The sequence below is a fragment of the Pseudomonas massiliensis genome, from assembly GCF_000826105.1.
Classification (GTDB): domain Bacteria; phylum Pseudomonadota; class Gammaproteobacteria; order Pseudomonadales; family Pseudomonadaceae; genus Aquipseudomonas; species Aquipseudomonas massiliensis.
In genome coordinates this window covers 965,997-1,023,667 of sequence record NZ_CCYK01000007.1, presented here as the reverse complement: position 1 = coordinate 1,023,667, position 57,671 = coordinate 965,997, and the positions used below count along the sequence as shown (strand labels likewise).

Sequence of the window (57,671 nt, the reverse complement as noted above, 5' to 3'; positions counted from 1 at the left end):
ACCGGGCACCAATTCTTCGGCCAGTTTCGGTGACCCCTTGGCCAGCACCTGAAGCAACTGCTGTACTTCCTCATGTCCGATCAACTCGTGGGCGTGCTTTTGCAGGATCTGGTTCAGGTGAGTGGCAACCACCGTACTGGCATCCACCACGGTGTAGCCCAGGGATTGAGCCTGACTGCGAGCACTGACTTCGATCCATACCGCTTCCAGGCCAAAGGCCGGGTCGCGCGCCTGAATACCGTTGAGCGAGCCGAAGACCTGGCCGGGGTTGATGGCCAGCTCACGGTCGGGGTAGATCTCGGCTTCCGCCAGGATGACCCCCATGAGCGTCAATCGGTAGGCACTGGGCGCCAGGTCGAGGTTATCGCGGATATGCACCGTTGGCATAAGGAACCCCAGGTCCTGGGAAAGCTTCTTGCGCACGCCCTTGATCCGTGCCAGCAATTGCCCACCCTGGTTGCGGTCCACCAGCGGAATCAGGCGATAGCCCACTTCCAGGCCGATCATGTCGATGGGGGTGACATCATCCCAGCCCAGTTCCTTGGTTTCCTGGGACCGTTGTGGCGAAGGCAGCAGTTCCTGCTGGCGCTGGATTTCGGCGGCCGCTTCGAGCTTGACCTGGTTCTTTTTCTTCCAGAGCAGATAGGCGCCGCCACCCGCAACGGCGGCCAGGGACAGGAATGCCAGGTGAGGCATGCCCGGCACCAGCCCCATGACGGCCATCAGGCCGGCCGACACGGCCAGGGCCTTGGGCGAGTCGAACATTTGACGGCTGATCTGCTTGCCCATTTCTTCCGACCCCGAGGCGCGGGTCACCATGATGGCTGCGGCACAGGACAGCAGCAGCGAAGGCAACTGCGCCACCAGGCCGTCACCGATGGTCAACAGAGCATAGGTGGTACCGGCGTCGGCGAAGGTGAGGCCATGCTGGAGAATACCGATGGCCATGCCACCGATCAGGTTGATGAAAAGAATGAGCAGGCCTGCGATAGCGTCGCCGCGGACGAACTTGCTGGCACCATCCATGGAGCCATAGAACTCGGCCTCTTGGGCGACCTCGGCGCGACGTGCCTTGGCCGCGGCCTGATCGATCAGCCCCGCATTGAGGTCGGCGTCAATGGCCATCTGCTTACCCGGCATGGCATCGAGAGTGAAACGCGCGCTCACTTCCGAAATCCGTCCCGCGCCCTTGGTCACTACCACGAAGTTGATGATCATGAGGATGGCGAACACCACGCCGCCGACCACGTAGTTACCGCCGATCACGACCTCGCCAAACGCCTGGATCACCTTCCCCGCCGCCTCATGTCCTTCATGGCCATGGAGCATCACCACCCGCGTGGAGGCCACGTTCAGGGCCAGACGCAACAGCGTGGCCACCAGCAAAATCGTGGGAAATACCGCGAAGTCCAATGGACGCATGGCATAGACGCACACCAACAACACCACGATGGACAAGGCGATGTTGAACGTGAAGAACACGTCCAGCAAGAACGGAGGTATCGGCAATGTCATCATTGCCAACAGGATCAGCAGCAACAAGGGAACCCCAAGATTGCCCTGGCTCAGGCTCCGCGCGCTGCTCAGTAATTGTGTGCGATCAACCGCCATCTCTTGTTCCCCACAAACTTTTGACGCCTATGCGTTCTGACGGGGGGTAGTGCAAGAAGCTCTCCAGTTTTGGCACTTGCTGCCGAGGAGCGTTCAATGCTGGGGATGACGGTTCGTCGGTGACCTTGAAATATGCGCGGCCGGCAGGGGCTGCCGACTGCTGATGTCGGACACGACTGACCACCGAAATGTCCAAAAAATGGGGTTCGGTTCACCCGGTGGGAGTCAGCGCAGCTGACGAATTGGCTCGGTCACAAAGCCCTTTCGCTAGCTGGCGCTAGCTCCTACCGTGATTGCCTCGCTGTTCAATGAATAGGGTTCGGTTCACCCGGTGGGGGTCAGCAGCTGACGAATTGGGCTCGGTCACAAAGCCCTTTCGCTAGCCGGCGCTAGCTCCCACCGTGATTGCCTCGCTGTTCAATGAATAGGGTTCGGTTCAGGAACAGGTCCTAGCCGGCGCTTCCTGGCGAGGGCTTGGGCGCTTCGCCGCGTTCGTCGCGCTGGAGGTCCGCCGGAATCGGCATATCCTTGGGTGGCTCGGGGCGGCGGCCGGTGCCGGGGCGGTATTGGCGGATCTGGTACACATACGCCAGCACCTGGGCCACCGCCAGGTAAAGCCCGGCGGGAATCTGCTGGTCTAGTTCCGTGGAGTAATAGATCGAGCGAGCCAGGGCCGGCGATTCGAGGACCTGCACCTCGTGGGCCACGCCTATCTCACGGATCTTCAGCGCGACCATGTCCACCCCCTTGGCCAGCAGCATGGGCGCCCCGCCACTGTCGGCGTCGTACTTGAGCGCGACCGCGAAATGCGTGGGGTTGGTAATGATCACGTCAGCTCGGGGAATATTGGCCATCATCCGCCGCTGGGACATTTCACGCTGCATCTGGCGAATGCGGCCCTTCACTTCAGGCCGCCCTTCGGCGTCCTTGTGCTCGTCCTTGACCTCCTGCTTGGTCATCTTCAGCTTTTCCTTGCCCTGGTACAGTTGCAAGGGAACGTCGATAGCGGCAATGATCAACAGGCCAAGGGCCATGTACAGCGAGCTCCAGCCCACTACGTGGATGGCATGGGCCATGGCCTGCTCCAGGGGCTCATGGGCCAGCGCCAACAATTCAGGCTGGTCGCGCTTGAGCACCCATACGGCCACCGCCATGGTCACGCCGAACTTGCCCAAGGCTTTGAGCAGCTCGGTGACCGCGTGCTTGGAAAACATGCGCTTGAGCCCGCTGGCCGGGTTCATCCGGCTGAACTTGGGCGCCAGTGACCCCGCGGCGAACAGCCAGCCGCCCAGGCAGATCGGGCCGATGATCGCCGCCAGCAGCAAAACGATCAGAATCGGCTGCGTACCAGCCAAAGCCATGCGACCCGAGTTGAACAGGAAGAAGGCCATCTGGTTGGTGTCCATCAATACGTCACGGCGCAGGCTGAAGTTGTACTTCATGATGCCCATCAAGGTCTCGGCCAAGGCGCTACCGAAGGCTAACAGCGCGCACACGCCCGCCAGCATGACCACGAAGGTATTGAGCTCCTTGGAGCGGGTTATCTCACCCTTCTCCCGAGAGTCTTTCTTGCGTTTCTCCGTGGGGTCTTCTGTTTTGTCCGCGCCGCTTTCGCTCTCGGCCATGGCCTCACCTCGCTTGGGTCAGTTCACGCAGCCAGCACAAGGCCTCGGTTGCCAAGGGCTGATACTGACTGAGAATGTCGGCCATGTTGATCCACAGGATCACCATGCCCAGCACCAGTGTCATGGGCATGCCCACCGAGAAGATATTGAGCTGGGGCGCGGCCCGGGTCATTACGCCCAGGGCGATGTTCACCACCAGCAGCGCGGTGATCGCGGGCAGCACCAGCAGGATCGAAGCTCCCAGCACCCAGCCAATGCGGGTAACCAGGTCCCAGTACTGCGCGGTGAACAGAGCATTGCCCACCGGCAACGTACGGAAACTGTCGGTGAGCACCTCGAATACCACCAAGTGCCCATTCATGCTCAAGAACAGCAGAGTCACCAGCATGTTGAAGAACTGGCTCACCACGGCCACGTTTACCCCGTTGGCCGGGTCGATCATCGAGGCGAACGCCATGCCCATCTGGATAGCGACGATCTGGCCCGCGATGACGAAAGCCTGGAACAACAGATGAATCGACAGGCCCATGAGCGCGCCCACGATGATCTGCTCCGCCACCAGCAGCAGGCCGCTGAGGTCCAGGGCCTGGACCTGTGGCATGGGCGGCAGGCCGGGAACGATCACCAGGGTAATGGCCACGGCCAGATATAGCCGGATCCGCGTCGACACCATGTTGCCGCCAAACAACGGCATGGTCATCAGCAAGCCGGCAACCCGAAACAGCGGCAGAATGAAGCTTGCCACCCAAGTGCCGATCTGAACGTCAGTCAGTTGCAGCATGGTCAGCCGATCAAGCCCGGAATGCTGTTGTACAGGCCGGTCATGTACTCCATGAACTCTCGCACAATCCATGGCCCAAGCACGATCAGCGTTATCAGCATCACCACCATACGGGGAAGGAAGCTCAGGGTCTGTTCGTTGATCTGGGTCGCCGCCTGGAACATGGCTACCACCAGGCCCACCAGCAACCCAGGCAGCACCAGGATGGCGACCATCAGCGTGGTAAGCCAGAGCGCCTCACGAAATATATCTGTCGCGACTTCAGGGGTCATGGCTGCCTCCTGGGATCAAACACCGCCGAAACTGCCGGCCAGGGTACCGATGATCAACGCCCAGCCGTCCACCAGCACGAACAGCATGATCTTGAAGGGCAGGGAAATGATCAGCGGTGAAAGCATCATCATCCCCATGGCCATCAGCACACTGGCCACCACCAGGTCGATGATCAGGAACGGGATGAAGATCATGAAGCCAATCTGGAAAGCCGTCTTGAGTTCCGAAGTGACGAAGGCCGGTACCAGAATGCTGAGCGGTGCCTGGTCGGGACTGGCGATGTCCGTCCGACGCGACAGGCGCATGAACAGATCCAGGTCACTCTGGCGGGTTTGCGCCAGCATGAAGTCCTTGACCGGCACCTCGGCCCGGGCCAAGGCATCCTGAGCACTCATGCGTTCAGCCAGGTAGGGTTGCAAGGCGTCGTTGTTCACCCGGTCGAACACGGGCGCCATGATGAACATGGTCAGGAACAGCGCCATGCCCGTCAGCAACTGGTTGGACGGCGTCTGCTGCAGGCCCAGCGCCTGGCGCAGGATGGAAAACACGATGATGATCCGGGTGAAGCTGGTCATCAGCATGACGAACGCCGGGATGAAGCTCAGCGCGGTCATGATCGCCAGGATCTGCAGGCTTACCGAGTATTCCTGCTGCCCGTTGGCTCCGGTGGTCATGGTGATCGCCGGTAAGGACAGCGGATCGGCGGCCAGCACGGAGGGCGCGATCAGCGCCCCGCAAAGGGGAATCAGCCAGCGCAAGGTGCGCATCACTTCCTATCCTTATGATCCTTGCCAAGCAGTTCCATGAGCCGCTGGGCGAATTCTGGCGCCACGGGTTCACCGGGCGTGGTTGTTTCAACAGGGTGCTGCAGCACGTGCAAGGGGGTGATGCGGCCTGGCGAAAGGCCCAGCAGGATCTGCTCCCGGCCCACCTGGACCAGCACCAGCCGGTCCCGCGGGCCGAGGGAGCGTGCGCCCAGCAGTTCGATCACCTGCCCGCCACGAGGGCTGACCTGCTGCATCCGCCGCAATAGCCAGGCCAGGCCCAGGATGACCGCGACCACGGCCAGCAGCCCCAGGGCCGTCTGCCCCAACTGTGCTGCCATGCCACTGCCCAGTCCCGTTGCCGGGGCGGTCGCGCCTGCCACGGTGGCGGGCGCGGATTCGGCTGCGGCCAGGCCCAGCGAGACGGTGCTCAGGACGCCTGCCAACAGAGCCCTCATCAACGCAGCTTCTTGATGCGTTCGGCCGGGCTGATCACATCGGTCAGGCGGATGCCGAACTTCTCGTTGACCACGACCACCTCGCCATGGGCGACCAGCGTACCGTTGACCAGAACGTCCAGCGGCTCGCCCGCCAGCCGGTCCAGCTCGATTACCGAGCCCTGGTTCAACTGCAGCAGGTTGCGAATGTTGATTTCGGTACTGCCCACTTCCATGGAGATGGTCACCGGAATGTCCAGAATCACATCCAGGTTGGGACCTTCCATGCCATGGATATCGGAAGGCTTGGGGGAAGAGCCGAACTCTTCCATGGGCAGGCGGGTGCCGGCCGGCCGCGCCGCGGCATCGGCCTGCAGCAGGGCGTCGATATCGTTCTGGCCTGCCTCGCCGGACTCGCTCAAGGCTGCGGCCCACTCATCGGCCAGTGCCTGATCGTCGGCGGAGGTGTCTTTATCGTCAGCCATCGTTATCCCTCAATGTGCATGAATGTCGACGCGCCGACTCAACGGCGCTCGATAGGTGTAGTGATCTGCAGCGCCAGGTTGCCCTTGTGCGAGCCCAGCCGCGCCCGGAACGAAGGTACGCCATTGGCGCGCATGACCAGTTCCTCAGGCAGTTCCACCGGGATCACGTCGCCGGGCTGCATGTGCAGGATGTCCCTGAGCTTAAGTTGTCGGCGGGCCACGGTGGCGCTCAACGGCACCGACACATCCAGCACGTCTTCGCGCAGAGCCTTTATCCAGCGCTCATCCTGGTCGTCCAGGTCGGACTGGAACCCGGCATCGAGCATTTCGCGGATAGGCTCGACCATGGAGTACGGCATCGCCACATGCAGGTCGCCACCGCCTCCGTCCATCTCCACATGGAAGGTCGACACCACAACCGCCTCGCTGGGGCCGACGATGTTGGCCATGGCGGGATTCACTTCGGAGTTGATGAATTCGAAATTCACTTCCAGCACCGCTTGCCAGGCTTCCTTCAGGTCAATGAAGGCCTGGTCCAGCACCATGCGCACCACACGCAGCTCGGTTGGCGTGAATTCACGCCCCTCGATCTTGGCATGACGCCCGTCGCCTCCGAAGAAATTGTCCACCAGCTTGAACACCAGCCGGGCGTCCAGAATGAACAGGGCCGTGCCGCGCAGCGGCTTGACCTTTACCAGGTTCAGGCTGGTCGGTACGTAAAGCGAATGGATGTATTCGCCGAACTTCATCACCTGTACGCCACCGACCGCCACGTCCGCGGAACGCCGGAGCAGGTTGAACATGCTTACCCGGGTGTAGCGCGCGAAACGCTCGTTGATCATTTCCAGGGTCGGCATGCGTCCGCGAACGATGCGGTCCTGGCTGGTCAGGTCATAGGTTTTGACGCTGCCCGGCTCGACCGGAGATTCGGTCTGTACCAGGCCATCGTCTACGCCGTGCAGCAGCGCGTCGATCTCGTCCTGTGATAACAGATCCTGCATGGCCATAGGTCTTCCTATTGCAATACGAAATTGGTGAACAACACTTGGTCCACGCCCAGCTTGCCAACCTCTTTCTGCGCCACGTCCTGAACGCTGGCGGTCACCTTCTGCCGCAACATCTCGATGCCCACCGGGCTGGCCAGGGTGGAGAAGTCCTGACCTGACAGGAGCATGACCAGATTGTTACGAATCACCGGCAGATGAACTTTAAGCGCGTCAAGCGCTGCCTGGTCGTGGGTCATCAGGGTCATGCTCACTTGCAGGTAACGTTGCTTGCCATTCTGCGTCAGGTTCACCACAAAGGCCGGGTCCAGGGCCATGTAGATCGCCGGAGCCTTTACAGGCGCCGCGGCGGCGTCAGGCGCTTTCTCTTCCTTTTGTTGGGACTTGTTCATGAAGTACCAGGTTCCGCCTACGGACGCGCCGACCGCAAGTAACAACCCAATGACGATGATCAGGATGAACTTGAGCTTGCCTTTTTTCTGAGGAGCGGCGCCTGCGTCTTCTTCTTTCTTAGCCATGCCAATAATCCGTCGCGATAAGGGGTACTCGAACACTTGCAGGCAAGCCAGCAAGTGTTATGCCAGATCTTCCTGCACGGGCTGGCGCTGCGTTATGCACCACCGGACCGATCCGGCGCCGCGGCAGGCTCCGCCTTTTCGACGAGGATGCGGTGATGGTACAGGATGCGCGCACTCATCAATGGGCCCAGTTACTGGATGTGAGCCAGCGCTGGTTCGACGACTACCCAGATCTGACCAGAGCGGCTAGGAACGAAGGCCGGTACTTGCTGGATCTGTTTGGCTTATCTGAGCTAGACCCGGACGAAATTCACTGGCATCGCTTCACCGAGGCAGTGTCCACCCCCAGGGCCTACAGCGGCTGGGCACATGAGGGTCCGCCTGCGCAAAGCTGCAGCTTTACCGAGCTGATCATCCAGCGCTTTCCAGCGGCTGATCAGGACAGCCTTGACGTGCTCGATCAATTGAGCGGTTTTTATACCGTCGCGCAATCGCCCCGGTTCGATGAACACTGCGAAGTCAGGCTGCTTCCCAGTCAACTGAGCGCCGTATTCTGGAAGCGCGACTTCGCTACTCGATACCGCACCCGCCTGGCAGATTTCTGGCGCGTACGTACGGATGACTACATCACGCTGAATCGAGCCATGGCCCTGGCGCGTCTTGGTCATGCCCGCGCGCAAGGCGAACTCGATGCCAATGGCCTGCGGCAACTGCGCGGCGCACTGGCGCCAGGAACAGGCCAGGTGTTCGGCCCCACTACCCTGGCCCGCCGCCAAATGCCTGACGACGGGCTGCGGATTTCGATGCTTGCCATCGACAAGGCCGTGAGCCGGAATGTGCTCTGTATCGAGACACCTTCCGCCGGACTATTCCTGTACAACCTCAGCCACTCCCCAGTGGTACGGCACTTTACGAGCCATGCCGCGCTACACCTCTGGCTCATGGAGCAGGGGCGCCGCGGCAGCGCCATGATGAAAGCGGAGCAATACTTCAATTTCGATGATGGTCCCATGACCAGCGCACTTGCCCGCCTTGCTCAAGGTCAGCTAGGCCCGGCATCGGTTTCCGGTGTGCCCCTGCCCCCCGGGCTTGACCCCTTCGAGTGGCTGGCCGAACGCGCCCACGCCGAAATGCAGCGCAACGCCGACCATGCCTTGACCAGTGACAGCCGATTGCGCAAGGCGCAGGCCGTTGCCTTTCTTTCCACACTGTCGAGGCTGACCGCCGATTTTGCTCCCATCGGCTGGCCCATGGCGCTGGCCAGCGTCGCCGCCGCCATGACCGGCATGGGCCTGTACATCGATCAGGCAGTAGAGGCACGCTCCAGCTCAGAACGCAACCAGGCCATCCTGGGGGCCGTGGGCCAAGGGTTGCTGGCGCTGTTCACCCTGCCCTTCCTGGCCACGGCTGAACCGGCAGACTGGCCGTGGGAAACCGATGAAGACGCGTCACCTCCACCTACGCCGGCGCTTCCTCGATCACCCGTTTCCAGAGAGCCGCTGAATGCTCGCGGCATGATCGAGAGCACCGACCTGGACATGCTTTTCGCCGTTCAAGAGGCTGGCCGAGCGCAACCGGTCACGACCTTTCTGGAAAACGGGTTGCCTCCGACTGGAGAGTTCGCTCGATTGCCCCCCATGCTTGACGGGGCGGCCTTGCGAACCTTCGGTAGCGCCGAAGGTGCCCTGGCATTCGCCAAGGCCAACTTCGATGGCCCCTTTCATCTATTTCGCATTCAAGCCCGGGGGCTACGGGTGGCCTCGCTACGCCTGAACCTGCGTTTGAATCGAGCCAATACCCTGGCTCATCTGGGCCAGCGGGATAGAGCCTTGACCCCGGCGGAGCTGGAAGGCCTGGCAGACGGCGCCTGGCTGGAGAACGAATGCCACCTGGCCCACACACAAATGAGCCCGGCTCGGCTGCGGCTGCTCTCTCCCTTAGAGCCCAGGCCCTGGCACCTGCCCAGCGCTCGGGTACTGCGAGGCGTGCGACGCCAGCCGCTGAGCAGCGTGCTCGCACCGAGCTACCTGATCGAAGTCGAAGACAGTCTACGGCTCGTACGTTTCGATCCCTTCAGCGAAAGCTGGCGAACCGTCCTCGGGTCGGCCTTTCGCTACAACGATCGCATAGGTCGGTTCGAACCCTTCGATATTGCGCGCGCGACCTCTCCCGGAACCTCCGAAATCGAGGCGGCCACGGCTGAGCTGGGCATTCCCGCGCACTATCCCTGGATCATCCCGGAAACGGCCGAGGCCGAGCGGCTCCCCATCCCAAGGGAGATCCATAGCGTCTGGCTAGGCAGGCGCATGCCGCGCCAGCTGGCCGACAACGTGCTGCGCAACGCCCGCGAGGCCGGCAAGGGCAAGCGACCCTTCACCTACCATTTATACCTGGACGTACCCGATCCGCTGGACCGAAGCCTGATGCTGGCCGATCTGGCCGAGGCGCCGGACAACCTGCGCATCCATGAGCTGCGCCAGACTCCGTTCTTCGATGATTTCAGCAATACGCCTTATCACGCTCAATTTGAGGCAGCCACACAGGCGACCGGAATCAATTACGCGAGCGCGGTCGATGTGCTGCGCTATCGCCTGCTGCAGTTCCATGGAGGGGTCTATATGGACGTGGATGACTACATCTATGGCAGCACCCTTGAAAACGAAGGCTTCAGCAGTTACGACTGGACAGTGTCGCCAGGGCGTCTGCTGCTGAACAATCTGGTCAGTGAGCCGCGGCTTGGCTTGCATTGCGGCTTCAATACCAGCAATTTCGCGACCCTGGCCGACAACCCGTTGCTGGAAAACGTATCACGGGAAAGCTACAACCGCTTTCTGTCCAACCGCGACCTGTACTATCAGCGCCCCTATGAGGGCGTTGGCGACGCCGAGAGCGTGACCACCTACGCCAGGCGGATCAGCCAGGTCACCGGCCCTGGTGTCTTCAATGACGTGTTGCTGGATAGGTTGCCGGACGTTCGCCAGTTCCGGGCCCTTTGCCGCATCGCCAACGAGCTTTATGTACCAGCAAGGGAAGCTGGCGCCTTGTATCGGGAGATACGCCGGCATACCCACCGCTATTGCCCGCTGGGGTGGAGGATCCGTATCGGTGCCACTTCCAGTTGGCTGCACACGCGTTGATACCCTTCGCTACCCGCAAGCCGCTCGCGCGGCCCGGGGGTGGGGAATCCAGCGCTCGCAGTCGACAGCGCAGCTGAGCGTCGTAGCGAGCCACGAACGTGGAGGCAAGGCCCACACGCCCGCTTCGCTGGCAACGCCCAGTGGCTCAGGCGTAGTAATCCACCAGGCTGCTACCGACCACCGACTGGGTCGCGGCGGCTTGGGCTACAGCCGAAACCTCCGCATCCTCGCCATCGCTACCCGCGATATCCCCGCTACGACCGCCGCGATGGGCTGCCTGGGCGTTAGCCTGCTGCTGTTGCTGCTGTTGGGATTGCCGCGACTGGTCGGACACGCTCACGTCCACCTGGCTCAAACCCTGCTGCGCCAGCATGTCACGCAAGCGGCCTTGCTGGCTTTCCAGGGCTTCCCTCACACCCAGGTGCGCGCTGTGAAAACTGATCTGGGTCTGCTGGTCAGCGGTAACGTCAACGCGAATGTCCAGGCGTCCCAGCTCCAGTGGGTTCAACTGGATATCCGCTGACTTCAGGTTCTGGCTCGACAGGTACATGACCCGGTTGACCAGGCCTTCGCTCCAGCCGTTCTGCTGCATGTTCAAGGGTTGTGCCAAGGGCGTGGCCGCGGCTGCGCCCTTGCTACCTACCGCCTGGCTTAGTTGGCTCAGCGAGCCGCCCAGGTCACTGACCCGGTTGCCACTTTCGCCCAGGCCGCCCTCGAGCTCGCCTATCGCCCCGATGCCGCCTTCCTCGGTGGCACCGCTAGCGCCATCGGTGAGCTTTTGCTGCTCGCCAACGAGCCCAAGGCTCTCGGCAAACGTAGACGTACTGGCCGGATCGCTCGCCGCTTGGGTTTGAGCGTCCTGGGCCTGAGCGTGAACCGAAGTCGTCCCCTGGGCCTTGGCGCTTTGCTCCAAGGCCATGCGCACCATGGGGAGGTCTGCCAGAGGATCGGCGGCCGGATCGAAATCCTCGGCGGCGTCGGTTGCCCCGGGGGTAGCCACGGCCTGTAGCTGTGCCGGATCAAGCACCCCCTGCAGCTGCTGGCCCGGGTCCAGGGGCGCGTCGGTGGAAGCAGTGGGTAGCTGGGGATCGGCCATACCCGGAGCGGCCAAGGCCGGTTCAGTCATGGTCGCGGTAGCCGCTTCATCGGCGGGATCGGCATCCTTGACGTTCGCTTCATCGTTTGCAGCGACTTCGTCAGCCGGGGCGCTGTCGTTTTCCTTATCCGTCTTGCCGACGCGATCCGTCTTATCCGTTTTATCGGTTTTATCCGTTTTATCGGCCCGACTTGCCTTGTCGGCTTTCGAAACCGGCGAAGCGTTGCCGCTGGCGGCAACCGACGGTTTATCGTCTTTAGCCTTGCCTGCCACCGCTGACTTTTTGTCGCCCTGCGTCAGATGGTCATTTGGCCGCGTGCTTGCCTTGGACAAGGCTTTCTGCGGCTGCGCCTGATGCTCCTTGGCATAGACCTCGGCAAAGCTGGAAGTCGCGTCCTTGGCGGTATCAGCGGCTTTGTTCACCGAGCTGACCGCGGTGACTTGAGTTTTGCCAGAAGCTCCGTTCAGGCTTCCAATTTGCAAGAGTGGGTTTGAAGCGACCGCCATGACAAGGACCCCGCACAGTGGGTAAATGAACTGTTGCAGGGATCAAAGCAAAAGGCGGGCCATAAATTCAGTGATACTCAAGGCTCCCGCCGCATGGCGAGGAAAGCGGCACGAACGTCGGCATAGAGCATAGCGATCTGTGTACGCAGGAGGGCGATTGTCGCGGCAGGCGCCTCCAGGGGTTGTTTCTCAAGGTCGCCACAGAGCCGCGCCAGGCTCAGCGCGCCCATGTTGCTGCTGCTGCCCTTGAAACTATGGGCTGCCTCCCGCACGACCTGAGGGTCGGTGGCGCTCATCAACTGGCCCAGGCGGTGCTCCGAATCCTTCAGGTATGTTTCCACCAACAGGGGGAAATCCTCGCCCATGAGTTCTTCCAGCTTGGCCAACACTTCTGCATCCAGCGGTGGTGTGGTCACGTCGTTCTCCTTGGCGGCGGATTATGCCTGACCCTCCCAGGTGAATTCCACGCGCGCGCTACGCCCGTCATCGGACCAATCAGCGGCCTGGCTCAAGGCCCGCACAAGCCTCATGCCCCGGCCGGAATAGCCAAGCCCTTCTCCGGCCTGCTTCAGCGTACCGGAGACATCGAAGCCGTCACCGCTGTCTTCGATGAAGATCACCAACCGACCGCCGTCTTCCCCTTGCGGCGAAACCGTGAGCTGGACCTTGACGTAGCCCTCCTGCAACTGACGCAGGCGCTCCTCGCGAAGTTGGTAATAACGGGTGAAACCCTCGGCGTCGCGCTTGAGCGAGGACTCCAGCCCCAGCACGCCATGCTCCAGAGCATTGGAATACAACTCGGTCAGCACTGTATAGAGTGCGCCGCTCTGGTCACGCAGGCCACGCACCTCCTGCAAAAGCTGGAGCAGGAACGGCAACGGGTTGTAACGCTTGAGGGTCTCGGCACGGAATTCGAACGAAACGGTCCAGTCCGTAGGGGTCGGTTGCCCACGATCCGGTGACAAGGCTGCCGGCGGCAGGCTGGCCGAATCCACCGCCGCCACCTGTACCATGCTGACGTCGTCACGGGTTTCTCCGTGGAACGCCTGCAGGGCCTGGCGAATGTCCTCGAACAGGCGGTCTCGGTCCTGATTGCTCGCCAGCACGGCCTCCAGACGCTCCACCCCAAACAGCATCTCGCGATCGTTGGTGGTTTCGATCACCCCATCGGAGAGCAGGAAGATGCGATCCCCCTGTTCAATGGGGAATGCCTGGGTCTTGGGGTCGAAGCGCTCCGGCGCAAGAATCCCCAAGGGCAGCGCCTTGGACGACAGTAACACCCGCTCGCCGTTGTTTCGCAGCAAGTAGCCGTCGGGCATGCCGCCATTCCAGACCTCAACCATGCGCCGATTGACGCTTAGACTGATCAGGGTGGCGCAGCAGAACATGTCCGGCGGGAGTATGCGCTTGAGCTTGGCGTTCATCTCCCGCAGGGTTTCGGTCAGGCCGTAGCCCTTGGCGGTCATGCCGTAGAACACGTCGGCCAAGGGCATCGCGCCTACCGCGGCCGGCAGGCCATGGCCTGTGAAGTCGCCGAGCAGCACGTGCAGGTCTCCGCCCGGGCTGGAGGCCGCCAGCAACAGATCGCCGTTGAACAGGGCATAAGGTGACTGCAGATAACGGATATTGGGCGCGCCAAGGCATCCGGAATGCGCTACCTGGTCGAACACGGCCTTGGCGACCCGTTGCTCGTTGAGCAGGTGGCCATGGTGGCGGGCCAGCTCGTCACGCTGCTTGAGCACAGTGGCCTGCAGGCGGCGCATGCGCTCCATGGCATGGATCTTCGCCGCCAGGATGATCTGGTTATAGGGCTTGGGAAGAAAATCATCGCCGCCAGCCTCGAGACAACGCACCAGCGCTTCGTCTTCCGACATCGACGTGAGGAAGATCACTGGCACCAAGGCTTCGCCGGCCAATGCCTTGATACGCCGCGCGGCCTCGAAACCGTCCATCACCGGCATCATGACATCGAGCAGGACGATCTGCGGCCGCATCTGCTCGAACACCCGTACCGCCTCGTCGCCGTTACCTGCCTGGAGCACATGGTGCCCCTGACGCCGGACGATGCTTGACAGCAGCATCCGGTCCGTCATGTTGTCGTCGGCGATCAGCACCGAGACCGAGGGGCTGTCCGGGAGCATCAGTCGACCGAGAACAGCTGGGTGAAGTTGGAAATCCCCAGGATCTTCTTCACGTCGCTCGAAGCGTTGATCAGGCGGATATCGGCCTTTTCGCCTCCGGCGTGATCCCGGAGCAGCAACAGCATGCCCAGCGCCGAACTGTCCAGGTAACTGGTGCTGCCCAGATCCACCACGACCTTGATGTCCTTGGCTGGCAGGTAGCGCTCGAACGCCTCGCGAAATTGTTGATGGCAACCGAAGTCGAACCGACCGTCGATGCGGATGACGAGCTCCCGGGTTTCCTCTGACAGCGTTGCTGTGATTACTGCCATATGGCGTTCCTTCTATAGGCGATTAACGGAAACTGGCTAGGCCGGGCCTGCGACGCCGAAGACGACGGCCAGTGCCTTGGCGAGCGCACGCCCGGCTGCTGCTCACAAATGTTCAATGCCGCGTGGCTATTAGTGCGTCAGTATGAATCAGACCGCGGCAGGCGCTGGGAAAGTTCATCCAGCAATCGTTGTTCGCGCTTGTCTTCCAGCGTGCGCGCCTCGGTCATGTAGCGCATGACCAGTTTGCGCAGCCCTTCTACCCGAGCATAGGCCTTCTGCCAAGTATCGCGGGCGTTGTTGAGGTTGTTCTGATGCCAGGCCAGGCTCTTGCGCTGTTGCCCCACCGCCGTTTCCAGCTGGCTGAGAAAGCGCTGGTAGTTCATCAGCCATTGACCCGATACACCGTGGGTGCCATTGGCGATCCACTGCTGCTGATAGTTCATCCGGAACTGCTCCAGCTCCTGCAACTTGGCTTCCGCCAGGCGCACCTGGCCCTGGAAGTGGCCCAGACGCTGGGCTGCCGTGCGTTCGGCCTTTTCCGCCATTTCCACAACCGGCGCCAAGCGCGCCGCGCGACTGGTAGCCATGATCGATCAACCCGGCGCCAGCGGACGGAAAACCGTCGCCAGGCGCTCAGAACTGGCCTGCAGGCTCTCGTTGTCGTGCAGGCCCTGGCGCAGATAGTGGACCAGCTGCGGGTGCAAGCTGATAGCCATGTCCGTTTCCCGGTCCCCGCCGGCGACGTAGGCGCCAACGCTGATCAGGTCGCGACTCTGCTGGTAGCGAGACCACAGCTGCTTGAACTGCTGGGCCTGGGAAAGGTGCTGTGGCGTGACCACCGAGGGCATCACCCGGCTGATGGACGCTTCGATGTCGATGGCCGGGTAATGTCCCTCTTCGGCCAGGCGGCGAGAGAGCACGATATGACCATCCAGTACGCCGCGGGCCGAGTCAGCGATCGGGTCCTGCTGGTCATCCCCCTCCGAGAGTACGGTGTAGAACGCAGTGATCGATCCACCCCCGGCTTCGGCATTGCCGGCGCGCTCTACCAGCTTGGGCAGCTTGGCGAAAACCGACGGCGGGTAGCCCTTGGTCGCCGGCGGCTCGCCAATGGCCAGAGCGATCTCCCGCTGAGCCTGGGCATAACGGGTAAGCGAATCCATCAGCAGAAGAACGTTCTTGCCCTTGTCACGGAAGTATTCAGCGATACGGGTGCAATACATGGCCGCGCGCAGGCGCATCAGCGGCGCATCGTCCGCCGGGGCCGCCACTACCACCGACCGCTTCAGGCCCTCGGGCCCGAGAATATGCTCGATGAATTCCTTCACTTCGCGGCCCCGTTCACCGATCAGCCCCACCACGATGATCTCCGCCTCGGTGAAGCGCGTCATCATGCCCAACAGGACGCTCTTGCCCACCCCGGTGCCTGCGAACAGGCCCAGGCGCTGACCACGGCCCACGGTCAACAACCCGTTGATGCAGCGAATCCCCACGTCCAGCGGCTGGCTGATGGGGTCACGATTCAAGGGGTTGATGGTGGGGCCGTCCAGGGGCACCCAGTCTTCAGCACGCATCCGCCCCTTGCCATCCAGCGCGCGGCCGGCCCCGTCGAGAATCCGGCCCAGCATGCTCATGCCCATGGGCAGGCGGCCGGTGTCGGCCAGAGGCACTACCCGCGCGCCAGGCGCAATACCGGCAGCGCTGCCGACAGGCATCAGAAACACCTTGCTACCGGCGAACCCCATGACTTCGGCTTCTACCTGGGAGGCATGGTAGCTATCGTCGTTGATCACCACGCAGCGGGTACCCATGGCCGCGCGCAAGCCCTCGGCTTCCAGGGTCAGCCCTACCATGCGCAACAGGCGGCCCTCCACCACCGCCTGACGTGGCAGATCCACCGCCGCGGGATAGGTGCTGAGCCGCTTGGCGAAGCTGGTACGGTCAAGTCGCATCGCTGGTCTCCAGTTCAAGGCGCAGGTCGGCTTCGGCCGGGTGCATGCCCTGCTCGTGCAACTGGTCGAACAATTGCGCCAGGGCCTGGGTGATGCGCGTCTCGACACTGGCGTCGATCCGGCTGTGTTCACTTTCCACGCGGCAACCGCCGGGCAGCAAGGCCGGATCTTCGAGGATTTTCCACTTCTCCTCGTGTCGCTCACGCAGGGCCTTGATCTGCTCGAAATCCTGGGGATGGATGAAAATCCGAATATTATTGGCCCCCATCGGCAACAGCTTGAGCGCTTCCTGGGTCACCCGTTCGATCTGGGAAGATTCGATACGCAATTCGCGCTGGATCACCTCACGGGCGATATGGCTCACCAGCTCCACCAATGAACGTTCGATCTGGGTATCCTGCTCGGCGATGGGAGCCAGCAGGTTGCCCATCAGGGTTTCCAACGTAGCCAGCCGCGCTTGCAAGGCAACCTCGGCCTCCTGCCGCACTTTAAGCTGGGCCGCATGGAAACCATCGCGCTCGCCCGTGACGAAACCTTCGTTATAGGCCTCCTGCCGAATCGCCTCCAGCTCCTCCAGGGTCAGGGGCTGCACCTCTTCAAGGGGCACCTCTTCGATTTCAGCGACCTCTTCGGGCTCCGGCTCCGGAGGGGGTGACTCGGGGTCGAAACTCGGCAGCCGCCAAACATCCACGCCCTGCAGATCCTTGGCGCGAATCAATTCGCTGACCGGTTCCTTGCTCGACTGGCTCATCAATGATTTTTCCTGGAAAACGCTTCGGCGAGCGACGCGGCATGGCTAGGCTGTGGGCGAAAGCGGCGACCTGGCATCGGGTTGCCCTGCCCCTACCCCTGCCGCCAGCGGTAGGCGGACTTGCAGGTAGCGACCCAGCACCCGACGAAGCCGTCTTGCACACAGTCTAGCGGCACGCCGCGGCGTGCATAAGATAGGACAGCTGGAACCTTAGATCATTTCCTCGCCGCCTTTGCCACCCAATACAATTTCCCCCGCCTCGGCCATTCGACGGGCAATGGTGAGGATTTCCTTCTGCGCCGTTTCCACGTCGCTGACGCGTACCGGCCCCTTGGAGTCCAGGTCGTCGCGCAGCAGCTCGGAGGCTCGCTTGGACATGTTCTTGAAGATCTTTTCCTTGATGCCATCGTCGGCACCCTTGAGGGCGACCACCAGCACTTCCGAGGACACCTCGCGCAGCAGCGCCTGGATGCCACGGTCGTCCACGTCCTTGAGGTTGTTGAACACGAACATCAGGTCTTCGATCTGGCCGGACAGCTCGGCATCGATCTCGCGGATCGAATCCATGAGCTGGCCTTCGACCGAGCTGTCGAGGAAGTTCATGATGTCGGCGGCACGCTTGATACCGCCCAGGGTAGTACGGGCCGTAGTGGAGTTGCCCGCGAACTGCTTCTCCAGAATGGTGTTGAGTTCCTTCAAGGCCGCCGGCTGCACCGTGTTCAACGAAGACACGCGCAATACGATGTCCAGGCGCGCCTTATGGTCGAAGTGGCCAAGCACTTCGCCAGCCTGGTCCGGGTCCAGGTAAGCCACCACGATGGCCTGGATCTGCGGATGCTCGTAGCGAATCACGTCGGCCACGGCCCGCGGCTCCATCCACTTGAGGCTGTCCAGGCCACTGGTGTTGCCGCCCAACAGGATGCGGTCGATCAGCCCGTTGGCCTTGTCTTCGCCCAAGGCCTGGGTCAGCATCTTGCGGATATACCCGTCCGAGCCTACGCCCAGGCTCGTCTGGTCGCCCACGCTGGCCACGAACTCGGTCATCACTTCCTCGACCTGCTCACGGTGCACGTTGCGCATCTGCGCCATCGCCACGCCGACCCGCTGGACCTCCTTCGGCCCCATGTGCCGCAGCACCTGGGCCGCGTCGGTCTCGCCCAGGGACAGCAGGAGGATCGCGGCCTTGTCGACCTTGGTAAGCTTGGGTACGGCAACTGCCTGATTGCTACTCATCTGCGTTGATCCACTCTTTCACGACCTGCGCGACACGGCCCGGGTCTTCGGCCACAAGACTCTTGATTGCATTCAACTGGGCGTCATAGCCCTCCGTGGGGCTCGGCAGCATGATGCTCTGCGGCCCGCCCAGGCTGACCCGGTCCTCGGCCAGCTCCCCATTCATCCCGGTGAAGCCCCCAGCGCCGCCGGCGATACCGCCCGCGCCAGGTACACCCTCGCCATCCACCGCCAGCTGCTTGGACTTGCCGCCGCCCGTGATGTTGTTGAGTACCGGGCGCAGCACCCCGAACACCAGGAACAGGATGAACAGCACGCCCATCGCCTGCTTGACCACGTCCCAGAACCAGGGCTGCTGATAGAAGGCCGGCTCGGCGATCACCTCGCCCTGATCCGGGCTGAACGGCGCGTTGATCACCGTCACGCTGTCTCCCCGGCTGGCATCGAAGCCCACCGCGTCCTGCACCAGGCGCTGGAAGCGCGCCAGGTCTGCGGCGCCCCATGGCGTATGGGTGATCTCGCCATTGGCCGGGTTGAGCTTGGCCTGATCGTCGACCACCACCGCAACGGAGAGCCGGGTCAGCCGACCTTGCTGTTGCCGGGTATGACTGATGGAGCGGTCCAGCTCGAAATTCTTCGTCGACTGTTGCCGTTTGTCCGCCGGGTAAGGCGCAAGCATCGGCTGCCCGGTGGCCGGATCCATGATCTGCTGGCCATTGGCGTCGAGCAAAGGCTGGCCTGGCTGGATGGCCTGGGGCGCCGCTGCGCCGCCACCGCCCCGGGTGGTCTGCGGCGCGGAGGCCGGGCCTGGTGGCTGGTTGCTGAGGGCGCCTGGCACCCCTTGCGGGCCGCTGCTGCTGGAGCGTTGCTCGCTCACCGATTGCTCGCTGCGCAATGCCGGCTGGTCCGGGTTGAACTGTTCAGACGTCGACTCCACGGCGCTGAAATCCACCATGGCCGAGACCTCGGCCTTGAAGCGCTCATTACCCAGCACTGGTTGCAGAATGCTCTGTACCCGCTGGGTAAGCATGCTTTCCATGCGTCGGGTATAGTCGAACTGCTTGCCAGCCATGCTCAGTTCGGAGTTTTCAGCCTGGTCCGACAGCAGGTTGCCTTTCTGGTCCACCACTGTGACCCCGGCGCGCTCCATTTCAGGCACGCTGGTCGCCACGAGGTTGACGATAGCCATCACCTGGCCGGGGTCCAGGGTACGGCCGCCATACATTTCAACCAGCACCGAAGCCGTCGGTTTGCGCTCATCGCGTACGAATACCGAGCTTTTCGGAATCGCCAGATGTACACGGGCGCCCTTGACCCCGTTCAGGGCCGAGATGGTCCGTGCCAGCTCCCCTTCCAGGCCACGACGGTAGCGTGTCGCCTCCATGAACTGGCTCGTGCCCAGGCCCTGGTCCTTGTCGAGAATTTCGTAGCCGACATTGCCGTCGCTTTGCACTACACCGGCAGACGCCAACTTCAGACGCGCTCGGCCGATGTCTTCCGACTTGACCAGCAGCGCGCCAGTGTTCGGTTCCACGGTATAAGGGATGTCCGACGCCGCCAGGGTATCGGTCACCTGCTTGGCGTCCATTCCCTGCAGGCTGGTCAGCAGCGGCCGGTAATCAGGCTGCTGAGACCAGAGCACCACGGCAAAGCCGATGGCCACGCTGGCGGCCAGGCCGACCAGCAAGCCCACCTGCCGCAGCACTGGCATCTTCGAAAGGTTATCGAGAAAGGCCATGCCCGGCATCGACTTGCCGCTTGCCACCGGGCTCTTCGCCGGTACGTTGTCCGTAGTTGCTTCCGCCATGACCTAACCTGCCCTCAAACCGGCATTTGCATGATGTCTTGGTAGGCCTGCACCAGCTTGTTACGAACCTGGGTCAGCGCCTGGAAAGACACGCTCGCTTTTTGTGAGGAAATCATTACATCCGTCAGATCGACGCCGCTCTTGCCGATCTCGAACGCGTTGGCCAACTGACTGGCCGCCTGCTGGGTGTCGCTGACCTTGTTCACCGCGCTGCCGAGCAAGTCGGCGAAGCTGCTGCCACCGCTGGCGCTCACAGCCGAAGCCGCGCTGGCCTTGGACGCGCCCATGGCTTCGAGCTGCATGGAACGCATGTCCATCATCAAGCGATTGAATTCAACACCTTGGGTCATGGCACTGCTCTCCTGGCCTGCAAGTTTTTTGACGGTGAAACCGTCGTCTACCTAGGGATTAGCAAGAGCAGTGCCAACGGCAACAAGGGCGATACATCAGCTGGCGAACAGGTACGTCTCGACATCCATGCCGGCGTCTCTCATTTGAGCCAGCTTATAGCGCAAGGTTCGCGGGCTGATGCCCAACCGCTCGGCGGCTTCCTTGCGCCGACCCCGCTCGGTTCGCAGGGTATCGAGGATCAACTCGAACTCACGACGGCGCAGGTCATCACCCAGGCCGCTGGGTGGACGTTCGCTGGCCGCTTCGCGGTAATTCACCGCTGGCGCGGTTCGCAGCGCAATGGCGGCATCGCCGAGACAGAAATCCTCAGGCGCAACCAGACCGTTCTGCTGCAGGATCAGCGCCCGCTGCACGGCGTTGTCCAGCTCGCGGACATTGCCCGGCCAGGGATAAGCCAGCAGCGTTGCCTGGGCGCTATCCGACAGCCGGACAGTTCCCAGACGCATCTTCGACGCATGTTGAGCGAGCAAGCGTTCGGCCAGGGGCAGGATGTCCCCCGGGCGGTCGCGCAGGGGCAACCAGGCCAGGGGGAATACTGACAAGCGATAGAACAGGTCTTCACGGAAGCGCCCCGCGGCGACTTCCTCCTGCAATTGGCGGTTGGTGGTGGCCAGGATGCGCAGATCCAGGGGGATGGGGCGACGCCCGCCTACCCGTTCCACTTCCCGTTCCTGCAGGACGCGGAGCAGCTTGGCCTGCAAGCCCAGAGGCATTTCCGAGATCTCGTCCAGCAGCAAGGTGCCGCCATTGGCCTGCTCGAACTTACCAGACTGGGCCGCCACCGCTCCGGTAAAGGCACCTTTCTCGTGGCCGAACAGGGTTGCTTCGAGCATATTATCGGGAATGGCCGCGCAGTTGATCGCTACGAAGGGTTGGTCCGCCCGCGCTGAATGCCGATGGATATAACGCGCCAACACCTCTTTACCCGTGCCGGACTCGCCGGAGATCAGCACGGTCGAGTCACTACGAGCCACCTTCGCCGCCAAGGCCAGCAGGCGCAGGCTGGCCGGCTCGCGCGCCACCGCCGGGTCGCTGTCCGCTGCCGGGAGTTGCCCCAAGGCGTGACGCTCGACCAATTGCAGCAAGGCCTTGGCCTCGAAGGGCTTGACCAGGTAATCGACCGCGCCCTCGCGCATCGCATCCACCGCCTGGCTGACACTGCCATGGGCAGTCATCAGCAAGACCGGCAACTGCGGCCAACCGGCGCGCAACTGGCGTAGCAGACCATGGCCGCCCATGCCTGGCATGTTCACATCGCTGATCACCAGACTGAATGCGCCGACGGCTACTCGCTCCAGGGCCTGCTCGGCCGAGCACACCGCCACATGATCATGACCCGCCAGCGACAAAGTATCGGCCAGGGCCTCGCGCAGGGCGCGATCATCCTCTACCAGGAGAATGCGGATGCTCATCGGACGGCCTCCTGCTCCAGCAACGGCAAGGTCAGCAGCGCACAGGTGCCACGACCCGGCCGGGACCTGAAGCGCAGCTGGCCACCGTGCGCCCGAGCGATCGCCACCGCTACCGCCACGCCCAGACCGGTTCCGTTGGATCGGGTAGTGAAGAAAGGTTCTCCAAGCCGCGCCAGGGTGGTCTCGTCGATACCCGGCCCGGCGTCGCTCACGCATAACCGCAGCTCTGTGCCCCGGCTGTACAGGTGGACCTTGAGCCTAGGCGCAGCTGTGCTGGCCTGCAGAGCGTTCTCGAGCAGATTGAGCACCGCGCCGATCAGGGTGTCCCGGTTGCAGTGCAGTGTTCCGTGGTAGACATCACACTGCCAGCGCAGCACAACCCCTTCAGTACGGGCGAGAGCTGCCTCTCGCAACGCGGAAAATAGCTCGGCGGGTGCCAGGCGATCGTTCAGGGGAAGCTCACCGCGGGCGAATACCAGCATGTCGCGCACCTGATGCTCAAGTTCGTACAAACGATCCTTGAGACGACTGGCGAAACGCTGGCGGGTCTCGGCGGGGAGTACGCCTTCCTGCAGATGGCCTGCATAAAGCATGGCCGCGGAAAGAGGCGTGCGAATCTGATGAGCCAGCGAAGCGACCATGCGGCCGAGGGCCGACAGCCGCTCGTGCCGGGCCAGTTGCTCCTGCAGGTGTCGGGTTTCCGTCAGGTCGGTAAGCAGGACCAACTGGCCGGGCTCGGTGCCGAGGGAACGGGTGGAGATGGACAAGCGACGGCCATTCTTGAGCGAAACCTCATGACCGTCATCGCGGCGGGGGGCGAAGCAGCGGCCGATCACTTCACGCCATTGCTGCCCAACCAGTGGCGGGCCGGGAAGCGCCACCCCCCCCGGGTTGGCTTCAGCCACCACCCCCCGGCCCTCCATGACGATCACACCCCCCGGCAGTACCTCCCACAAGGGTTCCGGGGGATCCTGCAGGTGTCGGGTTTCCGTCAGGTCGGTAAGCAGGACCAACTGGCCGGGCTCGGTGCCGAGGGAACGGGTGGAGATGGACAAGCGACGGCCATTCTTGAGCGAAACCTCATGACCGTCATCGCGGCGGGGGGCGAAGCAGCGGCCGATCACTTCACGCCATTGCTGCCCAACCAGTGGCGGGCCGAGAAGCGCCACCGCCGCTGGATTGGCTTCAGCCACCACTCCCTGGCCATCGATGACGATCACACCGCCAGGCAGTACCTCCAACAGGTGTTCGAGGCGATTGGCCAGACGTTCTTTCTCCGCCAACTGCCGCAGGCGTTCCTCGCTCACCTGCGCCAATTCTCCTTTTAACTCGCTGACCCGGCTTTCCAGAAGCCGATAAGACTCATTGAGCTGAGCCGATACCTGGTTGAACAAGGCAAAGGCCTGGTCCACGTCGTGGGGAGCACGGGCAGGGTAGGACTGGGAGTCGAGCAGCGGGGCGGCCTTGGACATCATCGATTCTCGTGGCTCACCGTCAGAAAACGGTCTGGATCAGCCAGAACTGCAATTGATGTGCCTGTTGCGCTGCGTTCGCGAGCTACGCCTGCGGCTCCGCCCGCTTCCTACCTTATCAGCGCAGCCTGGTATTGTAGGAAGCGGACGCCGTGTAGCGGACGCTGGGGGGTGGTCAATCGTCGACGGCTTCGTCGCCGTCGCGTCGGCTCATGCCGTATTTACGCATCTTCTCCACCAACGTGGTACGACGAATGCGCAGACGTTCGGCGGCTCGAGCAACGATGCCATTTGCGTCGTCCAGAGCTTGCTGGATCAGCCCCTGCTCGAGCCCGCCCAGGTAATCCTTGAGGTCCAGTCCCTCGGGTGGCAGCAAGGCACTGGAGCTGAAGTCCGGCGTATGGCCGTTGATGGCGACGCGCTCTTCCAGGTCGCTGCGCAGGCTGTCCACCAGTTGCTCGTCTTCGTCATCCACATAGCGGAATTTCTTCGGCAGCTCGGATACCCCGATCACCCCATAGGGATGCATGATCGCCATGCGCTCCACCAGGTTGGCCAGCTCACGCACGTTGCCTGGCCAGGCGTGCCTGCACAACGACATGATGGCCGCGGAGTTGAAACGGATGGACCCGCGCTTCTCATGCTCCATGCGCGAGATCAGCTCGTTCATGAGCAGCGGAATATCCTCCACCCGCTCGCGCAGAGGGGCCATCTCGATGGGGAAGACATTGAGGCGGTAATAAAGGTCTTCGCGGAAGCTGCCCGTCTCGATCATGCTCTCGAGGTTCTTGTGGGTGGCCGCGATGATGCGTACGTCGATGCTCTGCGTCTTGTTGCTGCCTACTCGCTCGAAGGTGCGCTCCTGCAGCACGCGCAGCAACTTGACCTGCATGGGCAGGGGCATGTCACCGATTTCGTCGAGGAACAGCGTACCGCCGTTCGCCAACTCGAAGCGGCCTGCGCGGCTGGTGATGGCACCCGTGAAGGCGCCTTTCTCGTGACCGAAGAGTTCGCTTTCCAGCAACTCGGCGGGAATGGCGCCGCAGTTGACCGGAACGAAGGGTGCGTCGCGTCGCTTGGAGTGATAGTGCAGGTTGCGCGCGACCACTTCCTTGCCCGTGCCCGACTCGCCCAGGATCAGCACGCTGGCGTCGGTATCGGCCACCTGCTGCATCATCTGGCGCACATGCTGGATGGCGCGGCTGGTGCCGACCAGGCTGCGGAACAGGTTGGGTTCGCGCTGACGGCCCCGTTCGCGGGCCTGGTCATACATTTCGCGATAGACCTGGGCCCGATGCAGCGAGTCCAGCAGCTTGCTGTAGCTGGGTGGCATCTCCAGGCTGGAAAGCACGCGCCGGCGCTGGTCCTCGGCCAGTTCCACATGGGAGCTGTCGCCCAGCAGCAGCACCGGCAGGAATTCATCCCAGGCGGCGATGGTCTTTAGCAGGGCCGGCAGGTTCGCCGGCGCGCTCAGGGTGCCGACCAGCACGCAAAGCACTTCGCGACTGGAGGGCAGGCCCTCGACCGTTCTTTCCCAGTCACCACTGCCGCATGGCAGGTTGTCTTCACCGAGGAAACTGAGGATCACCGCCATGTCGCGGCGGCGAACGCTATCGTCATCGATCAGCAGAATTTTCGTTTCACGCCACATGCAATAGCAACTTCCCTAGTCAATACCCGCTACGGCCGGATGCCCGCTACGGCGATGTGCCACCCTCATGGCTCTGAACCTTGAGACGCCGGAACCTGTTGAACAGGCACTAGTAAAGTCAAAAAAGCCGGCACAGTCAAATTTATGGCGCGTTGATGGCGCGAGTCGCGAGAGCGCCTGGCTCTCGCTTACCGGAACAGCTGGTACACCTTGCTGGCATTCTGGCCCTGGCGGACCTGCTGAAGCTCCTCGACCACCGACTGGCGCTCGCCGCGGCTGGCGTCCACCAGCTGACGATACAGGTGCAGCAGGGATTCCAGATTATGGCGGATCACCGCCGGGTCTACCGAGACGCCATCGAACAGGCCATCGAGGCAGGCGCGGATCTGCAGATCGAGCTTGCCGATCGCCGCCCAGTCTTTCACCGCCAATGCTTCGCTGAGCGCCACGCGGGTGTATTCGATACGTTCAAGGGCACTCATGGTCGAGTCCTCGCGATTAATCCTGAGCTGCATGACCGATCGCATCCCAGCCAGCCTTGACGGTGATCATCAGGCGAGCGACCTCGTCGACGATGTTCGGGTCGTTCTTGCGGTTCGCCTGGATCAGTTGCTTCATCATGTAGGCGTACAGCTGGTCGAGCCTAGCGATACCCTTCTTGTCGTCGGTCTTCTCTGGGTCCAGCCCCTCACGCAGGCCACCGATGATCTCGATAGCCTTGCCCAGCATCACGCCCTTCTCCGCCACTTGATCACGCGCCATGGCGCCTTTGGCCTGGGCCAGGCGATCCAGGCAGCCCTGCATCAGCATCTGCACCAGGCGATGAGGGCTGGCCTCGGACGCCTGGGCGTGGGAATTCACTTTCTGGTATTGGCGGAGCGCCTTCATGGGATGCATCGGAAATGGCCTCTTGGAAAAAGGACGAAATCGGCGGGACCGGAAGGTCCCCATGCTCAGTTTATCGACGTGGAACGGGCGAACTTTAACGCGACGCTGAAATGAAAAAGCCCGATGAGCCACTTGGACTCATCGGGCAAACACAGCCAGGCAGCCGCTCAATCGTCGGAGCTGTTCATGGCTTCAAGCGTGTTCAACACACTGGTGCTGGTCGCGTTGAGTTGCGCCACCAGGGTATCCATGGCCGTGTACTTGGCGGTCAGAATGGCGGTCAAGGACTCGGTGCGTCGATCCAGCGCGTCCTGCTGCTCGTCCAGGTCGCTCAGCTTGGCATTGAGCGACTTCTGGCGGGTTTCCAGTACGCCACCGGTTTGCGTGTACCCTTCGATGATGTCGTCCATCCGGGTAATGAGGCCATCTTCACCGGTGAACAGGGTGGCCACGTTGCCATACTGGGTCTTCATGGCCGTGTTCCACTTGGTGTCGTCCAGGGACAGCAGGCCGGTGGAAGAGTTGGTGCCTACCCCAAGCTGGGACAGAACGCTCAGCGAGCCGCTGGTCGTGCTGACTTCAGTCAGGGCGCCGCGAATCTGCGACACCAGCTTGCGCACCATGGCATCGCCAGTGAGCGCGCCAGCAGAGGTGGTAGCCGAATCGCTGGTACTGCTGGTGGCGCCCGTAGAGGTGACCTTGGTCTGGTTGTTGATGACCGTCATCATGGTGTTGTAGGCATCCACGAACGACTGCACCGAGGTTTTCAGCGTGTCACTGTCGGACGCTACGGTCACCGTCGAGGTACCCGTGCCCGTGAGCGTCAGGCTCAGACCGCTCACTGCCTTATCGACAGTATTGCTGCTGCTGGTCATGGACAAGCCGTCGATGGTATACGCCGCATCGACCGGCCGAGCGGTGATGTAGCCCGCGCTGGTGTTATCCCCGGTATTGAGTTGCGTCGTACCGTCGATGGTCAGTTCGGAGATCCCGCTGGTAGAGATGTCCGACCCGGCGCCCGTGGTGGTGGACGTCAATACCAGGCGAGACCCGTTCGAGTCCGTCACGATGTTGGCGCTGATACCACTGGACGATAGCGATGAGTTGATCGAGTCACGCACACTGCTCAGGGTCGCGCCGGAACCGACGGTAACCGAATAGCTTTTGTCGCCCTGGGTGATAGACAAGGTCCCGGAACTGATGGCCGTGCTCGAGCCGCTGGTGAACAGCTTGCTGGCCACTTTGGAGGCGGTAGCCAGCTGCGTGACGTTGACCGAATAGCTACCCGGGGACGCCGTATTGTCCGAGGTTGCCTTGACCACCGTCTCCAAGGACGAAGACGCCGTCAACCCCATAAAGGTGTTGGTATTGTTCAGCGCGGCCGCGGCCGTCTGGAACGCTTCCAGCGCACTCTTGAGGCTACCGATGCCCGACAGCGTGGTATTGGTGGCGGTTTCCGCCTTGGTAATCTGGGTCTGCTTGGGGCTGGTGGACGCGTTCACCAAGGCACTGACGATCGATGATGTATCGATGCCGGAGCCGATGCCGCTGACCGAGATCCCGCCGCTCGTACTGACCGATGTAGTGGATGTTGTCGAAGCCATTGATCCTCTCCTGTAGGTCAGCCGCCGAGAAACCGGCGGGCTGCCTTGTTCACCGGAACACTACAAGTTCCGTGCCCACCTCAGGCCTGCTCGTCGAACAACAGGCTGTGGGGATCTTTCAGGCGCTGCGCCATCTTCAAGGCTTCCTCGGAAGGGAGCTGCCGAATCACCTCGCCACTTTGGGTCGCGACTATCTTCACCACGACGTCACCGGTGGTTTCGTCGATGGAAAAATTAAGATTGCGCTGGTTGGCATCCACAAACGCCTGGATGTCCTCCACGGCCTTCTCAACCTGATCGCGCTCGACCTTGCCTGTGGGCGCCACGCTGTTACTGGCAGCCGACGGGTCGTTGGCCGAAGCAGGCGTCGCGGCACCGATGGCGGCGGTCGGCGTTATGGGCTTGCTGACTTCAAGCGCCTTTACTGCATTGACACTCATGTCCATAACCATTTACCTCAGGGTGAAAACAACAAAAGGGCGCGCTCGGCGCACCCTCTCGTCATTGACCATCGACCGATATTACTGAAGCAGCTTCAGAACAGCGGACGGGATCTGGTTGGCCTGGGACAGGATCGCGGTGGAAGCCTGCTGCAGGGTTTGTTGCTTGGTCAGCTCAGCGGTTTCAGCAGCGAAGTCCACATCCTGGATGGTGGAGCGAGAAGCGGTAGCGTTCTCGATGATGTTGCTGATGTTGCTGATGGTGCTTTCCAGACGGTTCTGCTTGGCACCCAGGTCGGCACGGGTGGTGTTCACAGTGTTCAGTGCAGCGTCGATGGCGCTGATGGCCGAGTCGATCGCGACGTGGGCACCGCTTGTATCAGTACCGGTGATCACGGAGCCACTCAGGCCCAGACCGGCAGCCGAAGCGTTCAAGCTGATGCCCAGGTCGATGTGCTGGTCGTCACCGGTCATGGCGCCAACCTGGAACTGCAGGCCGGAAGCGGAACCGTCGAGAAGCTTCATGCCGGTACCGAAGGTGGTCGACGTGGAGATACGGGTCAGTTCTTCACTCATCTGGCTGAATTCGGACTGCAGAGCGGTACGGTCAGCGGTGCTGTTGGAGTCGTTGCGGGACTGGACAGCCAGTTCACGCATACGCTGCAGGATGCTGGTGGTTTCTTGCAGCGCGCCTTCAGCGGTCTGGGCGATCGAGGTGGCGTCGTTGGCGTTCTTGGTGGCTACGGTCAGGCCCTTGATCTGGGTGGTCAGACGGGTAGCGATCTGCAGGCCAGCGGCGTCGTCTTTGGCGCTGTTGATCTTCAGGCCCGAGGACAGACGGGTCATCGAGGTGCTGGTGGCGGACGAAGCCTTGTTCAGGTTGTTTTGAACGGTCAGGGAAGCGATGTTGGTATTAACGGTCAACGACATGACGAAATCCTCAACGGGAATGATGTACTTTTGGCTACCGGCCCTGGCTGGCCGGAAGTGGCCTAGAGAACCTACGTACTAGTTATCGTCGTGTTGGTCGCTGTCTTGAGGGGCGATTTGCAGATTTTTTCGCACCTCTTTATTTTTCTCTTCACTTTCAACAGGTTAAGACGTTAAGCGCAACCCGGCGAAGATGAAAAACTGTGACTCTCTTGGCAATCGCCCCGACCTGTAACTTGCCATGCCGGGTGTTTCGAACTTGCCAGGAAAGGCTCGCGGCCGGGCGATGTTTCAAGCCTGCCCGGCCGTGATGAGCGTCACCAACTCGTACTGCAGGGCATCGGCTACACCTAGCCAATCCTGAAGCTGTTGACGCGAAAAAATGTCGTTGACCAGCAAACCCCAGGCTCGCTGTTCTTCTGCCCCGGCCTGGGCCAGGCGCGGCGCCAGGGTGTCGAACAGGTCTACCATTCGCAACGCCGCCTCGACATCACGGCCCAGGCGAAACAGCCCAGCGCACACCAGGCAGGCGTCGATCAACTCATCCGGTTCAGTCACGCGCAAGGTTCTCGTCGAACGAGGTGCCCGCGATCAGCGCGCCGCCCCGGCTGGTATTGAAGAAAGCGACCTCTGGATGCTGGGCGATATAGCGCTCCAGTTCGGTGAGGTAGCTGCGGAAATTGAGCTGGGTACGTACCCGACCGCCGTGGCCATCCAGCACCCAGTGACGGGCATGGGTCAACTGCGGGCCCAGATCGCCGTCCTGCCAGCCCGCGTGGGTCTTGTCATTGGGAAAGGCGAAATCCGCCCCGAACAGCGTCACCCGCGCCGCCCCCATGCGCACGGCCAGGTCGACCGCAGGGTGGATCACGCTGCCACCTCCATGCAACTGGGCCTTGGGCCAACGTCGCCGGGCCTCGGCATAGACAGGGCTGGCCGAATAGGTAGCCAGGCGACGGCCTCGCCACGGGTTCAATACGTCCGCCGCCAGCAGGGGCATGTAGACCAGTGTACTGGCGTGGGAACGTTCAGGGGGCAGGTGACGGGGCGAGATACGCTGGTCAATACTGACCACGATATCCGCCACTACCCCCCGCTCGAGCAAAGGCCGGTAGGCGGTGTCCACGCAGATCAGCAGGGGCCCTCCGGGACGTCGGGCCTGGCGCAAATGTTCGTAGTGCAGTTCCAGGCTGGGCCCCGTCGCTACTACATAGACGTCCGCGCCCTCGATGGTGCCGAACAGCTCGGCGACGTCGCCATCGCTCGACAGCAGCGGCGCGTTGTCTTGCAGCCGGGCCACCAGCTCCGGATCCTGTGCAGTGAAGGCGCGATTGTTGAACGCCAGATGGGTTTCACTTACCAGGCGGTCCCGGATCTTGGCAGCCGCGTCCTCGGCCAATACCAGCTCGGAAGGGAGTGCAAAGAAGGGCAGCTGGATTTCCCCGGCATCGCCCGCATGGGCCAGGCTTACCCGAGGATCACTGAGCCAGTCAGTGTGGTCGGTAACCTGCAGTACCAGGCCAAGCAGGGCGCCATTGAGGATATGTACCTGCAATCGCTCCAGCCGCGGCTTCGCCAGCAGCACTCGCTGCAGGTCACCCAGGCCGAAGCCGTACAAATGAACCACCGGGGCGCCTTCGGGCAAGCTGGCGGCCTGCAGTTGCGCTTCGGCGAGCCGACCATGACGGCTGGTCAGCTGAATCCCGTCGATGCTCAGGGTTTGCTCGTTCCCCTCCACCAGTTCGACCGCCAGGCCGTCCACGGACTGACCTTCGGTGCGAGCCGCCAGCTCGGGCCAGCGCTGGCGGAGCACCGCCAGGTTTTCACTCAGAGTGTCCGTCATTACCCGTTGCGCCCGCGAAACCTATTCGCGGTAAAGGATAGCCGAACCCCACGACAGACCGACACCGAAACCGCTGATGGCTACACGTTTCCAGCTGGAATCCATCAAGTGCTTCTCCAGGAGCAGAGCAATGCTCGACGATACTGTATTGCCGGTCTCGACCATGTCCTTGACGAATTTCTCGGGCTTGTCTTCCTCGAAACGGCGCGCCACGGCGTCGACGATGGCCGCGCTGCCCTGGTGGATGCAGTAGGCGTCGATATCGTCAGCGCTGAGTCCCGAGGCTTCCAGCAAGGCAGCCAGGTGCTGTGGCACCTTTAGCAAGGCAAAGTTGAAGACCTGACGGCCGTTCATATAGAACACGCCATCGTTCACCTTAAGGTGCTCGGCCCCTGCCCCGTCGGTACCGAACATGGATTTGCCCAGCTGCCAGACCGCATCCTCGCCCATCCAGGTCGCGGTGGCAGCGTCGCCGAAGAGCATGGTGGTGTTGCGATCTTCCGGGTCGACGATCTTGGAATAGGGGTCGGCGGTGACCAGCAGGCCATTCTTCAACCCGGCGGCTTCCATGAAGCCCTTGAGGGCATACAGCCCGTACACATATCCAGAGCAACCCAAGGAAATATCGAAGGCCGCCACCGTGGTGGTCAGGCCCAGCTTATGCTGCACAATGGCCGCGGTATGCGGCAGCCCTTCGGCATCACCGTTCTGGGTCACGACGATCAGAGCGTCGATGGCGTCCCTGTGCAAGGTGGGATTGTTGGCGAACAACGTATTCACGGCCTCCACGCAGAGGTCGGAGGTTTCCTGCTCCGGCGCCTTGCGTGGCAGAAACGCCGAACCAATCTTGCCCAGGATGAAGTCTTCATCCTTGCCGAATTTCGCACCTTGCGCGTAATTGTCCAGGCCGGCGGCCGGTACGTAACTCGCTATGCTTTTGATGCCAATCATTCTGGCTTCCCAAAAAGAAGAATCGCTGGAACAACGCGCCGCCACCCCGACGTAGCGCTGACGGAGACCTGAGCGGGCAAGCCGAGGGCGATGGAAGGCCGCCCGGGCGCCTAGACGTGTCAGGTTACAATATTGTGGAGATGCGCAAAATGACTGGCAGGTCACGTGACAGGCTTGTCATTTGCGTTGCGGCCGGGCTTCTCGAGCAGGTCTGTGGACCTGCGCCGCTCTGGGAGCAACGTTCACCAGCTTCGCTGGTTCCCACCCAGCCCCCGTTTGCAGCCGGGTCTCTGGGTAGGACCCAGCGCCAGCTGGGAACGGATTTCACCCGCTTCGCTGGTTGCTACCTAGCCCCGTTTGCAGCCGGGCCTCTGGGTGGGACCCAGCGCCAGCTGGGGAACGGATTTCACCCGCTTCGCTGGTTGCTACCCAGCCCCGTTTGCAGCCGGGCCTCTGGGTGGGACCTAGCGCCAGCTGGGGAACGGATTGCACCCGCTTCGCGGGTTGCTACCTAGCCGCGTTTGCAGCCGGGCCTCTGGGTGGGACCCAGCGCCAGCTGGGGAACCGGCGGGGGTCAATCCACCAAGGGCCAAGCCAGGGGCGTACCGCGCTTGATGGGTTGACGGGCCTTGCGTCCCAGGATCGCCTCCAGGTGACGTGGCGGCAGCCCGAGGCCGGGGCGGATGGCCCGCACGTTTTCACTGGAGAATACCTCGCCCGCGACCAGATCCCGGGTGACATAGAGCGAGCGGCGAAACACCATGGACTTGCGTTCGGCGACCGTTGGCCCATAGCGCACCTGCCCCAACGCTTGCCAGGCTCGCTCGGTCTCGGTGACCAGGCTGGCCAGTTCGGTCGGCTCCAGGGAAAAGCTGGCGTCCACGCCGCCTTCAGCGCGGCTCAAGGTAAAGTGCTTTTCTACCACGGTAGCCCCTAAAGCCACGGCCGCCACCGCCGCTCCCACACCCATGGTGTGGTCCGACAGCCCCACCTCACAGCCAAACAGCTCGCGCAGATGGGGAATGGTGCGCAGGTGCGTGTTCTGTGGCGTGGCGGGGTAGGTGCTGGTGCATTTGAGCAGGATCAGGTCACGACAGCCCGCTTCCCGCGCCGTGCTCACGGAAAGCTCCAGCTCGGCCAGGCTCGCCATGCCGGTGGAAATGATCAGCGGCTTGCCCGTGGCCGCGGCGCGGCGGATCAGTGGCAGGTCGGTGTTTTCGAAGCTGGCGATCTTGTAGGCCGGCACATCGAGGGTTTCGAGGAAGTCGATAGCGGTCTCGTCGAAGGGTGACGAAAATGCAAGCATACCCCTGGCCCTGGCTCGCTCGAAAATGGGCCCGTGCCATTCCCAGGGCGTATGCGCCTGCTGATAGAGGGCATACAACGAGGTGTCCGCCCAGAGGCTATCCGGGTCGCTGATATGGAACTCGCCTTCGTCCAGGTCCAGGGTCATGGTGTCAGCGGTGTAGGTCTGCAACTTCAACGCATGAGCCCCGGCCTGGGCGGCGGCGTCGACGATGGCCAGCGCACGGTCCAGGGATTGATTATGGTTGCCGCTCATCTCCGCGATCACCAAGGGCGCGCTATCTGCACCCACCTGTCTATGACCGATCTTGATCATCTCGATGCTCCAATGCTTGGGTGAATTCACACGCCTGCTGACTGAACCCGGCGAGGCGGAACAGCTGCAACGAAGCCTTGTTGTGAGGCAGTACCGTCGCGTCGACACGGATGACATCCGGCCAATGCCGGATCAGCCAGGCCTCCCCTGCCCGCAACAGCCACCGCCCCCAGCCTTGCCCCAGCCAGGCCTCGAACAGATAAAGGGACACTTCGGCGCGCCCCGGCTCGCTGGGATGGCGGTCGTAGCGCAGCATGCCGATTGCCTGCCCCCCAACCTCGGCAATGAACAGTGCCCGACGCTTATCGGCCAGGGTGCCGTACAGCCAGGCCAGATGCAGTGGCCAGTCCAGCGGCCGGGTATCATGGGAGGCCAGGCGCACCGCCTCGGCGTTTCGCCCGTCGAACAGCCGCTGAGCGTCGTCCGCCGTGGCGGCCCGCAAGCTCAGCAGCGGCCCCAGCAAAGCCGTGGCCATACGCTGTGCGCCGCGGCCGTCCACTAGCTGGCGGGCCCGCTCGGCCAGGCTCTGGCGCAGCGGGGCATTGGCGATTAATAAGGCTATGGCGCCACGCAAGGCGTCCTGGGTCAGGTCTCGGGCCAAACCCAGATAGAGGTGACCCCCGGCCCGGGCCAGCGCCTCGGCATTGCCCACCTGGTTCGCGGCCACTGCCACACACAGGCTGGGCAAGCCCAGGGCAGCGCGCTCCCAGGTGGTGCCGCCGCCAGCCCCGATGAACAGGTCGGCCTCGCCCATCAGCTCGGCCATCTGGGCGCTGTAGCCAAGCAATCGCCATCCTGGGTGGGCTGCTACCTTGCTCTGCAATTCAGCCCAGCGCGGATGACCGTGGCCCGCCAATAGCGTCACCTCCAATTCCGGCCAGGCGCTTAAAGCCTGCAAGGCCATCAGCGCCATGCCGGCTACATCGAAGCCGCCGAAACTGACCAATACGCGGCGAACCCGCGCCGATGCCGGTCGCGCATTGCCTTGGAAGGCGGTGCCCAGCAACGCATGGCGCGGGCCCAGCAGCCGCTGGCAGGTCGAAGGCAACAGGGGTTGGTAAAGCTCCCGGGAGGCGGTCAGGTTCTGGTCCAGCAACAGGTCGGCATCATGCGGTCGGTCAGCGAGATCGTCGATCACCGCGATGCGTTCGGCGATGGCGCGTGCCCGCTTTTCCCAATGAGCGTCCAGTTGGTAATGGTCCACCACCAGCCAATCGAAGCGCTGCCCATCCAGGGCCGCCAAGTCATCCCCGTCGATCGGAAGGCGGATAAGCGCGAACCCCTGAGCTTGCACCATGGCCGGGTCAAAGCCCGGCAGCTCACGGCAAGCGAAACTCGCCTGGACACCTCGTCGACGCAGCTCGAGCGCCAACGTCAGGCAACGGGCCAGGTGCCCTACCCCGATGTGGCTGGACGCATCGGCGCGAAAGAGCACATTCACAATTCAAGCTCTCCCGCCGCGCTCAACGCCTGGTGCATGAATTCCGCGCGTCGCCAGTCTTCCTCGGTATCGATGTCCTGCACTAGGTAACGTGGCAACTGCACCGGCAGGCTGCAGGGCGAGAAGAGCGGATCGCCGCGCAGCCAGGCCTCCCGCCTTCCCCAATAGAACTGCCCAGCGTCCTGATAGGCCGTCGGCAAATCCTGTGACCGGGTAGTGCGGTACTCGGGGTAGAGCGCGGTCAAGGCGCCTTCAGGCTCGAGCACCAAGGCACGTTGTACCGGGAACGGGAAGGTGCATACGGAAAACGCATAGCTTTTATCCGGGCGCGCCTCCAGCAGTGCCAGTCCTTCGCGCAGGTGACGCGCCTGGACCAGCGGCGCGGTGGCGTACAGACAACAGGCCAGGCTCGCCTGGGGCAACTGCTCGAGGGCATGAGCCACCACGGGCAGCGTGCCGGTGTGGTCGTCGGCCAACAGGGCCGGGCGCAGGAAAGGCACTTCGGCACCTTCGGCCAGGGCGAGCTCGGCGATGGCTGGATCGTCCGTACTGACCACGATCCGGTCGAAACACCCTGCGCGCCGCGCGGCGCGGATGGACCAGGCGATCATGGGCAGGCCGTTGAACGGCCGCAGGTTCTTGCCAGGCAGGCGCTTGCTGCCCCCTCGCGCCGGGATGATGGCGACCTTGCTCATGCCAGCGCCCCCGTCAGGGTATCGACGATATAACGCTGTTCGGTGGCCGTCAGGCCTGGGTACAGGGGCAGGCTCAGGGCTTCACGGTAATAGGCTTCCGCCTCGGGGAAGTCGCCCGGGCCGAAGCCCAGTTGCCGATAGTAGGGCTGCAGGTGCACCGGAATGTAATGCACGTTCACACCGATACCCGCGGCGCGCAGGGCGGCGAACACCTCATCCCTGCGCTGCGGCACCCGCACCACATACAGATGCCAGGCCGATTCGGCGCCAGGCTGGCGCGCGGGCAGGCGCAGCGGCAACCTGGCCAGGGCCTGGTCGTAGGCGGTGGCCAGGGCGCGGCGGCGCTCCAGGAAGCCATCCAGGCGCGCCAGCTGGGATACGCCCAGCGCCGCCTGTAGGTCAGTGGCCCGGTAGTTGAAGCCCAGCTCAAGCTGCTGGTAATACCAGGGTCCATGGCTGGGCTCGGTCATCAGGGCCGGGTCGCGGGTCATGCCGTGGCTGCGCAGGCGTCGCAGGCGCTCGGCCAGCCCGGCATGGCGAGTGACCACCAGCCCACCCTCCCCGGTGGTGATGATCTTCACCGGATGAAAGCTGAACACCGTCATGTCCGCGTACTGGCCGCTGCCCACGGGTTGCCCTTGGTAGGACGCACCCACCGCGTGGGACGCATCCTCGATCAGGGTGAAGCCGTACTGGCGCGCCAAGTCGGCAAAGGTAGCCATGTCGCAGCTTTGACCAGCGAAAGCCACCGCCACCACCACCTTGGGCAAACGCCCTTCCCTCTTAGCCACCGCCAGCTTGGCCGCCAGGGCCTGGGCGCTGATGTTCCAGGTGAAGGGATCGATGTCGACGAAGTCCACCTGGGCGCCACAGTACAGGCCACAATTGGCCGATGCCAGAAAGGTATTGGGGCTGGTCCACAACCACTCTCCCGGGCCGAGCCCGGCGGCCAGGCAAGCCAGGTGCAAGGCGGCGGTCGCGTTGCTCACCATCACCCCGTGGTCGGTGCCGCAGCGGCTGGCCATGGCCGCTTCGAATCGCTCGATTGCCGGCCCCTGGGTCAGCCAGTCCGAACGCAGCACTTGCACCACTGCGTCGATGTCCGCTTCATCGACGCTTTGCCGACCGTACGGAATCATGACTCCAACCCGGCATGCAGTCGGGCGATGGCTGCCACGTCGAGAAACTCGGGATTCGTGTCGGAGCTGTACTCGAAGGCCTCATCCACGGCGGCGCCCCGTTCGCCACGAGCATCCAGGGCGAAGTCCAGGTCTACGCTAGTGAAGCGCACCGACGGCTGAATAGTGAAATGGTCGGCGAACTCCAGGGTCATGCGCGCGTCATCCTGGGGGACCATCAGTTCGTGCAGCTTCTCGCCGGGGCGAATCCCCACCGTGCGCTGAGGCAGCGAGGGCGCCAGGGCCGTGGCCAGATCAACGATGCGGATGGAAGGAATCTTCGGCACAAAGATTTCGCCGCCGTGCATACGGGCAAAGCTGTCCATGACGAACTGCACGCCCTGGTCCAGGGTAATCCAGAAGCGCGTCATGCGCGGGTCGGTGATCGGCAGCTCGGCGGCGCCCTCGGCCAGCAGCTTGCGGAAGAACGGCACCACCGACCCGCGCGACCCCGCCACGTTGCCGTAGCGAACCACGGCGAAGCGCGTGGCCTGTTCCCCAGCGATGTTGTTGGCCGCCACGAACAATTTGTCTGACAGCAGCTTGGTGGCGCCATAGAGGTTGATGGGGCTGGCGGCCTTGTCCGTGGACAAGGCCACGACCTTCGCCACATGGTTTTCGATGGCCGCGGCGATCACGTTCTCGGCGCCCGTCACGTTGGTGCGGATGCACTCGCCCGGATTGTATTCCGCCGCCGGCACCTGCTTGAGGGCGGCGGCATGTATCACGTAGTCCACCCCGCGCATGGCGGTACGCAGACGCTCGGCGTCACGCACATCACCAAGGAAATAGCGCATGCAGGGCGCGTTGAACACCTGCTGCATCTCGTACTGCTTGAGCTCGTCACGGGAGAACACCACCACGCGCCGCGGCTGGTACCGCTCCAGCAGACGACGAATGAAGTGGCGCCCGAACGAACCGGTGCCGCCGGTGATGAGCAGGGATTTTCCGTCGAACATAGCGATGCCTACTTTTCCGGGACCAGATGAGGGACAGTCGGTTTTTTGACCGCGGCCCTGTTGCGGGAGTTTTGAGCAATATGCAGGCCAAGCGGCGGGTCGTGGCTTTTTAACACCCGAGGTAGAGAACCGTATTGCTGACCCGGGCCTCATCCTATCTAAGGGTGTTCCCACGCTACCGCACCTTGGGAAGTCACGGACCTCGCGAGGTACTCGGTCCCGGCTTGGCAGAGTATTTGCTGAACCACAATCGATGCCACTCCGTGATCGTTTTCTTGACGGTCAGACCCAAATGAGGGTGGCCTGACTCGTGGAGTGGTACGCTCATGTCAAAAGTCATCCCGGTTACCAGCCCCTTGCTTCCACCGCTGGAGGAATTCATTCCCTATCTGGAGCAGATGTGGGAAAGCCGTCGATTGACCAACGGGGGCCCCTTCCACGAGCAGCTTGAGCTGGCCTTGGCAGACTACCTGGGCGTGGACCATCTATGTCTGTTCGCCAACGGGACGCTGGCGCTGGTCACGGCGTTGCAAGCCTTGCGTATTACTGGCGAGGTAATCACTACGCCATATTCGTTCGTTGCAACCGCGCATTCGCTTCTATGGAACGACTTGACTCCTGTGTTCGTCGATATCGACCCAGTGACATGCAATCTGGATCCCTCCAGCATCGAGAAGGCGATCACCCCCAAGACCAGCGCTATCCTTCCGGTCCATTGCTACGGCACGCCTTGCGATGTAGAACGCATTCAAGGGATTGCGGATAACTATGGGTTGAAGGTGATCTACGACGCGGCCCATACATTCGGTGTTCGACACAATGGCAGCAGCGTTTTACGCCACGGCGACCTTTCCATACTCAGCTTCCACGCCACCAAGGTTTTCAATACCTTCGAAGGCGGCGCCATCGTTTGTCCCGATGCCAAGACAAAAAAACGCATCGACTACCTGAAAAATTTCGGCTTCGCTGACGAGGTCACTGTCGTTGCCCCAGGCATCAATGGGAAGATGAGCGAAATCAACGCAGCGTTCGGCCTGCTTCAATTACGTCATATCGATCGAGCGCTGAGCATGCGCCAGCGTATTGACCAGCGTTACCGCGCCGCAATAGGCCGCATCGCTGGATTGGAGCTGTTCGAGCAGCGCTCGGGACATGAACCCAATTACTCTTACTTTCCGATCCTTGTGACGGAACGCTACGGCCTGAGCCGTGACCAGGTCTATGAGCTCATGCGTCAGCACGATATCCTGGCGCGCCGCTATTTCTACCCCTTGATTTCCGAGTTCCCCATGTATCGCGGATTGCCTTCAGCAGATTTGGGTAAGCTCCCGGTCGCGAAGCGTATATCGTCACAAATCCTCTGCCTGCCAATCTATCCGGATCTTCCAGACGAAATCGTGGATACCGTGTGCCGGCTGCTTGATCAAGGTGCCGCCAAATGAGGGCTCGCAACGTTCTCGTATTTCCCGCAGGCACCGAAGTCGGTCTGGAAATCCACAATGCTTTGCGAAGCTGCAAGGACATCAATGTGTTCGGCGCGGGACAGCCTGTGAGCAATCCTGCTCGATTTGTATTCGACGAATATCACGAAGTTGCCAACATACATCAGCCGCAATGGCTCGGTGAACTGGTCGAGCTATGTGCGCGACTTTCGATAGACTACATTTACCCCGCTTATGACGATGTGATCGTCGCTTTGCAGGATGCCGCGGAAAAATTGCCCTGCCCCGTCATTTCAGCGAGCGCGGACGTATGTCGTCTCACGCGAAGCAAGTCCCTGACTTACGAGGCCTTGGAAAGGGTCGTCAAGGTACCGAAAGTGTATGGCCTGCCAGATGACGTAAGCCACTTTCCAGTGTTCGTGAAACCCGACCGCGGTCAAGGCAGCCAAGGGGCGGTTCGGGTAAATAATCGAGCCGAGCTGGTACAGGCTTTGAATACCGTGAAAGCGCCCTTGATATGCGAATATCTGCCAGGCGAAGAATACACCGTAGACTGCTTCTCCGACCGAGAGCGGGGCTTGCTGTTTGCAGGTAGCCGGCGTCGCGTGCGGATGCGCAACGGTATCGCCGTCAATAGCGAAGGGGTTGAGTTACCGGAAGCTCATAAGATGGCGAAGCTGATCGGAGACCGGCTACAAATGCGCGGCCCATGGTTTTTCCAAGTCAAGCGGGCGAGCGACGGAGAGCTGGCGCTCCTCGAGGTGGCACCGCGCATCGCAGGATCCATGGCCTTGAACCGAGTACGTGGCATCAATTTTCCGTTGCTTGGAATTTATGAACATGAACGCCTGCCTCTAGGCTTGCTTACCTATGAGGGGCCACTCGAAATCGACCGCGCCCTGGCCAACCGCTACAAGCACGGCATACGATTTTCAATTGCGTACATTGATTTGGATGACACACTCATCCTGAGAACGAAGGTCAACCTTGACCTCATCGCGTTCATCTTCCAGTGCCATAACCGAAATATCACGGTCAAATTGATCACTCGTCACCGCTTCGATGTTGAGGCGACATTACGACAATATCGACTCACCGGCTTGTTCGATGATGTGATTCACATCACTGATGGCCGTCCGAAGTCTGCCTTCATCAAGGAGCCCGAAGCCATTCTTGTGGACGATAGCTTTGCCGAGCGCCGTGACGTCGCAGAAACATGTGGCATTCCCACGTTCGATTGCAGCATGATCGAAATGCTGCTCGAAGGCGTACCCGTTTGAACTCCCTAGTTGCTTTACGCCTAAGGAAGTACAAACGTCTACGAGCTTATGGCTCGTTGCTGGCCCGGCTGGCGCTGCCGCCTGCGAAGTGATGGCTCAGTCAACGTTCAGGCGACAATACCTGGGCAGGGCGGACAACCGGGCAGCTACAGGAGCAAGCAGGGGACCGATTCCACGCGCTAGCGTGCCTAGGTCAAGATGCAAGCTGATGCTAAATAGCTAGCTTGCGTCTATCACGCTGTCAGGTTTTCGGTAGCCCTTCCAGCGGCCGCCAGGCTGCAAGCCAACACCGCGCGCTTTCCCCTTGGAGCAGCCCTTCGCTGGACACCGCTACCTGCAGTCGCTCCGCGCTGACCCGGGCTTCATTGCGATTGTCCAGCCACTGCCGCAGCCCTAGGCGGAATGCTTCCACTGTGTGTTCCACCTTTAGCGCTGGCCATTCGCTTTGGCTGCTGGTGATGACGGCACTCCCGCATGCGCCGTGCTCGAGTACACGCTGCTCCGACCTGGCCGAAGCGCTGAACGTTTGAGCTACTGCGACAATAGCGATCTCTATTCCCAATCCTGCCAAGTGGCTCGGATAACGGATGGGGTCGACGGCCGGATGAAACTCGTGCACTGACTCACGCAGAGGCTCTGGTAACTGGCCGTAAACCACCCATGTCACTTCACCTGCAACATCCTCCATCAAGCGGCCAAGAAGCTCCAGATCCAGCTCCTGTGGCTGATCACATACCAGGCCAATCCGAACTTTGGAACCCGTTTGCGTGGAAACAGACAGGTTCGCCCAAAGATCAGGGGGTAACAGGGTAGGTATGACCTCGATATTGGAGTGTGTGCCGGACAATCGCTCCGCCTGCTCGCTGGTAGCGACAAGTACCCTGTCAAAGCGTCCCAAGGTGAGTTCAAGCGCTTTTGAAGCAATGAGCGCTTCGTCTGCATGCGCAAGATCGCAGACTCGGCACGGGGCGAACTCGACCTTTACAACGTCGAGCAGGTCGACCTGATGCAAGGCGCTGGCCGGAACCACGACGGTGCCCGGCATCAAACGAAGCCACTCACTAGGTAAAGGCGTGTGGTCAATGAGGCCGCCCTCGACAAGACCAGCGTAACGCATGGTTTCCAGCGGCTTACCGATTCGATAGTCCAAAGCGCCAGGCTGCCCGCTTCCAACTATGACAGGCAAGCCCGCGAAGCTTAAGGGCCGCCACAGGATTTGCGGATCCCTATCAAATTCAAAACCGGTGCCACGTAGCTGATAGAGATGGCTGGCGGTGGGATCGCGGCCCAGTGATCCGCCCCATGCCGCATACATTGCCTGGGTGTCCGTCGCGGACGCTGATTGGGCTCGGCGGACCGGCTCAGTCAAGGCTACCCACGCCCGTGGCGTCCAAAGATTCAAATAACCCGCCCAATGTAGCTTCAGTGACAGATCAACATCGGCCCAACGTGTTGCAAATCGCTCTTCGTCGAACCCTCCAACCTGCTTGAATTTAGCCTTGGCGATCATGAAGCAATCACTAGATATTCCGATCACGTTACGTTGAACCTGGCCGAATTCAAGTGGAGCCGGAACCTGGTGGAACAAAGCTGTCTCTGCCGGTCCTTCCAGGCCAAGCCGGACTCCAGCGTCTTTCAGACGCTCCCCACGCTCTACCCGGCGAGGGGAAACCGCAGCGATTTCCGGCCGCATCGCCTGGTCAATCAATAGCGTCAACCATTGCCCATCCGCGATGATGCAGTCGGGATCGAGAAATACCACGTAATCCTGTTCGACCGCGTCCACCGCGCCGTTGAGGGCTGCGTTCAGCTTTAACTTTTCATCGCTGCGCAAGGTCAGAACCTTTCCGTGCGCATCAGAGGCTAATTCTTCCATCCATTGCTGAACATCCAACGAGGTTTGTTCGGTTTCGACCAGCACGGTCTGGAATGATGCATACTGAGTGTTCATCAGAACGCTGGTGACGCACCGTCTCATCCTATCCAAAGAACCGCTTGCCGAAATCAAAACAGCGATGGATGGAGCAGCACTATTGTTGTAGTCGATTTCATAATGACGGGGCAACCCCTCCCCTACCCGTGCATTTGAATAACCACGACGACTCAGGTGGTCAAGCAAGGCTCGTGATTCATCAGGATTGCTATGCAGATCTTCAACCGGACGGATAACCAGCGGTTCACTGATATGACCGAAGCCTTGCTGACCGCTTTCGATAAGCCTGAGGATCAAATCCAATTCCAACGCTTCAGGATAATTACCATCGAAACCATCGACAGCTATCAATGCATCTCGCTGGAACAGCCAGTGACTGGCCGTACCCAAGGGAAGGCTCAAGAGCTGGTCAAAGTTGAAGCTGCTTCTGAGCAACGGCCACAAGCTGCCCCGACGGTCAGCGTAGATTTCGTCACAGAAAATGGCCGGGCATGCTGGCTTCCCTAACAGTTCGATCAAGGTCAGGTTGAGTGCTTCCTGGCTCAGGCGGACTCCCGCCTGCAAGTGAAGGAACCAATCAAACGACACTTCCGAGACCAACTGGTTAAGGTGTCCGGCACGCTGTTCCAGGTCACTACTTACCCAGTATAACCCCTCCTCCACTTTTCCAGACCCTACACCGGGACGAGTCGAGAGAACCACAACGGTTGTCCTGCTCAGCAGCGGAGCCCTGCGATCAAGACTGGTCAAGGTCTGCAGCATGCTGGCTTCATCATTGGCAAGATCACTGATAACGATAAGCACCGCGGGACCGCCGCCTTGAGCAACTGCATGGTTATCAAGCAGCACCTGCCTCGATGGCCCGAGGTTGCGCCTTAGCAACCAATGTTTGAAATCCGGTTGGGCGAAGCCAGGCAGTACCTCATGTAGCCAGGCCGCCAAATCATAAGGCTTTGTTGGCTCGCTTGAATTGGCATTGGCCAGGGGGCAGGTGTTGACATGGGTGTTATCCGCTGAAGCCCTCACCCAGCCTGACTCGAGCAAGAGTCTTCGAAACAGCTTGTGAAAGGCTTGCGGGCCGCTGTAATCATCCCGCCCCCCTTGGCTGAATTGATAAGAAGAAACCCTATAGCTCGTCAATGTTTCATTCAACATGGCGATATCGCCCTGTCGCATCAATTTGGCGTAGATTGCCAAATCGCCGAGCCAATCAATATGCTGGCCCATGAGTCCGAATATGCTATCGCCGAAATCCAGCAGATCCGCGCGGCGACAGAGCACCGAAGTCGGCTCACCTATGAAGTTGAAGGTATATTCACCGATAAAGGAGGTCAGCTCCCAGCCACGAACCACCGTACTCTCTTGAAAAGGAAAACGTGTCGCGTAGGTGTCAGGTAGCTGACGGTCATTCTCGTCTATCAGCTGCCTGCGAGCTGTAACCAGGCTAAGCCCAGGGTAGGCTTCGAAGGTTTCGACCTGGCGTCGGACACAGTTAGGCTCGAGCAGATCATCATCGTACAAAAACTTGATGTATTGCCCAGAGGCGCGCCGCACGCAATCGGTAACATTAGGCGCTTCCTTGAGTTGAACATCATTGCGCTTGTACTTGATGGGCCAGGGGCTTTCAGGTTCCAGCTGCTCGACGATAGATTTGATTGCAGTCGTAGGGCAGTCATCGCCGATGACGATCTCGATGGACGGATAGTCTTGAGCAAAGGCGCTGCGAAGCGCTGCCTCGAAGAACTTGGCCTTGTAGGCAGGTATTACGATACTGACCAGCGCTGAAGGTCCCATTACGACTCCTGCAAAAAAATGGACTGAATGCTTGGAATTGACACTAGCCCGGTGTCCAGGCTTCCAGCCAGCGCCCAAGCGCGGGACCGTGCAGCATGAAGTCCCGGTGGATCGCCTCACGCAACGCCAGGCCTTGGGCGGCGCTGGCCTCAGGATCAGCCAGGTGCGAACGAATCGCGGCTATCCACTCCTCGGTGCCGTTGCTGCTGACCAGCGTTACCGGCAGGCTGCCGCGGTAGCTACGGGTTTCGGTACACACCACCGGGAAGCCGCAAGCACCGTATTCCAGCAAACGCAGGTTGCTCTTGCAGTCGTTGAAAATGTGCTGTTCCAAGGGAGCGATGGCCAGGTCCAGGTCCAGGCTGGCCAGCTTGGCCGGGTAGTCCTCCAAGGGCACTGAGCCATGGTATTCATGCACATAAGGGCGCAACTCTTCCGGGCACATGCCGAAGAACACCCAGTGCACCTCATTGGCCAATGCCTTGACTACGTCCTTGATCAGCAACAGGTCGCCGGTATGGCTGGTGCCCCCGCCCCAGCCGACCCGCGGCTTGACTTCGCCTCGTCGCTTACCTTGCAGGTGCGCCCAGCGCTGCGGCGGCAGCATGTTAGGTACCACGCGAATATCGTCGATCATGTCCGCCATCACCTCGGCAAGGGTCTGGGTGGACACTACCAAACGGTCGCACAGGCCGACGCTGTAACGTAGCGACGACTGGATATCCTTGGCCAGGAAACGCTTGTGCTCGTTGGCGCCCGGTACATCGAGCAGGTAGTCGTCCAGCTCGTACACCCTGAACGCCGGGCTGTAGCGCTTGAACGACTCGATTCCTTCGGCCGCCCGCAGGCTATAACGGCCTTGGAAGATGACCGAATCCGGTTGGATGCGGCCCACTTCGGCCAATGACGGCACCCCGTGGTACACCAGGCCCGTTGCCAGGCCGGCGCGCTCGACTTCATGAAACGGCTGGATCAGCCGGTAATGACCCACCGCCCCGGGGTTGATCGGCAAGCACAGCAAATGTGGGCGCAGCCGCGATTCGAATGGCTGCCAGGCGCCGTGCAGGCCCGCCTCCAGGCCGAAGCTCGAGCCGCCCAGGGTCAGGTTCGGGTTGTAGGCCGGGTCCTTGACCAAGCGGGGCATCCACCGGCGATAGGCTTCGGCCATGGCACGGTCGTAGCCGGGTCGCAGCTGCGCCGTATTGTCTGGAGCCGACCGATAGCCCAGCACGGCATCAGGCGTCCAGACGGTCAAGGTGCCAACGTCGGCGGCACGCAGACAGAACTCGATATGCGGGCAGTGCTCGCCTAGCACGTCCGTTGTCAGCCCGCCCAATTGTTCGAACAAACTACGCCGGATCAGCATGCAATGCTGGCTGACCGCACTGTAATTCTGTGGCACGACCAGACGCTGCAGATAGCCGCGCGCCGTGGGGGCCTCGCCCAGAAATGGCGAGCCGGCAATGCCACGCAAGCCTAGGATCAGCCCGGCATGCTCTATACGGCCGTCTGGCCCCAGCAGCTTGGCACCGGTAATGCCTACCTCCGGCCGCTGGCCGATGGCCAGGAGTTCATCGAGCCAGGCACCCTCGATGATGCGACAGTCGGCGCTGAGCGTGAGCAGGTATTCGCCTCGCGCCTGCCGGGCCAGGCCATTGTAGCGCTCGCCGCGCACTTGCCCATCGGCCTGCTCGACCACGCGAATCCTGCCTTGAGCGATGCCCTGCAAGGCGTGCAGCCAGTGCTGTGTGGCCTGGGGAGCCGAGGCTTCCACCCCGATCAGCACCTCATAATGTTCGTACTGGGTTTTTTCCAGCAGGCTGTCGAGGCAGGCCTGCAGCCTGGCCGTGTCGTCCGATGCCAGGATCAGGATGCTTACCAGAGGCCGGGTTTCGTGCACGTAGCGCACGCGGAGGAAGTCGCCTACCTGCGCGGCCCGCCATTCGAAGGCCTGGCCAAGACGGGCCAGGTGGCCGGCCAGTGAATAGTTATGCCCTTCAGCGACGCTGCCAAGGGCCAGCCACCCGGCATAGGGCAAGGCTTTCGCATGCAGCAGCACGTCTGGCAAATGCTGGATCGAGCCCAGTCCGTATTGCTCGGCCATGCGCAATACCAGGTCCGCCGCCGCCGCTTCGCCAGCCCCGCCATCCAGGCCGCCGGCGTCGGCGAAGCCCTGTCGGGAGAAGGCAATCGCTCGCCCCATGTAGGGGTAGGCACGAGCCAGATCCAGGTTGAAATCGGGCTTGAAGACAGGCTCAGGTTGCGGCCGATCCGCGCCACGGTCTTCGTCACTGTAACAGGCCTGGATACCCTCCTTCGTAGCGATACGCTCAGCCAGTTGCAATAGAGCGTGGGGGGCCAAGGTGTCGCCGGCTTCGAGCAGATAGAACCAGTCAAACCCCTCGAGCTGCACCAGCAATTCGTTCAATTGACTGGCCCAGTCCGCCTGCAAGGGAGCGTAGACGTGGGCGCCCTTCTGTTCCAGCTCAGCCTGAGCGGTGGACAACACCAGGCAGCCACAGGCGCCGTAACTCTGTGCCTCGATGCTGGCCAAGGTAGCGTCCAGCTCCGCCTGATCGCCTCTGGCAAACACCACCGGCATGATCTGCGGCTGGAACGGCCAACTGGCGACACGCTCGGGCAACAGCGCACGCCCGCCTTCGTTGAAGTCGCGGCTGGCCAGCCATTGCTGGTACATCTCGGAAAACGTGCGGGCGCTACTGCCGATCCGGGCATTCTGGGTCAGGGTCTGGATGTGCAGCAGACGAGTAAGCGGCAGCTCCGTGTAGTCACGCTCGGCTTCCGGGGTGGGGGGTGTAGTCAGGCTCCATACCCTGACCGACCCCGGCCAGGGTGCCCGCTCGCCACTGAGTTGGCCGATCAACCGGACCACCACCGCCTGTTCCAGCCCATGCCGTGCGGCGACGTCTACCCCTCGGTAGCGCAGAGGCTCCAGGCGCTCGGCGCAGAGCGTCTGAGCGATCACTGCGAGATGGCCGTGGCGCAGCACACTGACATAGAGCGCCAGGTCGAAATCGACCTGCAATTCGCTTTCGGCATCGACCAGGGCAGGTACTACGCGCTTGAGGTAATTTCGACGCAGCAGTGTCGCGCTCAAGCTACCAATGAAGTTGATGGGCCAGGCTTCAAAGAAGGCCAGCAGGTCACCGCCCTTGAGCAAGGAGTCATCGGTGATCAATGAGAAGTTTTCTACCCGCACGGGTAGCAACACGCCGTCGGGGTCTGCGAACCAGCGTTGCGCCGAGCACATGCCGGCGTCCGGATAGGCGTCGAGCACCTGGGCCTGACGCGCCACCAGGGTCGGCAACAGCCAGTCCTCGCTGTGCAGGAATTTGACATAGACACCTTTGGCCTGTTCAAGCGCCCATTGCACATCGGCGGGATAGCGCAAGGGTTTGGCATGCGCGTGGTAACGCAGCGAAACCGTCGATGAGGCCTGGGCCTCCTTCACCAGCCGGGCCACCTCCGGGTCGCCCGAGCTGTCACTGACGATCACCTCGAGGGCCGGGTAGTTCTGCCCAAGGGCACTGTGAAGCGCGCGGTAGAAATGGGTAGCGTCCTGGACCAGGACGGCGATGGAAACCAGCGGTGTCGATGTCATGTAGAAACTCGCCTGGTGGCCGCTTCAGCCTGCGGGCGGCCAGAAAAATGACGGCAACGATGTACTGAGCAGAGCAGTGCAAAAGGAGTGCCGGAAAACCGCCGAAAACGACAAAGCCGCCAGCACCGTCCTATCAAGCATAGGCAGTGCTGGCGGCTTTGCAGCCTTCAGCCAGCGATGCTGACGTCCAGGCCGGTGTTACAGGCGATCGAACAGGTTCAGCTGCGAGATCTTGGAGAAGGACAACTGCGCTGCCTGCAGCATGGTCTGCTGAAGGGTGAGCTGGGTGGTCGCTTCGGCCAGGTCCGTATCGCCGATCTGCGACTGGGTGGTGGCGTTGGCGGTTTGCAGACTGATGATCTGCTCGCTCTGGATCTCCAGGGCGTTTTCCCGGGCACCGATGGAGCCGCGGGTGACGTCGATGCGGTTGTTGGCCGATTGCAGGTTGCCCAGGGCCGACTCGAGCGAGTTGCGCAGCTTCAGCTGAGCCGCCGAGTCGTTGACGGTAGGCGTGTTCAGGGCCACTTCCAGCTGGTTCAGGGTATCGAGAACGTTCTGGGTGCTATGGGTATTCGCGCTCACCGTGAACTGATCGCTGGCCGACGGCGTACCGCTGACGTTGAAGGTCACTCCGGCGGTGGTCAGCGAGCCGCTGCCATCATACGTACCGCTGGTGACCGGCTTGCTGCTGTCGGTCAACGGCTGGGCGTACACCTGGTAGTCGGTGGCGCTGGTGAACTTGATCACCGCCCCGTTGGTTGGGAAACCGGCGGTGTAGGCAGCCGAGTCCGTCACCGCGCCCGCGGTCATCTGAGCGGTGGAAGCGTTGCTGGCCAGGCGGTTGGCCGTCACCGTGTCCGGGCTGGTGGTCAGGCTGAAGGTACGGCCCGCCAGCACGGTGTCGGCGTTCTCGCCCTTGGCCACGTTGGTGTTCACGCTGAAGGTCACGCCATACAGGCTGATGCTGTCGCCGCCTTCCTTGTCGAAGTCGTAGCTGCCCTTGCCCGCGGTCTGCGCGGTCACGTCGTTGCCATTGGCATCGGTGACGGTGTACTGGCTGGAGCTGGCGAAGGTCAGCGTGAACGGCTGGCCCGGAGCGAAGCTCTTGTTGTAGTCGGTCAACGAGCTCATCTGCCCATTGGATACCGACAGCTTGCCGTCCGCCGTGGCCGGCAAGGTCTGGGTCGTGGTGGTACGGCTGGTGTTGGTGGCCAGGTCGAAGATGCTGAAGCCGGTGTCATTGGTAGCCACCGTCAGGGTATCGGACACCTGCAGGCTGAGCTGGGTCTCGTCGCCCTGATAGGTATAGGTGCCGTCGCTGTTGAGCGTGTACGGCTGGGTCGTGGTCTTCGAGCCCGAGAACAGGTACTGGCCGTTGGCGTCCTTGGTATTGAGCAGGCCGTAGACGGTTTCCTTGATCTGGCCGATTTCGCTGGCGATGGATTTGCGGTCGTCATCGGTCAGCGCGCCGTTACCGGCTTCGGTGGCCAGTTCCTGGGCGCGCTGCAACGCGGTCGTGATATTGGCCAGCACGCTTTCCTCAGAAGAGAGCGAGTTGGTGGCGCTGGTGATGTTGCCCTTGTACTGCTCGAGCACAGCGCTCTGCTGACGCAATTGCAGCAGCTTGGAAGCCCCCACAGGGTCGTCCGACGCGGTCTGGATGCGCTCGCCGGAACTGATCTGGTCCTGGGTCTTGGCGGTGGCCGCGAAGTTCTTAGTGTAGGCGCTGGTGCTGTTGGCGAAATACTGTCCGGTGGAGATACGCATGTCGTGGCCTCCTTACAGGGCGTTGAGCAGGGTAGAGAAAACTTCCTGCGCAGTCTTGATGATCTGCGAGGACGCCGTGTAGTACTGCTGGAACTTGACCAGGTCGGCGGCTTCTTCGTCGAGGTTCACCCCGGCGACCGAGTCCCGGCTGGCGGTGGCCGAGGTCAGTACGGCCGCCGTGGCGGTGGCGTCGCTGCTGGCCTGGGCGGCCTTGGCGCCGACATCTTCCACAAGCTTGGCGTAGGCGCCGGTCATGCTGACCCCGCCGCCGGACGAAGCGCCTACGGTACGGGTGTTCTGCAAGTTCACCACCGCGGTGGCGTTGCGGTTGTCCGAGGCGCCGTTGCTGTTGAAGGCCACGGTATAGCTATCGCTGGCCGCCGGCGAACCGCTGACGTTCATCTGGAAGCTGGCGGTCATGGCATTGCCGTCGGCATCGAGCATGGCGTTGCCGTTATCGTCGAGCATGGGCACGGTCACGCTCAGGGTGTTGGTCTGGTTGGGCACGATGGTGCCCGTACCGATGCTGGCACCGCTGGCATTGTAGACGGTATAGCCCTGGCTGCCGTTGCTCGCGCTGCCGAACACCAGCTTCACCGGCAGGCCGTTTTCAATGCCGCTCTGGGCCTTGGCCAGGGCGGCGCTGTCATAGACGTCCAGCTTGGTCGTCAGCGTCGGCTGGGTGACGCTGCCGGTGCCGCTGTTGCCCGAGCTGCTGGTGGCGGCGAGCGGGCCGGCGAAGGCCAGCTTGGACACATCCGTCATGACGGTCGTGATCTGGCTGGCGCCGTTGCGGGTCGGCGTCACGGTGAAGCTGTCACCGGCGCTCAGGCTGTTGCCATTGAGGGCCAGGGTGAAACCGTCGATGCTCGGCGCCGGGTCTTCGTCCAGGGTATGGCTACCCATGGCGGTGCCGTCCGAGCGAGTGACGGTGTAGGTATTGGCGTCAGTGAACTTCACCGCGTAGTTGTACGCCGTCAGCGCGCTGCTGTCGGTGATGGTGACGTCCAGGTTGCCCGAGCCGGCGCTGTTGCTGGCGCTGGCCTGGCTGCGGTTGCTGACGGCGGCGGTGCTGTTGATGCTGGAGAACAGGCTGCTGCCGAAGTCGCCATTGGCATCCAGGCCCTGGCCGAGCTGCTGGTTGATCGAATCGCTGACCACCATGGCCAGGCGGCCTAATTCGTTCTGGGCCGGCTGCAATACTTCGCTGCGATAGCGCAGCAGGCCCCCGATCTGGCCGCCACTGACCACCGAAGTCACCTCGGTGCTATAGCTGGCATAGTTGACGGTCAGGCCGTAGGTGGTCGGATCGCTGGCGCTGGGCTGGGCGGTCAGGGTGTTGGACGAGGTGCCGGACACCAGCGCCTGGCCACTGCCCAGGTACACGTCGTACTGGCCGTCGCGCTGTTGCACGGTCACGCCCACCAGTTCGTTGAGCTGGCGCACGGCTTCGTCGCGGGCATCCATGAGGCTGTTCGGGGTGCCATTGCCGGCCATCGAGACAATCTGCTGGTTGAGCGATGCGATGGACTTGCTCAGGGTGTTGACCTGCTCCGAGAGCGTAGTCAGCTGGCTGTTCACGTCGGTATTGGACGACGAAATCTGCGATGCGATGGTGTTGAAGCGATTGCTCAGGGTCGAGGCAGCGGTCACCAGCAACTGGCGCGAAGCGGTGTCGCTGGGCGACGCCGCCGCGGTTTGCAGCGAGGTGAAGAAATCCGACAACACCGAGGTAACTCCGGTGGCCTTGTCCGACAGCAGGGAGTCCAGCGTGGCGGCGTTGGTCGACAGGGTGCTGGCTTCGGCGTCCAGGGCGGTACTGCTCGAAACCTGGTTCTGCAGGTAGGAGCTGTAGATCCGACGAACTTCGGCCAGGGTCGTGCCCGTGCCCACGTAGCCGGCGCCACCGATGCTTTGCAGCGCGCCCGCGCTGGACACCGTGGACTGCCGAGAGTAACCGGCAGTAGCCACGTTGGAGATGTTGTTACTGGTCGTGGTCAGCGCGGCCTGGCTGGTGGACAGCCCCGACAGACCGATGTTGATCAGATTCGCCATGGTTCAAACCTTATAAAGTCGTGGAAGAGCCGTTCGACGCGTAGTTCCCGTAGCTCTCGAGCTGCTTGGCGATGCCTGCGATCTTGCTCGCGTAACGCGGGTCGGTCGCATAACCTGCCTTCTGCAGCTCTTTGACAAACTGTGCCGGGTTATCGGCAGACTTCACCACTTCTTGATAGCGGTCGTTGTTCTGCAGCAGATTGATCAGGTCGTGGAAGCTGTCGGCGAAGGAATCGTAGGCGCGGAACTGCGCCGACTCCTTGACCACCTGGCCGTTCTCGTATTCGGCGGTGACCGCGCGAGCGGTCTCCCCTTTCCAGCTTGAACCGGCCTTGATGTTGAACAGGTTGTAGCTGGTGCTGCCATCACCCTGGCGCAGCACCGATTTGCCCCAGCCGGTTTCCAGCGCGGCCTGGGCCACCAGGACCTTGGGGTCTACCCCAATGCGTGCCGCGGCCTCTTCAGCCATGGGCAGCATGGTAGCCACGAACTCTTCACGCGACGCGAAGGCGGCCTTGCCCGGGGCCAGCGGCACCTGGGTCAAGGTACGGGCAGCGACCGGGGTCGCCTTGGTGGCGCTGGCGTAGTCGGTGGTCCAGTCGCCATAGGCACCCGCGGCCTCGCCCTTGCCAACCTGGGCAGCATTGGCGCTGGCCACGGCGGAAGCGACGCCGCTCGGCGCGGTGGCCGGTACGTTGATACGGTTGTTGGCGACCGGCGGGTGCAGCAGGTTCGCCTGAGGCGCCTGACCACGGACCAGGGTGTTGCGGTCGGTCGCTTCGGTCGCGCCCGGCACGATGCCTGCCAGCAGCCGGTCGACGGACTTGCTCGGCAAGGCCAGGCGACGCTGGTTGAGCATTGCCATGTCATTGTGGGCAGAAGCCGTGGCCGACTGCGCATCGGCGCTGCCGTTGCGCACGGCGCCCAGGGCGTGCTGATTGCCTTCAGGGCGGGCGAAAGGGTTGCCGCCCGGGCGGGCGACGTCCTTGCTCTTGGACAGCTGACGCATGAGCACGTCCTGCAGGCCGATGCCGTTACCCTGGTGAGACAGGCTCACCGCCAGCTGCTGGTCGTACATCTCCTGATACTGTTTGACCGAATCGGAATTCATGAGGCTGTCCTTGCTCAGGGACTGGTTGGCCGAGCGCATGGACTTGAGCATTTCCCCCACGAACACCGATTCGAACTCCTGGGCGACCTTGCGCAGGTTGGCCTCGCTGTCGCGATTGCCAACCTTGAGCGCGTTCAAGCGGTTCAGGTCGGTGTAGGCGCCGGAATCAGCGCCTTTCGAAACTCCACCAGAAGGCATGTCCATGCTGCGTCACCTCAGATTACGATCAGGTCGGCTTGCAAGGCACCGGCCTGCTTCAAGGCTTCAAGGATCGCCATCAGGTCACTGGGCGCGGCGCCAACCTGGTTGACGGCACGCACGATCTCATCAAGCGTGGTTCCGGGGCCGAACTTGAACATGGGCTTGGCTTCCTGTTCGGCATTGACCTTCGAGCGTGGAACGACGGCGGTCTGGCCATTGGACAAGGGTCCGGGCTGGCTGACGATCGGGTCTTCGGTGATCGTCACTGTCAAACTGCCGTGAGTCACTGCCGCTGGCGTTACCTTGACGTTCTGACCGATCACGATGGTGCCGGTCCGCGAATTGATGATCACCTTGGCCATGGCCTGGCCCGGGTCTATTTCAAGGTTTTCCAGTACTGACAGGTAGTCCACACGCTGGTTGGGATCAAGCGGCGCGGTCACCCGAACCGATCCCCCGTCCACTGCATTTGCAACTCCCGCGCCAAGTAGCTCGTTGATCTTGTCGACGATGTGCTTGGCGGTGGTAAAGTCCGGCCGATTAAGGTTCAGGGTCAGGAAATTGCCCTGGTCGAAGCCGCTCGGCACCGAACGCTCTACCGTTGCGCCGCCAGGAATCCGACCTGCCGACGGCACGTTCACGGTGATTTTCGAACCGTCCTTGCCTTCAGCGTCAAAACCACCCACCACCAGGTTGCCCTGGGCGATGGCGTAGACGTTGCCGTCGATACCCTTGAGCGGAGTCATCAGCAGGCTGCCGCCACGCAGGCTCTTGGAGTTACCGATGGACGACACCGTAATGTCGATGGTCTGGCCGGGCTTGGCGAAGGCTGGCAGATCCGCATGGATGGACACCGCCGCCACGTTTTTCAGCTGTGCCGAACTCGTGCCCGCAGGCACCTTGATGCCGAACTGGGCGAGCATGTTGTTGAACGTCTGGATGGTGAACGGCGTCTGGGTGGTCTGGTCACCGGTGCCGCTCAGACCCACCACCAGGCCGTAGCCGATCAGCTGGTTGCTACGAACGCCCTGAATACTGGCGATGTCCTTGAGACGTTCGGCATGAGCGCCGAACGCGGTCAGGAACAACAGGGATGCCGCCACCAACTGCTTGAAGTTCAACATGGTCATACGCACTCAGAAAGGAAAGTACGGGCTAGAGAAGAACCGATCCAACCACCCGGGCTGGCTGGCCTCGGCAAAGGAGCCGGTGCCTGAGTAGGTGATGCGCGCGTCGGCCACTCGGGTCGACGACACTGTATTGTCGGTCGCTATGTCATCTGCACGAATCAGGCCAGCTATGCGTACCAGCTCCTGGCCGGTGTTGAGGGTCAGCCACTTCTCGCCACGGACCGAAATGATCCCGTTGGGCAGCACATCGGCCACGGTCACGGTGATCGAGCCGGTGAGGCTGTTGCCCTGGGCCGCCTTGGCGTCGCCGTTGGTGGTACGGTCGCCGCTGTAGCCGGCATCCAGGCTCAGGTCGCCGCCACCCAGCGGATTGTTGGTGGTGCCGCTACCGCCGAACAGCGAGGTCAGGCCAATGCTGTTGCTGCTGCTCTTGGTCACCTTGGAGTTGGCGCTCTTGCTCGCCGAGGTTTTCTCGGCCAGGGTGATGGTGATGATGTCGCCCACCCGGAACGCCTTGCGGTCGGTGTACAGGTTCTGGTCGAAACCGGCCTGGTAGATCGAGCCGTTGTTGGCCGCCGCCGGCAGCGGCGTGCGTGGCAGCACCGGGGCGTAGTACGGATCGTTCGGCTTCGGGGGTGGCGCCATGCAGCCACCCAGGAACGCGGCTCCGGTCAACAACAGCACAGCAGACAGACGACGATTCATGACTCCAACCTCACGGTGTAACTGATCCTTCAGGCGTATGAGCAAGCGATTAGGGGTGCGGCGTTCAGCGATTACAGGTTCTGGGTCAGGTTCTGCAGCATCTGGTCCGCGGTGGAGATCACCTTGGAGTTCATCTCGTACGCACGCTGGGTGGTGATCATGTTCACCAGTTCTTCCACAGTGCTGACGTTGGAGTTTTCCAGGGTGTTCTGCAGCACGGTACCGAAGCCGTTCAGGCCAGGCGTACCCACGTTGGGCGCACCGCTGGCAGCGGTTTCCAGGTACAGGTTGCCACCGATGGACTGCAGGCCGGCCGGGTTGATGAAGTCCGCGGTCTGGATGTTGCCGATCACCTGGGCGGTGGCGCTGCCGGTGGTGGTGATGGAAACGGTACCGTCGGTGCCCACGGTGAAGGTCTGCGCTTCGGCCGGCACGGTGATAGCCGGTTGCACTGCCAGGCCGTTGGCGGTGACGATCTGACCGTCCGAGTTCAGGTGGAAGGTGCCGTCACGGGTGTACGAGATGGTGCCGTCCGGCTGCATCACCTGGAAGAAACCACGGCCGTTGATCGCCATGTCCAGAGGCTGGTCAGTGGTCTGCAAGCTACCGGCGGTGAAGTTCTTCTGGGTACCGACAATGCGCACACCGGTACCGACCTGCAGGCCCGAGGGCAGCTCGCTGTCCTGGGTCGACGCCGCGCCTGGCTGACGTTTTACCTGGTACAGCAGGTCCTGGAACTCGGCACGGTCTTTCTTGAAGCCGGTGGTGGAAACGTTGGCCAGGTTGTTGGAAATGGTGGTCAGGTTGGTGTCCTGAGCAGCCAGGCCGGTTTTACTGACATAAAGTGCTGGAAGCATGGTGTTCTCCTTAGGGTGCCGACGGCGCGGTGCCTGTAGTGTCAATAAAGGTGTGGGTTACCATTACATTTGCAGGACGCGTGCCATCGCCTCATCGGCTTCCTTGGCGGTCGTCATCATTTTGATGTGCATCTCGAACTGCTTGGAAAGAGCCATCACTTGGGTCATTTCCTCCACGGCATTCACGTTGCTGCCCTGCAGGAAACCCGAGGTCAGCTGCACGGCGCCATCGACCGCGGCGGGCTCGCCGCTCTTGGTATGGATCAGGCCATCGGTGCCCTTGGTAAGGTCGGCGGCCTTGGGGTTTACCGTCTTGATGCGGTCCACGGTAGCCATGACCGAAGGGGCCTGGCCGAGGGAGCGGATGCTGATGGTCCCGTCCTGGCCGATCTCGATCTGCTCCTGCGGCGGCACGGCGATCGGCCCGCCATTGCCCAGCACGGCCATGCCGGTGCTGGTGCGCAGCACGCCCAGGGCGTCCACGTTCAGGCTGGCGCTTTTGGTATAAGCCTCGGAGCCATCCGGCGCCTGCACGGCAATCCAGCCCTCACCGCCTACGGCTACATCCAGGTCGCGACCGGTCTGCACCATAGGGCCGGCGCTCAGATCAGTAGCCGGACGCTCGGTCATGGCGTAGGCGCGTGAGGGGTGGGTATCGCCAAACACCGGCATGGAACGCGCCTGTTCCAGGTCTCGCTGGAAACCGTTGGTAGATACGTTCGCAAGGTTGTTGGCGTGAGCCTTCTGTGCCAAGGCGTTCTGGCTGGCACCGGTCATGGCCACATAAAGCATTTTATCCATGGTCGTCTCCTTGGCGGCCTGCGCCGCTGAATCGCTGAGTACCAGGGATATAGCAAAGCCCGGGCCAAGTTTTACAAACCTGACAAAAAGGCTCTAGGACGGGCATTTCAGAGACGTGCCGGGATTCCGACAGACAGGGTGCGCCGAGATTTCGGCGGCCCCTTGCCGGTAACGGCAAGGGAGCGACCTGTATTTGTTGACGGCGAAGCGGCAAAACAGACGTTCAAGCAGCGGGAGCTGCTGTCAGATGGCGACAAACCACGCCGTCATCACGGATTCGGTAGCTTCGCTACCTCCCGCGCCGACAGCCGAAAGCCGCCGTGGACTGAGCCTAGGGACGGCAACCTGCATTGTGGAATGGCCCGGCGAAGCGCTGGAAGGCCTCGCCAGGGTCGTTCTGCACACAAACGAACTGACCGGTTTTCAGGCTCTGATACTTGTACCATGGAGCCGGTGCGCCTTCGGCGAGCCCGCCGGTGGCAGTCAAGAAAATCATCAACAGATGTACAACCTTTTTCATGGCGGCTCCAGGGCCAGGGCGGCGACTCCTTGCGCCGCCCCGGATGCATCAGGTCATTTGGATGATGGTTTGCATGATGGTGCTTTCGGTGGAAATGGTCTTGGCGTTCGCCTGGTAGTTGCTCTGCGCCTTGATCAAGTTCACCAGTTCGCTGGTCAGGTCCACGTTGGAATCCTCCAGCGAGCCTGCCGTCAGGGTTCCCATGGTGCCGCTGTTGGGCGCGCCTACCACCGGCACACCGGAAGCGGACGACTCGCGCCAGCCAGTGCTGCCGTTAGGGGTAAGGCCCTGGACGTTGGCGAAGTTGGCCAAGGCCACCTGGCCGACCGTCTTGGACTGGCCGTTGCTGTAGGTGCCGAAGATGTTGCCTTCACTGTCGATGGACAGGGCCGACAGGTTACCCGTGGCGTAGCCGTCTTGAGACTTGGCAGTCACCGCCGACGTGGTGTTGTAAGACGTGGTGTTCGCCATGTTCAAGGTCACGCCACCGGTAGCCGCGGTCGAACCGTTGCTGGCCATGACGC

49 protein-coding genes (2 of these 49 cut by a window edge) are annotated in these 57,671 nt (G+C 61.9%); 3 read left to right on the top strand and 46 right to left on the bottom strand.

Annotated features, from left to right (window positions below; genetic code table 11):
* From flhA to BN1188_RS15545, 9 genes are all read right to left on the bottom strand, one after another.
* Nucleotides 1–1,611, bottom strand: the 5' portion of a protein-coding gene (flhA, locus tag BN1188_RS15585; RefSeq protein ID WP_040262333.1) for a flagellar biosynthesis protein FlhA. Its footprint begins 513 nt before the window's first position; 1,611 of the gene's 2,124 nt are visible here — the first part of the coding sequence; its start codon is at nt 1,609–1,611; the stop codon falls past the left edge of the window.
* A gap of 449 nt (nt 1,612–2,060) precedes the next feature.
* On the bottom strand, nt 2,061–3,236 hold the full coding sequence (gene flhB, locus BN1188_RS15580) for a flagellar biosynthesis protein FlhB (protein WP_052469297.1): 1,176 nt from the start codon (nt 3,234–3,236) through the stop codon (nt 2,061–2,063).
* 4 nt (nt 3,237–3,240) lie between these two features.
* Entirely contained in the window at nt 3,241–4,017 is a 777-nt protein-coding gene (fliR, locus tag BN1188_RS15575) for a flagellar biosynthetic protein FliR (protein WP_187375329.1), read from the bottom strand.
* A gap of 2 nt (nt 4,018–4,019) precedes the next feature.
* Nucleotides 4,020–4,289, bottom strand: a complete 270-nt coding sequence (gene fliQ / locus BN1188_RS15570) for a flagellar biosynthesis protein FliQ (protein ID WP_040262332.1) — start codon at nt 4,287–4,289, stop codon at nt 4,020–4,022.
* A gap of 15 nt (nt 4,290–4,304) precedes the next feature.
* Nucleotides 4,305–5,057 (bottom strand): flagellar type III secretion system pore protein FliP, encoded by a 753-nt coding sequence (gene fliP / locus BN1188_RS15565; RefSeq protein ID WP_040262331.1) that lies wholly within the window; start codon nt 5,055–5,057, stop codon nt 4,305–4,307.
* Complete coding sequence (fliO, locus tag BN1188_RS15560) at nt 5,057–5,512, bottom strand: flagellar biosynthetic protein FliO (RefSeq protein WP_040262330.1); 456 nt, start codon at nt 5,510–5,512, stop codon at nt 5,057–5,059. Before fliO ends, fliP begins: the two co-directional genes overlap by 1 nt.
* The gene (gene fliN, locus BN1188_RS15555; RefSeq protein WP_040262329.1) at nt 5,512–5,976 is read right to left on the bottom strand and encodes a flagellar motor switch protein FliN; all 465 of its coding nucleotides are present in this window, start codon (nt 5,974–5,976) and stop codon (nt 5,512–5,514) included. The genes fliO and fliN overlap by 1 nt, the downstream gene beginning before the upstream one ends.
* Nucleotides 5,977–6,014: 38 nt before the next feature.
* Nucleotides 6,015–6,983: a flagellar motor switch protein FliM gene (fliM, locus tag BN1188_RS15550; RefSeq protein ID WP_040262328.1), complete on the bottom strand. Its 969-nt coding sequence runs from the start codon at nt 6,981–6,983 to the stop codon at nt 6,015–6,017.
* Between the two features lie 8 nt (nt 6,984–6,991).
* Nucleotides 6,992–7,498 (bottom strand): flagellar basal body-associated FliL family protein, encoded by a 507-nt coding sequence (locus tag BN1188_RS15545; RefSeq protein WP_040262327.1) that lies wholly within the window; start codon nt 7,496–7,498, stop codon nt 6,992–6,994.
* Between the two features lie 155 nt (nt 7,499–7,653).
* On the opposite strand from BN1188_RS15545, the gene BN1188_RS15540 reads away from it, so the two are divergent.
* Nucleotides 7,654–10,635, top strand: a complete 2,982-nt coding sequence (locus BN1188_RS15540) for a dermonecrotic toxin domain-containing protein (protein WP_040262326.1) — start codon at nt 7,654–7,656, stop codon at nt 10,633–10,635.
* 145 nt (nt 10,636–10,780) lie between these two features.
* Here the strand turns inward: BN1188_RS15540 and BN1188_RS15535 are convergent, their stop codons facing one another.
* The 26 genes from BN1188_RS15535 to pseB all read right to left on the bottom strand — a co-directional run bounded on the left by BN1188_RS15535 (nt 10,781) and on the right by pseB (nt 37,929).
* Nucleotides 10,781–12,154: a flagellar hook-length control protein FliK gene (locus BN1188_RS15535; protein ID WP_157395816.1), complete on the bottom strand. Its 1,374-nt coding sequence runs from the start codon at nt 12,152–12,154 to the stop codon at nt 10,781–10,783.
* Between the two features lie 161 nt (nt 12,155–12,315).
* The gene (locus BN1188_RS15530; RefSeq protein WP_040262324.1) at nt 12,316–12,654 is read right to left on the bottom strand and encodes an Hpt domain-containing protein; all 339 of its coding nucleotides are present in this window, start codon (nt 12,652–12,654) and stop codon (nt 12,316–12,318) included.
* A gap of 21 nt (nt 12,655–12,675) precedes the next feature.
* On the bottom strand, nt 12,676–14,379 hold the full coding sequence (locus BN1188_RS15525) for an ATP-binding SpoIIE family protein phosphatase (protein WP_040262323.1): 1,704 nt from the start codon (nt 14,377–14,379) through the stop codon (nt 12,676–12,678).
* Nucleotides 14,379–14,690 (bottom strand): STAS domain-containing protein, encoded by a 312-nt coding sequence (locus tag BN1188_RS15520; protein WP_040262322.1) that lies wholly within the window; start codon nt 14,688–14,690, stop codon nt 14,379–14,381. Before BN1188_RS15520 ends, BN1188_RS15525 begins: the two co-directional genes overlap by 1 nt.
* Before the next feature lie 137 nt (nt 14,691–14,827).
* Nucleotides 14,828–15,277: a flagellar export protein FliJ gene (fliJ, locus tag BN1188_RS15515; RefSeq protein WP_040262321.1), complete on the bottom strand. Its 450-nt coding sequence runs from the start codon at nt 15,275–15,277 to the stop codon at nt 14,828–14,830.
* A gap of 6 nt (nt 15,278–15,283) precedes the next feature.
* Nucleotides 15,284–16,642 (bottom strand): flagellar protein export ATPase FliI, encoded by a 1,359-nt coding sequence (gene fliI / locus BN1188_RS15510; RefSeq protein WP_040262320.1) that lies wholly within the window; start codon nt 16,640–16,642, stop codon nt 15,284–15,286.
* Nucleotides 16,632–17,393 carry a flagellar assembly protein FliH gene (fliH, locus tag BN1188_RS15505; RefSeq protein WP_040262319.1) on the bottom strand — a complete coding sequence of 254 codons (762 nt, stop codon included), beginning with the start codon at nt 17,391–17,393 and terminating at the stop codon, nt 16,632–16,634. Before fliH ends, fliI begins: the two co-directional genes overlap by 11 nt.
* 210 nt (nt 17,394–17,603) lie before the next feature.
* On the bottom strand, nt 17,604–18,626 hold the full coding sequence (fliG, locus tag BN1188_RS15500; protein WP_040262318.1) for a flagellar motor switch protein FliG: 1,023 nt from the start codon (nt 18,624–18,626) through the stop codon (nt 17,604–17,606).
* Entirely contained in the window at nt 18,619–20,433 is a 1,815-nt protein-coding gene (gene fliF / locus BN1188_RS15495; RefSeq protein ID WP_040262317.1) for a flagellar basal-body MS-ring/collar protein FliF, read from the bottom strand. The genes fliG and fliF overlap by 8 nt, the downstream gene beginning before the upstream one ends.
* Before the next feature lie 14 nt (nt 20,434–20,447).
* Entirely contained in the window at nt 20,448–20,783 is a 336-nt protein-coding gene (fliE, locus tag BN1188_RS15490; protein WP_040262316.1) for a flagellar hook-basal body complex protein FliE, read from the bottom strand.
* Nucleotides 20,784–20,879: 96 nt separating this feature from the next.
* On the bottom strand, nt 20,880–22,256 hold the full coding sequence (locus tag BN1188_RS15485) for a sigma-54-dependent transcriptional regulator (RefSeq protein WP_040262315.1): 1,377 nt from the start codon (nt 22,254–22,256) through the stop codon (nt 20,880–20,882).
* A complete protein-coding gene (locus tag BN1188_RS21715) occupies nt 22,253–23,728 on the bottom strand; it encodes an ATP-binding protein (protein WP_408633626.1) in 1,476 nt (491 codons plus the stop codon). Before BN1188_RS21715 ends, BN1188_RS15485 begins: the two co-directional genes overlap by 4 nt.
* Before the next feature lie 175 nt (nt 23,729–23,903).
* Nucleotides 23,904–25,379, bottom strand: a complete 1,476-nt coding sequence (locus tag BN1188_RS15475) for a sigma-54 dependent transcriptional regulator (protein ID WP_040262314.1) — start codon at nt 25,377–25,379, stop codon at nt 23,904–23,906.
* Nucleotides 25,380–25,567: 188 nt separating this feature from the next.
* Entirely contained in the window at nt 25,568–25,861 is a 294-nt protein-coding gene (locus BN1188_RS15470) for a hypothetical protein (protein WP_040262313.1), read from the bottom strand.
* A gap of 16 nt (nt 25,862–25,877) precedes the next feature.
* Complete coding sequence (gene fliS / locus BN1188_RS15465) at nt 25,878–26,276, bottom strand: flagellar export chaperone FliS (protein ID WP_040262312.1); 399 nt, start codon at nt 26,274–26,276, stop codon at nt 25,878–25,880.
* 158 nt (nt 26,277–26,434) lie between these two features.
* The gene (gene fliD, locus BN1188_RS15460; RefSeq protein ID WP_052469295.1) at nt 26,435–27,871 is read right to left on the bottom strand and encodes a flagellar filament capping protein FliD; all 1,437 of its coding nucleotides are present in this window, start codon (nt 27,869–27,871) and stop codon (nt 26,435–26,437) included.
* 80 nt (nt 27,872–27,951) lie between these two features.
* Entirely contained in the window at nt 27,952–28,317 is a 366-nt protein-coding gene (locus BN1188_RS15455) for a flagellar protein FlaG (RefSeq protein WP_040262311.1), read from the bottom strand.
* 75 nt (nt 28,318–28,392) lie between these two features.
* Nucleotides 28,393–29,241, bottom strand: a complete 849-nt coding sequence (locus BN1188_RS15450) for a flagellin domain-containing protein (protein WP_040262310.1) — start codon at nt 29,239–29,241, stop codon at nt 28,393–28,395.
* 291 nt (nt 29,242–29,532) lie between these two features.
* Complete coding sequence (locus BN1188_RS15445; protein ID WP_052469294.1) at nt 29,533–29,799, bottom strand: hypothetical protein; 267 nt, start codon at nt 29,797–29,799, stop codon at nt 29,533–29,535.
* A complete protein-coding gene (locus BN1188_RS15440; protein WP_040262309.1) occupies nt 29,792–31,084 on the bottom strand; it encodes a motility associated factor glycosyltransferase family protein in 1,293 nt (430 codons plus the stop codon). The genes BN1188_RS15445 and BN1188_RS15440 overlap by 8 nt, the downstream gene beginning before the upstream one ends.
* Before the next feature lie 21 nt (nt 31,085–31,105).
* A complete protein-coding gene (locus BN1188_RS15435; RefSeq protein WP_040262308.1) occupies nt 31,106–32,035 on the bottom strand; it encodes a ketoacyl-ACP synthase III in 930 nt (309 codons plus the stop codon).
* 574 nt (nt 32,036–32,609) lie between these two features.
* Entirely contained in the window at nt 32,610–33,662 is a 1,053-nt protein-coding gene (gene pseI / locus BN1188_RS15430; protein WP_088776237.1) for a pseudaminic acid synthase, read from the bottom strand.
* Complete coding sequence (pseG, locus tag BN1188_RS15425) at nt 33,637–35,097, bottom strand: UDP-2,4-diacetamido-2,4,6-trideoxy-beta-L-altropyranose hydrolase (RefSeq protein ID WP_040262306.1); 1,461 nt, start codon at nt 35,095–35,097, stop codon at nt 33,637–33,639. The genes pseI and pseG overlap by 26 nt, the downstream gene beginning before the upstream one ends.
* The gene (gene pseF, locus BN1188_RS15420; RefSeq protein ID WP_040262305.1) at nt 35,094–35,792 is read right to left on the bottom strand and encodes a pseudaminic acid cytidylyltransferase; all 699 of its coding nucleotides are present in this window, start codon (nt 35,790–35,792) and stop codon (nt 35,094–35,096) included. The genes pseG and pseF overlap by 4 nt, the downstream gene beginning before the upstream one ends.
* Nucleotides 35,789–36,931, bottom strand: a complete 1,143-nt coding sequence (gene pseC / locus BN1188_RS15415; RefSeq protein ID WP_040262303.1) for a UDP-4-amino-4,6-dideoxy-N-acetyl-beta-L-altrosamine transaminase — start codon at nt 36,929–36,931, stop codon at nt 35,789–35,791. Before pseC ends, pseF begins: the two co-directional genes overlap by 4 nt.
* Nucleotides 36,928–37,929, bottom strand: a complete 1,002-nt coding sequence (gene pseB, locus BN1188_RS15410) for a UDP-N-acetylglucosamine 4,6-dehydratase (inverting) (protein WP_040262302.1) — start codon at nt 37,927–37,929, stop codon at nt 36,928–36,930. Before pseB ends, pseC begins: the two co-directional genes overlap by 4 nt.
* Nucleotides 37,930–38,255: 326 nt before the next feature.
* Here pseB and vioA point away from each other — a divergent pair, with 326 nt between their 5' ends.
* Nucleotides 38,256–39,371, top strand: a complete 1,116-nt coding sequence (vioA, locus tag BN1188_RS15405; protein ID WP_040262301.1) for a dTDP-4-amino-4,6-dideoxy-D-glucose aminotransferase VioA — start codon at nt 38,256–38,258, stop codon at nt 39,369–39,371.
* Nucleotides 39,368–40,651: an ATP-grasp domain-containing protein gene (locus tag BN1188_RS15400; protein WP_040262300.1), complete on the top strand. Its 1,284-nt coding sequence runs from the start codon at nt 39,368–39,370 to the stop codon at nt 40,649–40,651. Before vioA ends, BN1188_RS15400 begins: the two co-directional genes overlap by 4 nt.
* 241 nt (nt 40,652–40,892) lie before the next feature.
* Here BN1188_RS15400 and BN1188_RS15395 read toward each other — a convergent pair whose 3' ends face one another.
* The 11 genes from BN1188_RS15395 to flgE form a co-directional block, all read right to left on the bottom strand.
* Complete coding sequence (locus BN1188_RS15395) at nt 40,893–44,378, bottom strand: glycosyltransferase (protein WP_040262299.1); 3,486 nt, start codon at nt 44,376–44,378, stop codon at nt 40,893–40,895.
* Between the two features lie 43 nt (nt 44,379–44,421).
* Nucleotides 44,422–48,000, bottom strand: a complete 3,579-nt coding sequence (locus BN1188_RS15390; RefSeq protein WP_040262298.1) for a glycosyltransferase — start codon at nt 47,998–48,000, stop codon at nt 44,422–44,424.
* Between the two features lie 198 nt (nt 48,001–48,198).
* Complete coding sequence (locus BN1188_RS15385; RefSeq protein ID WP_040262297.1) at nt 48,199–49,767, bottom strand: flagellar hook-associated protein 3; 1,569 nt, start codon at nt 49,765–49,767, stop codon at nt 48,199–48,201.
* Between the two features lie 12 nt (nt 49,768–49,779).
* Nucleotides 49,780–51,822, bottom strand: a complete 2,043-nt coding sequence (gene flgK, locus BN1188_RS15380) for a flagellar hook-associated protein FlgK (protein ID WP_040262296.1) — start codon at nt 51,820–51,822, stop codon at nt 49,780–49,782.
* A 10-nt stretch (nt 51,823–51,832) separates the two neighbouring features.
* A complete protein-coding gene (gene flgJ / locus BN1188_RS15375) occupies nt 51,833–53,137 on the bottom strand; it encodes a flagellar assembly peptidoglycan hydrolase FlgJ (protein ID WP_040262295.1) in 1,305 nt (434 codons plus the stop codon).
* 11 nt (nt 53,138–53,148) lie between these two features.
* Nucleotides 53,149–54,258, bottom strand: a complete 1,110-nt coding sequence (locus BN1188_RS15370; RefSeq protein WP_040264027.1) for a flagellar basal body P-ring protein FlgI — start codon at nt 54,256–54,258, stop codon at nt 53,149–53,151.
* A gap of 12 nt (nt 54,259–54,270) precedes the next feature.
* Nucleotides 54,271–54,969 carry a flagellar basal body L-ring protein FlgH gene (gene flgH / locus BN1188_RS15365; RefSeq protein ID WP_040262294.1) on the bottom strand — a complete coding sequence of 233 codons (699 nt, stop codon included), beginning with the start codon at nt 54,967–54,969 and terminating at the stop codon, nt 54,271–54,273.
* 71 nt (nt 54,970–55,040) lie between these two features.
* Complete coding sequence (gene flgG, locus BN1188_RS15360; RefSeq protein WP_040262293.1) at nt 55,041–55,826, bottom strand: flagellar basal-body rod protein FlgG; 786 nt, start codon at nt 55,824–55,826, stop codon at nt 55,041–55,043.
* A 63-nt stretch (nt 55,827–55,889) separates the two neighbouring features.
* Nucleotides 55,890–56,627, bottom strand: a complete 738-nt coding sequence (locus BN1188_RS15355; RefSeq protein WP_040262292.1) for a flagellar basal body rod protein FlgF — start codon at nt 56,625–56,627, stop codon at nt 55,890–55,892.
* 331 nt (nt 56,628–56,958) lie between these two features.
* A complete protein-coding gene (locus BN1188_RS15350; protein WP_040262291.1) occupies nt 56,959–57,147 on the bottom strand; it encodes a hypothetical protein in 189 nt (62 codons plus the stop codon).
* A 48-nt stretch (nt 57,148–57,195) separates the two neighbouring features.
* Nucleotides 57,196–57,671, bottom strand: the end of a protein-coding gene (gene flgE, locus BN1188_RS15345) for a flagellar hook protein FlgE (RefSeq protein WP_040262290.1). It continues 823 nt past the right edge of the window; only the last 476 of its 1,299 coding nucleotides appear in the window; the start codon falls outside the window, past its right edge; it ends in the stop codon at nt 57,196–57,198.

Coding starts and splice junctions, on each gene's coding strand:
- flhB (WP_052469297.1), bottom strand. CDS start 3,236: ATGGCCGAGAGCGAAAGCGGCGCGGACAAAACAGAAGACCCCACGGAG.
- fliR (WP_187375329.1), bottom strand. CDS start 4,017: ATGCTGCAACTGACTGACGTTCAGATCGGCACTTGGGTGGCAAGCTTC.
- fliQ (WP_040262332.1), bottom strand. CDS start 4,289: ATGACCCCTGAAGTCGCGACAGATATATTTCGTGAGGCGCTCTGGCTT.
- fliP (WP_040262331.1), bottom strand. CDS start 5,057: ATGCGCACCTTGCGCTGGCTGATTCCCCTTTGCGGGGCGCTGATCGCG.
- fliO (WP_040262330.1), bottom strand. CDS start 5,512: ATGAGGGCTCTGTTGGCAGGCGTCCTGAGCACCGTCTCGCTGGGCCTG.
- fliN (WP_040262329.1), bottom strand. CDS start 5,976: ATGGCTGACGATAAAGACACCTCCGCCGACGATCAGGCACTGGCCGAT.
- fliM (WP_040262328.1), bottom strand. CDS start 6,983: ATGGCCATGCAGGATCTGTTATCACAGGACGAGATCGACGCGCTGCTG.
- BN1188_RS15545 (WP_040262327.1), bottom strand. CDS start 7,498: ATGGCTAAGAAAGAAGAAGACGCAGGCGCCGCTCCTCAGAAAAAAGGC.
- BN1188_RS15540 (WP_040262326.1), top strand. CDS start 7,654: ATGGTACAGGATGCGCGCACTCATCAATGGGCCCAGTTACTGGATGTG.
- BN1188_RS15525 (WP_040262323.1), bottom strand. CDS start 14,379: ATGCTCCCGGACAGCCCCTCGGTCTCGGTGCTGATCGCCGACGACAAC.
- BN1188_RS15520 (WP_040262322.1), bottom strand. CDS start 14,690: ATGGCAGTAATCACAGCAACGCTGTCAGAGGAAACCCGGGAGCTCGTC.
- fliJ (WP_040262321.1), bottom strand. CDS start 15,277: ATGGCTACCAGTCGCGCGGCGCGCTTGGCGCCGGTTGTGGAAATGGCG.
- fliI (WP_040262320.1), bottom strand. CDS start 16,642: ATGCGACTTGACCGTACCAGCTTCGCCAAGCGGCTCAGCACCTATCCC.
- fliH (WP_040262319.1), bottom strand. CDS start 17,393: ATGAGCCAGTCGAGCAAGGAACCGGTCAGCGAATTGATTCGCGCCAAG.
- fliG (WP_040262318.1), bottom strand. CDS start 18,626: ATGAGTAGCAATCAGGCAGTTGCCGTACCCAAGCTTACCAAGGTCGAC.
- fliF (WP_040262317.1), bottom strand. CDS start 20,433: ATGGCGGAAGCAACTACGGACAACGTACCGGCGAAGAGCCCGGTGGCA.
- fliE (WP_040262316.1), bottom strand. CDS start 20,783: ATGACCCAAGGTGTTGAATTCAATCGCTTGATGATGGACATGCGTTCC.
- BN1188_RS15485 (WP_040262315.1), bottom strand. CDS start 22,256: ATGAGCATCCGCATTCTCCTGGTAGAGGATGATCGCGCCCTGCGCGAG.
- BN1188_RS21715 (WP_408633626.1), bottom strand. CDS start 23,728: ATGTCCAAGGCCGCCCCGCTGCTCGACTCCCAGTCCTACCCTGCCCGT.
- BN1188_RS15475 (WP_040262314.1), bottom strand. CDS start 25,379: ATGTGGCGTGAAACGAAAATTCTGCTGATCGATGACGATAGCGTTCGC.
- BN1188_RS15470 (WP_040262313.1), bottom strand. CDS start 25,861: ATGAGTGCCCTTGAACGTATCGAATACACCCGCGTGGCGCTCAGCGAA.
- fliS (WP_040262312.1), bottom strand. CDS start 26,276: ATGCATCCCATGAAGGCGCTCCGCCAATACCAGAAAGTGAATTCCCAC.
- fliD (WP_052469295.1), bottom strand. CDS start 27,871: ATGGCTTCGACAACATCCACTACATCGGTCAGTACGAGCGGCGGGATC.
- BN1188_RS15455 (WP_040262311.1), bottom strand. CDS start 28,317: ATGGACATGAGTGTCAATGCAGTAAAGGCGCTTGAAGTCAGCAAGCCC.
- BN1188_RS15450 (WP_040262310.1), bottom strand. CDS start 29,241: ATGTCGTTGACCGTTAATACCAACATCGCTTCCCTGACCGTTCAAAAC.
- BN1188_RS15440 (WP_040262309.1), bottom strand. CDS start 31,084: ATGACGGACACTCTGAGTGAAAACCTGGCGGTGCTCCGCCAGCGCTGG.
- BN1188_RS15435 (WP_040262308.1), bottom strand. CDS start 32,035: ATGATTGGCATCAAAAGCATAGCGAGTTACGTACCGGCCGCCGGCCTG.
- pseF (WP_040262305.1), bottom strand. CDS start 35,792: ATGAGCAAGGTCGCCATCATCCCGGCGCGAGGGGGCAGCAAGCGCCTG.
- pseC (WP_040262303.1), bottom strand. CDS start 36,931: ATGATTCCGTACGGTCGGCAAAGCGTCGATGAAGCGGACATCGACGCA.
- pseB (WP_040262302.1), bottom strand. CDS start 37,929: ATGTTCGACGGAAAATCCCTGCTCATCACCGGCGGCACCGGTTCGTTC.
- vioA (WP_040262301.1), top strand. CDS start 38,256: ATGTCAAAAGTCATCCCGGTTACCAGCCCCTTGCTTCCACCGCTGGAG.
- BN1188_RS15400 (WP_040262300.1), top strand. CDS start 39,368: ATGAGGGCTCGCAACGTTCTCGTATTTCCCGCAGGCACCGAAGTCGGT.
- BN1188_RS15395 (WP_040262299.1), bottom strand. CDS start 44,378: ATGGGACCTTCAGCGCTGGTCAGTATCGTAATACCTGCCTACAAGGCC.
- BN1188_RS15390 (WP_040262298.1), bottom strand. CDS start 48,000: ATGACATCGACACCGCTGGTTTCCATCGCCGTCCTGGTCCAGGACGCT.
- BN1188_RS15385 (WP_040262297.1), bottom strand. CDS start 49,767: ATGCGTATCTCCACCGGACAGTATTTCGCCAACAGCACCAGCGCCTAC.
- flgK (WP_040262296.1), bottom strand. CDS start 51,822: ATGGCGAATCTGATCAACATCGGTCTGTCGGGGCTGTCCACCAGCCAG.
- flgJ (WP_040262295.1), bottom strand. CDS start 53,137: ATGGACATGCCTTCTGGTGGAGTTTCGAAAGGCGCTGATTCCGGCGCC.
- BN1188_RS15370 (WP_040264027.1), bottom strand. CDS start 54,258: ATGTTGAACTTCAAGCAGTTGGTGGCGGCATCCCTGTTGTTCCTGACC.
- flgH (WP_040262294.1), bottom strand. CDS start 54,969: ATGAATCGTCGTCTGTCTGCTGTGCTGTTGTTGACCGGAGCCGCGTTC.
- flgG (WP_040262293.1), bottom strand. CDS start 55,826: ATGCTTCCAGCACTTTATGTCAGTAAAACCGGCCTGGCTGCTCAGGAC.
- BN1188_RS15355 (WP_040262292.1), bottom strand. CDS start 56,627: ATGGATAAAATGCTTTATGTGGCCATGACCGGTGCCAGCCAGAACGCC.
- BN1188_RS15350 (WP_040262291.1), bottom strand. CDS start 57,147: ATGAAAAAGGTTGTACATCTGTTGATGATTTTCTTGACTGCCACCGGC.